Source organism: Leptospira ainazelensis, from assembly GCF_016918785.1.
GTDB classification, from domain to species: domain Bacteria; phylum Spirochaetota; class Leptospiria; order Leptospirales; family Leptospiraceae; genus Leptospira; species Leptospira ainazelensis.
In genome coordinates, this window is record NZ_JAFFPT010000025.1 from 170001 (window position 1) to 227671 (window position 57671).

58 protein-coding genes, 1 tRNA gene and 1 pseudogene (2 of these 60 cut by a window edge) are annotated in these 57671 nt (G+C 42.1%); 32 read left to right on the forward strand and 28 right to left on the reverse strand.

Features of this window, described 5'->3' with window-relative positions:
- A protein-coding gene (locus JWG44_RS06980) for an N-acetylneuraminate synthase family protein (protein ID WP_205274235.1) crosses the window boundary here: on the forward strand, nt 1–701 show its 3' portion. 442 nt of this gene lie to the left of the window's left edge; the window shows 701 of its 1143 coding nt (coding positions 443–1143); the start codon falls outside the window, past its left edge; the stop codon is at nt 699–701.
- A gap of 934 nt (nt 702–1635) precedes the next feature.
- On the opposite strand, the gene JWG44_RS06985 is transcribed toward JWG44_RS06980, so the two are convergent.
- Nucleotides 1636–1986 (reverse strand): Hpt domain-containing protein, encoded by a 351-nt coding sequence (locus tag JWG44_RS06985; protein WP_205274236.1) that lies wholly within the window; start codon nt 1984–1986, stop codon nt 1636–1638.
- 148 nt (nt 1987–2134) lie between these two features.
- On the opposite strand from JWG44_RS06985, the gene lpxA reads away from it, so the two are divergent.
- Together lpxA and galE are read left to right on the forward strand one after the other, a co-directional pair.
- Nucleotides 2135–2914, forward strand: a complete 780-nt coding sequence (gene lpxA, locus JWG44_RS06990; RefSeq protein ID WP_205274237.1) for an acyl-ACP--UDP-N-acetylglucosamine O-acyltransferase — start codon at nt 2135–2137, stop codon at nt 2912–2914.
- Nucleotides 2911–3882, forward strand: a complete 972-nt coding sequence (galE, locus tag JWG44_RS06995) for a UDP-glucose 4-epimerase GalE (RefSeq protein WP_205274238.1) — start codon at nt 2911–2913, stop codon at nt 3880–3882. Before lpxA ends, galE begins: the two co-directional genes overlap by 4 nt.
- On the opposite strand, the gene JWG44_RS07000 is transcribed toward galE, so the two are convergent.
- Nucleotides 3879–4634, reverse strand: coding sequence for a M15 family metallopeptidase (locus tag JWG44_RS07000; protein ID WP_205274239.1), 756 nt, complete (start codon nt 4632–4634; stop codon nt 3879–3881). The two genes, galE and JWG44_RS07000, sit on opposite strands and share 4 nt — an antisense overlap.
- Before the next feature lie 14 nt (nt 4635–4648).
- Between JWG44_RS07000 and JWG44_RS22440 the strand changes: the two genes are divergently transcribed.
- A complete protein-coding gene (locus tag JWG44_RS22440; RefSeq protein ID WP_269752197.1) occupies nt 4649–4780 on the forward strand; it encodes a hypothetical protein in 132 nt (43 codons plus the stop codon).
- 37 nt (nt 4781–4817) lie between these two features.
- Here JWG44_RS22440 and JWG44_RS22445 read toward each other — a convergent pair whose 3' ends face one another.
- Complete coding sequence (locus JWG44_RS22445) at nt 4818–4949, reverse strand: hypothetical protein (RefSeq protein WP_269752198.1); 132 nt, start codon at nt 4947–4949, stop codon at nt 4818–4820.
- 71 nt (nt 4950–5020) lie between these two features.
- Here JWG44_RS22445 and JWG44_RS07005 point away from each other — a divergent pair, with 71 nt between their 5' ends.
- Nucleotides 5021–5368 (forward strand): TIGR04452 family lipoprotein, encoded by a 348-nt coding sequence (locus JWG44_RS07005; protein WP_205274240.1) that lies wholly within the window; start codon nt 5021–5023, stop codon nt 5366–5368.
- A gap of 46 nt (nt 5369–5414) precedes the next feature.
- Here JWG44_RS07005 and recG read toward each other — a convergent pair whose 3' ends face one another.
- From recG to JWG44_RS07030, 5 genes are all read right to left on the reverse strand, one after another.
- Nucleotides 5415–7595 carry an ATP-dependent DNA helicase RecG gene (recG, locus tag JWG44_RS07010; protein WP_205274241.1) on the reverse strand — a complete coding sequence of 727 codons (2181 nt, stop codon included), beginning with the start codon at nt 7593–7595 and terminating at the stop codon, nt 5415–5417.
- Nucleotides 7576–7998, reverse strand: a complete 423-nt coding sequence (locus tag JWG44_RS07015) for a hypothetical protein (RefSeq protein ID WP_205274242.1) — start codon at nt 7996–7998, stop codon at nt 7576–7578. Before JWG44_RS07015 ends, recG begins: the two co-directional genes overlap by 20 nt.
- Entirely contained in the window at nt 7995–8672 is a 678-nt protein-coding gene (locus tag JWG44_RS07020) for a hypothetical protein (protein WP_205274243.1), read from the reverse strand. Before JWG44_RS07020 ends, JWG44_RS07015 begins: the two co-directional genes overlap by 4 nt.
- Nucleotide 8673: 1 nt before the next feature.
- Nucleotides 8674–9675 carry a metallophosphoesterase family protein gene (locus JWG44_RS07025; protein ID WP_205274244.1) on the reverse strand — a complete coding sequence of 334 codons (1002 nt, stop codon included), beginning with the start codon at nt 9673–9675 and terminating at the stop codon, nt 8674–8676.
- A 114-nt stretch (nt 9676–9789) separates the two neighbouring features.
- Nucleotides 9790–10479 (reverse strand): hypothetical protein, encoded by a 690-nt coding sequence (locus tag JWG44_RS07030; protein ID WP_205274245.1) that lies wholly within the window; start codon nt 10477–10479, stop codon nt 9790–9792.
- Between the two features lie 129 nt (nt 10480–10608).
- On the opposite strand from JWG44_RS07030, the gene JWG44_RS07035 reads away from it, so the two are divergent.
- From JWG44_RS07035 to JWG44_RS07055, 5 genes are all read left to right on the forward strand, one after another.
- The gene (locus JWG44_RS07035; RefSeq protein WP_205274246.1) at nt 10609–11616 is read left to right on the forward strand and encodes an NAD(P)H-dependent glycerol-3-phosphate dehydrogenase; all 1008 of its coding nucleotides are present in this window, start codon (nt 10609–10611) and stop codon (nt 11614–11616) included.
- Between the two features lie 6 nt (nt 11617–11622).
- Nucleotides 11623–14208 (forward strand): tetratricopeptide repeat protein, encoded by a 2586-nt coding sequence (locus JWG44_RS07040; protein WP_205274247.1) that lies wholly within the window; start codon nt 11623–11625, stop codon nt 14206–14208.
- A gap of 245 nt (nt 14209–14453) precedes the next feature.
- Nucleotides 14454–15785 (forward strand): hemolysin family protein, encoded by a 1332-nt coding sequence (locus JWG44_RS07045; protein WP_205274248.1) that lies wholly within the window; start codon nt 14454–14456, stop codon nt 15783–15785.
- Nucleotides 15786–15797: 12 nt separating this feature from the next.
- The gene (locus tag JWG44_RS07050) at nt 15798–16343 is read left to right on the forward strand and encodes a phosphopantothenoylcysteine decarboxylase (RefSeq protein ID WP_205274249.1); all 546 of its coding nucleotides are present in this window, start codon (nt 15798–15800) and stop codon (nt 16341–16343) included.
- Nucleotides 16344–16363: 20 nt separating this feature from the next.
- Nucleotides 16364–17050, forward strand: a complete 687-nt coding sequence (locus tag JWG44_RS07055; protein ID WP_205274250.1) for a phosphopantothenoylcysteine decarboxylase — start codon at nt 16364–16366, stop codon at nt 17048–17050.
- 46 nt (nt 17051–17096) lie between these two features.
- Here JWG44_RS07055 and JWG44_RS22450 read toward each other — a convergent pair whose 3' ends face one another.
- Nucleotides 17097–17222 (reverse strand): hypothetical protein, encoded by a 126-nt coding sequence (locus tag JWG44_RS22450; protein ID WP_010572808.1) that lies wholly within the window; start codon nt 17220–17222, stop codon nt 17097–17099.
- Between the two features lie 98 nt (nt 17223–17320).
- Between JWG44_RS22450 and murB the strand changes: the two genes are divergently transcribed.
- Entirely contained in the window at nt 17321–18277 is a 957-nt protein-coding gene (gene murB / locus JWG44_RS07060; protein ID WP_205274251.1) for a UDP-N-acetylmuramate dehydrogenase, read from the forward strand.
- Nucleotides 18278–18320: 43 nt separating this feature from the next.
- On the opposite strand, the gene JWG44_RS07065 is transcribed toward murB, so the two are convergent.
- The 4 genes from JWG44_RS07065 to JWG44_RS07080 form a co-directional block, all read right to left on the reverse strand.
- Complete coding sequence (locus JWG44_RS07065) at nt 18321–19304, reverse strand: sensor domain-containing diguanylate cyclase (protein ID WP_205274252.1); 984 nt, start codon at nt 19302–19304, stop codon at nt 18321–18323.
- Nucleotides 19305–19427: 123 nt separating this feature from the next.
- Nucleotides 19428–19922, reverse strand: coding sequence for a DUF1564 family protein (locus JWG44_RS22630; protein ID WP_205274253.1), 495 nt, complete (start codon nt 19920–19922; stop codon nt 19428–19430).
- 154 nt (nt 19923–20076) lie between these two features.
- A complete protein-coding gene (locus JWG44_RS07075) occupies nt 20077–20670 on the reverse strand; it encodes a TetR/AcrR family transcriptional regulator (protein WP_205274254.1) in 594 nt (197 codons plus the stop codon).
- A 90-nt stretch (nt 20671–20760) separates the two neighbouring features.
- Complete coding sequence (locus tag JWG44_RS07080; RefSeq protein WP_205274255.1) at nt 20761–21438, reverse strand: hypothetical protein; 678 nt, start codon at nt 21436–21438, stop codon at nt 20761–20763.
- Nucleotides 21439–21568: 130 nt separating this feature from the next.
- Here JWG44_RS07080 and JWG44_RS07085 point away from each other — a divergent pair, with 130 nt between their 5' ends.
- On the forward strand, nt 21569–22246 hold the full coding sequence (locus JWG44_RS07085) for an OmpA/MotB family protein (protein ID WP_205274256.1): 678 nt from the start codon (nt 21569–21571) through the stop codon (nt 22244–22246).
- 20 nt (nt 22247–22266) lie between these two features.
- Here the strand turns inward: JWG44_RS07085 and JWG44_RS07090 are convergent, their stop codons facing one another.
- Nucleotides 22267–22623, reverse strand: a complete 357-nt coding sequence (locus JWG44_RS07090; RefSeq protein ID WP_205274257.1) for a DoxX family protein — start codon at nt 22621–22623, stop codon at nt 22267–22269.
- Between the two features lie 396 nt (nt 22624–23019).
- On the opposite strand from JWG44_RS07090, the gene JWG44_RS07095 reads away from it, so the two are divergent.
- Complete coding sequence (locus tag JWG44_RS07095; protein WP_205274258.1) at nt 23020–23457, forward strand: CBS domain-containing protein; 438 nt, start codon at nt 23020–23022, stop codon at nt 23455–23457.
- Here JWG44_RS07095 and JWG44_RS07100 read toward each other — a convergent pair.
- The 10 genes from JWG44_RS07100 to JWG44_RS07145 form a co-directional block, all read right to left on the reverse strand.
- On the reverse strand, nt 23446–24702 hold the full coding sequence (locus JWG44_RS07100) for a glycosyltransferase family 4 protein (protein ID WP_205274259.1): 1257 nt from the start codon (nt 24700–24702) through the stop codon (nt 23446–23448). The genes JWG44_RS07095 and JWG44_RS07100 overlap by 12 nt on opposite strands.
- A 132-nt stretch (nt 24703–24834) precedes the next feature.
- Nucleotides 24835–25227: a YfeK family protein gene (locus tag JWG44_RS07105; protein ID WP_205274372.1), complete on the reverse strand. Its 393-nt coding sequence runs from the start codon at nt 25225–25227 to the stop codon at nt 24835–24837.
- 124 nt (nt 25228–25351) lie between these two features.
- Entirely contained in the window at nt 25352–26488 is a 1137-nt protein-coding gene (locus tag JWG44_RS07110; RefSeq protein WP_232371525.1) for a hypothetical protein, read from the reverse strand.
- A 108-nt stretch (nt 26489–26596) separates the two neighbouring features.
- Nucleotides 26597–27187, reverse strand: coding sequence for a 2-hydroxychromene-2-carboxylate isomerase (locus JWG44_RS07115; protein ID WP_205274260.1), 591 nt, complete (start codon nt 27185–27187; stop codon nt 26597–26599).
- Nucleotides 27188–27217: 30 nt separating this feature from the next.
- On the reverse strand, nt 27218–28162 hold the full coding sequence (locus JWG44_RS07120) for an alpha/beta hydrolase family esterase (protein ID WP_205274261.1): 945 nt from the start codon (nt 28160–28162) through the stop codon (nt 27218–27220).
- Nucleotides 28159–28677: a hypothetical protein gene (locus JWG44_RS07125; RefSeq protein ID WP_205274262.1), complete on the reverse strand. Its 519-nt coding sequence runs from the start codon at nt 28675–28677 to the stop codon at nt 28159–28161. The genes JWG44_RS07120 and JWG44_RS07125 overlap by 4 nt, the downstream gene beginning before the upstream one ends.
- 2 nt (nt 28678–28679) lie before the next feature.
- Nucleotides 28680–29285 (reverse strand): hypothetical protein, encoded by a 606-nt coding sequence (locus JWG44_RS07130; protein ID WP_205274263.1) that lies wholly within the window; start codon nt 29283–29285, stop codon nt 28680–28682.
- Nucleotides 29286–29416: 131 nt separating this feature from the next.
- Entirely contained in the window at nt 29417–31876 is a 2460-nt protein-coding gene (locus JWG44_RS07135) for a hypothetical protein (RefSeq protein WP_205274264.1), read from the reverse strand.
- The gene (locus tag JWG44_RS07140; RefSeq protein ID WP_205274265.1) at nt 31869–33290 is read right to left on the reverse strand and encodes an MDR/zinc-dependent alcohol dehydrogenase-like family protein; all 1422 of its coding nucleotides are present in this window, start codon (nt 33288–33290) and stop codon (nt 31869–31871) included. Before JWG44_RS07140 ends, JWG44_RS07135 begins: the two co-directional genes overlap by 8 nt.
- Nucleotides 33291–33367: 77 nt before the next feature.
- Nucleotides 33368–34144, reverse strand: coding sequence for a class II glutamine amidotransferase (locus tag JWG44_RS07145; RefSeq protein WP_205274266.1), 777 nt, complete (start codon nt 34142–34144; stop codon nt 33368–33370).
- Nucleotides 34145–34270: 126 nt separating this feature from the next.
- On the opposite strand from JWG44_RS07145, the gene JWG44_RS07150 reads away from it, so the two are divergent.
- The 13 genes and pseudogenes from JWG44_RS07150 to JWG44_RS07210 all read left to right on the forward strand — a co-directional run bounded on the left by JWG44_RS07150 (nt 34271) and on the right by JWG44_RS07210 (nt 48734).
- Entirely contained in the window at nt 34271–35377 is a 1107-nt protein-coding gene (locus tag JWG44_RS07150) for a glycosyltransferase (protein ID WP_205274374.1), read from the forward strand.
- Nucleotides 35374–38124 carry a DNA polymerase I gene (gene polA / locus JWG44_RS07155; RefSeq protein ID WP_205274267.1) on the forward strand — a complete coding sequence of 917 codons (2751 nt, stop codon included), beginning with the start codon at nt 35374–35376 and terminating at the stop codon, nt 38122–38124. Before JWG44_RS07150 ends, polA begins: the two co-directional genes overlap by 4 nt.
- A 172-nt stretch (nt 38125–38296) precedes the next feature.
- Nucleotides 38297–38845 (forward strand): DUF1554 domain-containing protein, encoded by a 549-nt coding sequence (locus JWG44_RS07160; RefSeq protein WP_205274268.1) that lies wholly within the window; start codon nt 38297–38299, stop codon nt 38843–38845.
- A 44-nt stretch (nt 38846–38889) separates the two neighbouring features.
- Nucleotides 38890–39177: a Bor/Iss family lipoprotein gene (locus tag JWG44_RS07165; RefSeq protein WP_205274269.1), complete on the forward strand. Its 288-nt coding sequence runs from the start codon at nt 38890–38892 to the stop codon at nt 39175–39177.
- 4 nt (nt 39178–39181) lie between these two features.
- Nucleotides 39182–40084, forward strand: a complete 903-nt coding sequence (locus JWG44_RS07170) for an OmpA family protein (protein WP_205274270.1) — start codon at nt 39182–39184, stop codon at nt 40082–40084.
- Between the two features lie 218 nt (nt 40085–40302).
- A complete protein-coding gene (locus JWG44_RS07175; protein WP_205274271.1) occupies nt 40303–40860 on the forward strand; it encodes a DUF1554 domain-containing protein in 558 nt (185 codons plus the stop codon).
- A 98-nt stretch (nt 40861–40958) separates the two neighbouring features.
- Complete coding sequence (locus JWG44_RS07180) at nt 40959–41903, forward strand: aldo/keto reductase (RefSeq protein ID WP_205274272.1); 945 nt, start codon at nt 40959–40961, stop codon at nt 41901–41903.
- A gap of 447 nt (nt 41904–42350) precedes the next feature.
- Entirely contained in the window at nt 42351–43517 is a 1167-nt protein-coding gene (locus tag JWG44_RS07185; RefSeq protein ID WP_205274273.1) for a LamG-like jellyroll fold domain-containing protein, read from the forward strand.
- A gap of 21 nt (nt 43518–43538) precedes the next feature.
- A pseudogene (locus tag JWG44_RS07190) lies at nt 43539–44395 on the forward strand (alpha/beta fold hydrolase).
- Between the two features lie 137 nt (nt 44396–44532).
- A complete protein-coding gene (locus tag JWG44_RS07195; protein ID WP_205274274.1) occupies nt 44533–45330 on the forward strand; it encodes a histone deacetylase in 798 nt (265 codons plus the stop codon).
- 500 nt (nt 45331–45830) lie between these two features.
- Nucleotides 45831–46175 carry a PilZ domain-containing protein gene (locus JWG44_RS07200; protein WP_205274275.1) on the forward strand — a complete coding sequence of 115 codons (345 nt, stop codon included), beginning with the start codon at nt 45831–45833 and terminating at the stop codon, nt 46173–46175.
- Between the two features lie 593 nt (nt 46176–46768).
- A complete protein-coding gene (locus JWG44_RS07205; RefSeq protein ID WP_205274276.1) occupies nt 46769–47548 on the forward strand; it encodes a GNAT family N-acetyltransferase in 780 nt (259 codons plus the stop codon).
- A 94-nt stretch (nt 47549–47642) separates the two neighbouring features.
- Nucleotides 47643–48734 (forward strand): hypothetical protein, encoded by a 1092-nt coding sequence (locus JWG44_RS07210; protein WP_205274277.1) that lies wholly within the window; start codon nt 47643–47645, stop codon nt 48732–48734.
- 807 nt (nt 48735–49541) lie between these two features.
- Here the strand turns inward: JWG44_RS07210 and JWG44_RS07215 are convergent.
- The 4 genes from JWG44_RS07215 to JWG44_RS22245 are packed head-to-tail and all read right to left on the reverse strand — an operon-like array spanning nt 49542 to nt 52503.
- Entirely contained in the window at nt 49542–50237 is a 696-nt protein-coding gene (locus tag JWG44_RS07215) for a glycosyltransferase family 2 protein (RefSeq protein WP_205274278.1), read from the reverse strand.
- Nucleotides 50238–50239: 2 nt separating this feature from the next.
- Nucleotides 50240–51031: a hypothetical protein gene (locus tag JWG44_RS07220; RefSeq protein ID WP_205274279.1), complete on the reverse strand. Its 792-nt coding sequence runs from the start codon at nt 51029–51031 to the stop codon at nt 50240–50242.
- 12 nt (nt 51032–51043) lie between these two features.
- Nucleotides 51044–52123, reverse strand: coding sequence for an LIC_10450 family protein (locus JWG44_RS07225; RefSeq protein ID WP_205274280.1), 1080 nt, complete (start codon nt 52121–52123; stop codon nt 51044–51046).
- Nucleotides 52120–52503 (reverse strand): hypothetical protein, encoded by a 384-nt coding sequence (locus tag JWG44_RS22245; protein ID WP_408611901.1) that lies wholly within the window; start codon nt 52501–52503, stop codon nt 52120–52122. The genes JWG44_RS07225 and JWG44_RS22245 overlap by 4 nt, the downstream gene beginning before the upstream one ends.
- 146 nt (nt 52504–52649) lie before the next feature.
- Between JWG44_RS22245 and rpsT the strand changes: the two genes are divergently transcribed.
- From rpsT to JWG44_RS07255, 6 genes are all read left to right on the forward strand, one after another.
- The gene (gene rpsT / locus JWG44_RS07230; protein ID WP_205274281.1) at nt 52650–52922 is read left to right on the forward strand and encodes a 30S ribosomal protein S20; all 273 of its coding nucleotides are present in this window, start codon (nt 52650–52652) and stop codon (nt 52920–52922) included.
- A 16-nt stretch (nt 52923–52938) separates the two neighbouring features.
- Nucleotides 52939–53011: transfer RNA gene (locus tag JWG44_RS07235), tRNA-Val, on the forward strand.
- A gap of 33 nt (nt 53012–53044) precedes the next feature.
- Nucleotides 53045–54427, forward strand: a complete 1383-nt coding sequence (gene glmM, locus JWG44_RS07240) for a phosphoglucosamine mutase (RefSeq protein WP_205274282.1) — start codon at nt 53045–53047, stop codon at nt 54425–54427.
- Nucleotide 54428: 1 nt separating this feature from the next.
- Nucleotides 54429–56261 (forward strand): glutamine--fructose-6-phosphate transaminase (isomerizing), encoded by a 1833-nt coding sequence (glmS, locus tag JWG44_RS07245; RefSeq protein WP_205274283.1) that lies wholly within the window; start codon nt 54429–54431, stop codon nt 56259–56261.
- Nucleotides 56262–56265: 4 nt separating this feature from the next.
- Nucleotides 56266–57312 (forward strand): GlmU family protein, encoded by a 1047-nt coding sequence (locus tag JWG44_RS07250; protein ID WP_205274284.1) that lies wholly within the window; start codon nt 56266–56268, stop codon nt 57310–57312.
- Between the two features lie 18 nt (nt 57313–57330).
- Nucleotides 57331–57671, forward strand: partial view of a carboxyl transferase domain-containing protein gene (locus JWG44_RS07255; RefSeq protein ID WP_205274285.1) — the 5' end (the start) only. It continues 1270 nt past the right edge of the window; the window shows 341 of its 1611 coding nt (coding positions 1–341); its start codon is at nt 57331–57333; its stop codon lies off the right edge, out of view.

Consider the following 57671-nt stretch of genomic DNA (forward strand, 5'->3'; position numbering starts at 1 on the left):
TTCGAGGCGGAGCTTTCAAACCTCGGACTCGTCCTACCGATTGGAGAGGACTTGGTTGGGAAGGAATCGCGATGATGGATAAGGTGAAGGCCGAGACCGGTCTTCCTTACGTAACCGAAGTGATGGATCATACGATGGCCGAAGAAGTTGCAAAACACGCGGACATGATTCAGATCGGAACGAGAAACGCGCAGGACTTCGAACTTCTGGAAGCTGTGGGAAGAACGGGAAAACCGGTCATTCTCAAACGCGGATTCGGAAACGAAGCGGTAGAATGGTTTTCAGCCGCTGAATACATTGCTAATCAAGGAAATTTGAATATAGTTCTTTGTGAAAGAGGAGTAAAAACTCTTTTTATCAAGGAAGGATATTGCAGAAATACTCCGGACTTAAACGTGATCACTCATGTGAAAAATCAGACGATTCTTCCCGTGATCTACGATCCTTCCCACGTTGCGGGAGACGATAAGATCGTGATCGCCAATCTTCTGGCATCGCTTCCGTTTAATCCGGACGGTTCCATCACGGAAACCCTTCACGTGGAAGAATTCAGAAAGGAACAGATGTGCGACGCGGCTCAGGCTTTGTTGATGAGCGTCTATGAGAAAGCGGTTCAGTCTATTTTGAAATACGAAGAAGTGATTCGTCCGATTACGGATGACGTGGATTCTTACTTTATGAAAAGAAAGTCGGGTAAGTAAAAAAAAAGTAACGAACAAACTATACCTAAAGGCGTGGAAAAGTTTCTAAAGTAAAAACCGTTTGAAGTCGAAGGCTTTTGACGATCTTTACAACAACGACAAGGCGATCTTGGAATCTTCCGGATCGCCTTTTTGATTAAAACCTTCACGTCGCGATTTCCAACTAAACTTATCACGTATTATTTTTCGGGCGTGTCTCTTCGCTTTCGCTCGAGCCGCGTGTCTACAGGCTCGCGGATTGCCGCTCGTCCTCTTCGAGGACGCTTCGCGCCTTCCGACCCGCTCACGCGTTTTAGTTCCTTTTTACGACGAAGTTTTGTGGGAACTCCTTTTTTTGACTTATCTGTAAAACAAGTACCGGAACACCGGCAATTTTGGGTCGAGGACTGGATCTATAAAAACAATGAATGTAGGAATTCTAACAATTTGATCCGGAAAACGCATTCTGTATTTTTAAAGTAGAATGTTCGAGAAAGTTTTCGGAATTCCGACCCAAAATTAAACTTTTTCATTCGAAATCGATTTCAATTCAAAAATGTATGGCTTTTAACGTTTCGTCCCATTCGTTTGATTTTGAATCAATTATTGTCGGATGAGTTTTATTTAAAGAGGATTTGATTCTTTGGAAAATATCCCCTAAACACCATTTAGAAGCGAACAGCCCTTGGCGGATGAAAGAGCGATCTCAATTGGTACGACAAATTAGAAGGTTTAGAATTTTTGTTATACACGGTCTAAAAATAAGATAAATTGTTCTTTAGAAAATTATAATGAATATAGGAGTTCCCACGCTTTTAATGATTGGGACAAGTTCTAACTGAATTTTTGTGAGCTTTATTTCAACGAAAGAATCGTAAAAAATTATTTCCGATAATACCTAAGAAGATGTTTGTCGATTATCTTCTCGAAACGAAATTTTGAACTATTCAAAGTATTACTGAATTTCAAACTTCTTCTTCAATTCCTCTCTTGTGGATTCCCAAGTCGCCGGAGTTTTGAGACTTAACTCATAAGAAGCGCCGGAATCTCCGGATTTTAATTTTTGTTCCGCATCCGTTACAAGAGCTCTCAGATCTTCCAACCCAAAGTTAGCGGAAACACCTTTGGTTTGATGTAGTTCGGCCTGGAGATCGGATTCTTTTTTTTCTTCCGTAAACCGAACGATGTTCTTAATACGAACTTCCATATTGGAGAGTAAGGATTCCACCATTTCTTTCAACCAAGCGGCTTCTTCCTCGTCGTCTCCCTGTTTCAGAGAATCCAGTCTGTTCCAGTCCACAAGCATGGTTGCAACCTCTCTCCAACTATTCGATTTTTTTAAGATTCGGCAAGCTACTTTTCAATGAAACTTCCGTCAGTTCAAGGCATCTTTTAAAAGCTTGAACAAAAAAGCCGAGTCGATTTTTGTATTTTAGAACCGAAGTGAGGTCTAAATGAAAATTCATCCGACTGCGATTATCGACTCGAGAGCGGAATTACACGAATCCGTAGAGGTCGGTCCTTATTCCATCATAGAAGGACATGTTTCCATTCAAGAAGGAACCGTGATAGAAAATCACGTAAAAATTTGCGCGGGGAGTGAAATCGGAAAATTCAACCGATTTCATCAAGGCGCGGTCATTGGAGTTATGCCGCAAGATCTGGGTTTTAATCAACAACTCCTTACAAAAACGATCATCGGCGATCACAACATCTTTAGAGAATACGCAAATATCCATAAGGGAACCAAGGAAGATTCTCCAACCGTTATCGGAAATAAAAATTATTTTATGGGGAATTCTCACGTAGGTCACGACTGCATTTTAGGAAATAGTAACATTCTTACCCATGGTTGTGTGTTAGCCGGTCACGTGACTCTCGGAAATTTTTCTTTTATTTCCGGTTTAGCCGCCGTCCATCAGTTTTGTTTTGTCGGAGATTACGCCATGGTCGCGGGTCTTGCAAAGGTAGTTCAGGATGTTCCGCCTTATTCTACGGTCGATGGAAATCCGAGTACTGTTGTCGGATTAAATAGTGTGGGAATGAAACGTGCCGGATTCTCACCCGAAGTTAGAAACGCTATCAAACACGCATACAAGGTAATTTATCATTCTAAACTGACGACTAAAAAGGCTTTGGAAGAATTGGAAGCGTCCGGAGATTTGATCGAACCGGTTAAGTATATTATAAAATTCTTTAAAGATAGCGACCGGGGAGTTACGGATCACAGGTGAGAATCTTAGTTACAGGAGGCGCCGGGTATATAGGAAGTCACGTCGTTGCGCTTCTTCTTGAAAAGAAACATGATCTTTTGATCGTAGACAATTTGGAAAAGGGAAACAAAGCAAATTTGTTTCCCGGCGTCGAACTGATTGAGGGAAATATTCAAGACGAAACGGTTTTGGAAAAGGCTTTTTCAAAACCGGTCGATGCGGTTTTTCATTTCGCGGCTTGGAAGGCGGCCGGTGAGTCCATGACCGATCCTTCGAAATACGCTTTGAATAATATCAACGGCACCATAAAACTTCTCACGTTTATGGAAAAAGCAGGAACGAAAAAAATTATCTTTTCTTCCTCGGCCGCCGTTTACGGAGCTCCGAAATACCTTCCCATTGATGAAAAACATCCCCTTCATCCGGAAAATTACTACGGTTATACGAAATTAGCCATCGAGGAGAATCTGAAGTGGTTTGATTCTTTGAAAGGATTTCGTTTTGCCGCGTTGCGTTATTTTAATGCGGCTGGTTATGATCCGAAAGGAAGAGTGAGGGGACTGGAAAGAACTCCTGCAAATCTTCTTCCCATCATCATGGAAGCCGCTTCGGGAATGAGAAAAGATTTCGAAGTTTTCGGAACCGATTATGAAACACCGGATGGAAGTTGTATTCGAGATTATATTCATGTGAGTGATCTTGCAAAGGCTCACGTTTTGAGTTTGGAATATTTGGATTCCGAAAAAAAATCCCTTACAGTCAATTTAGGATCGGAAAACGGATATTCGGTTCTGGAAATGATTCGTCTGGCGGAAGAAGTGGTCGGAAAACCGATCGCTCATAGGATCTCGGGAAGAAGAGCGGGGGATCCGGCGGAGTTGCTGGCTTCTTCCGGTGTCGCCAAAGAGCTGTTAAAGTGGTCTCCCGAATACAGCGAGGCGAAAATTCTCCTCAAAACAATGTGGGACGTTTATCAAAACCCGGCTTAACGGATCGATCTGCACTCCGGATTAACCGAGGTCACAAATTCCAATGGGAGGGTCTCCAAAAATTCTCCTCCCGAAAATTTTCCCTTAAACTGAATTTTTCCTTCTTTGAAAAGACGCACCCAGTCGTCTTGTAATTTGTTTGCGATCGGCGCGTAAGACCAATGCCATTTCTCTTCGTTGTAACCTTTGTTCGCTCTGGAATTCTTCGGTGAATATGGCTGACAAAAACCAAAACGTTTTGCATTCTTTTGCATCCAGATATAAAACTTTTCTCCCTTACCTCCTTTTTCAAAATAAGAATTTTCTAATGCGTTGAGATCCACGTCGGTTCCCCAATGATGTCTTGACGTTCCGGGTGCGCTGGAGAATTCTAAGATGAGAAAAATAATTTCTTGAGGAGTTTTTCCTTGGATCGAAACTCTCATTTTTCTTTTACCCGTATACTTTTCTTCCCAGATTCCTTTTTGATCTTTGAAAGAACGGAATGCGGAAACGATAAACGGTTTTTGTTTTTCTTCCGGATTCTCTCTTTGATACGATTGAAAGAGTTCTAAAAGTTTTTCTAAAACTTCTTTTCTTAGATAATGAACTCGAGATTCTCCGGGATTGGAATAGGAGGTCAGAGTCGATTCCTGTTTAAAGTCCCCGAGGACATAGGATTCGTTAGAAACGCCGCCGGGTAGGTTTCCAGTTTGAGAAAAAAGAGGATTTTGTATAACTAAGATCGCAACGATGGAAATTAGAATTTTCATGGCTGGTTGTCAGAATGGAAAATTCGGACTTCTCTGCAATGGGTTTTTTTGAAGGATCGGATGGCGAAAAGGCCTTTGAAAAATGGATTTTCTGCGGAGTTCCGTCCAAAATCGAAGCTGCTCATTCTCAGTCGTTTGGAATCTAAATTAAACCTTGGAACTTTTTGTAGGAGCTCCTATGGGTTACGCTCTTTTGGAGTTTGTCAGAGTCTTTTTACGATCGGATGGACTCAAAAAATCGAAGTCTTTCCACGGAGTTCCGTCCAAAATCGATCTCTGCCGAACAACCCTCCTTCCCATTTGCGGAGAGTTCATTCCGGAAAACGCTATCCTTATAAATTAGGACATGGTTTTTAGGAAAAAAAATTTCAGGGAGATTCTTTCCAATGAAAAAGTGGTTCATCACGTCCTTGATTCCTTTTCTGTTTCTTACGAATTGTTACCTTTTCGATACGATCGGACTTACCATTCCGGACACGGTTTCCGGAAGTGAAGCGAAGAATCAAATTCTTACGAGCGCCTTGATTGGCGCGGTTGCGGTTCCGGATTCTACGGCAGTCATAGCGATTATCGCTCCGCAGTTGGCAAAAGTCGACGAGGATCGTTACTACAAAAAAGTGGACGTAGATAATTGTGCAAGTTCGGCGCTTTTGATAAACGTTCTTACCATCAACGTCGGTGGATTTAACTGTAACTTAGAGCCAAGAGAGTATGTTCTCTGGTATGTTTACTAAAGAGATTTTTTTCATGAAAGACGGTCTAAGATCGTCTTTCATGAGATCAATTCGAAAATAACAATCTTCCTTCGCTAAACCTTCCTCGAATTTCTTCCTTCTCCAAGTCTCCCGGATTTCCGAACAATGCAGCATCTTCTCTTGTGAGTTCTATAAGTTTAGAATCCTCTCTTAGATCGGCGATTCTGAAATCAGGAAGACCACTCTGACGAACTCCCAATAATTCTCCGGGGCCTCGCAGTTGGAGATCGATTTCGGATAACGCGAATCCGTCCGAAAGATTTACCATAGCATCCAATCTCACCCTTGCGTCGTCGGTAACTTTAGAATCCGTCATCAAAATACAAAAACTTTCCTGATCTCCGCGCCCGACGCGGCCTCTGAGCTGATGAAGTTGTGAAATCCCGAATCGATCCGCGTGTTCGATCATCATTACGGTAGAATTCGGAACGTCGATTCCAACTTCGATGACCGTCGTCGATACGAGAATTTGGATTCTGTTTTTGGAGAATTCTTTCATCACTCGATCTTTTTCTTCGGTGTCCATTTTGCCGTGAACGAGTCCTACTTGAAAGTCAGGAAAAATTTCGTGTTTGAGTTGTTCGTAGGCTTCGATACAGGATTTGAGATCGACCTTTTCCGATTCTTCGACCAATGGATAAACGATATAACACTGTCTTCCGGAAGAAACGTATTTGCGGATGGATTTGTAAACTCCGTCTCTTCTGTCTTCTTGAAACCATTTTGTCTGGATCGGCATTCTTCCTTTCGGTTTCGATTTGATCGTAAGTAAATCCAAATCGCCGTAGAGGGTGAGACAAAGTGTTCGAGGAATCGGAGTCGCGGTCATCGCAAGAATATCCGGATTTTTTCCTTTCGAACGGAGCGCTTCCCTTTGATCGACCCCGAACTTGTGTTGTTCGTCAATGATGACAAGACCGAGATCTAAGAATTCAACGTCTTCGGAAAAAACGCTGTGGGTGCCGATGACGAATAACGTGTCCCCTTTTTTAATCCGATAGAGTTTTTCATAACGATTTTTCTTGGGTTCCTTTCCCACAAGAAGTTCGATTCCCAAAAAAGGCATGTTCCCTAAAAAGGCTAGAATCGTTTGGTAGTGTTGTCTCGCGAGAATTTCCGTGGGAGCCACCATACAAACTTGGATTTGATTGTCCAAATAACGAAGCGCTGTCAAAAGAGCGACTAACGTTTTACCGGAGCCGACGTCGCCTTGTAATAAGACCGCCGCCGGCTGTTCTTTTGCGGTTAATTCTTGGATTTTCCGAATCGCGGTTTCCTGATCTTCCGTGAGCTGGAACGGAAGATTTTTGCGAACCGAAAGAGCGGTTTTAGAATCGGGCAAAGGCCAAAGAATCCGTTTGATCTTTTCTCTTTCTTTCTTTTTGTGTTCTATAAGAAGATTGAAATAAAATAATTCCTCGTATTTGAGTCTGTATCTCGCTTTTTCCAACGCGTCTTCATCCGTCGGAAAATGAATTTCGCGATAGGATTCTTCTCTGGCAATTAGTTCCCTTTTCTGAACGATTTGTTTGGGGAGAATTTCCGGAATTCTATCTTTCAATTTTTCCAATGCTAGATAAAGAATTTTTCGAAATCCTCTCGAATCCAATCCTTCCGATTTCAGCGCTTCGCCCGAAGGATACAAAGGAATGATTCTTCCCGCGTGAATCATCTCCGGAAGTTCTGCGATTTCTTCCTCCGTTTCTTTAGGAGCCTCTTTTTTTTGGGAAGATGTAGAGCTTACGGTATAAGTAGGTTTGATCGCGCTCGTAAGAATTTCATAATCCGGATGAATGAGTTGAAAACCTCGAAAGAATTCCAGTTTTCCAGTCGCCACAACCGTCGTACCCGGTTGAAAAATTCTTTGAAAAAAATTCACACCTCGAAAAAAAACCAAAGAGATCCTTTCGTTGTTCCTGGTCTTCGCGCCGACTACGAGTCTTGATTTTTTTCCATGCGCTAGATACGCGTCCACTACTTCCAAAATTAAAGTCACCGTTTCGCCCGTTTTTAAGAGAACGTTGTCTGTTAGATTTCGATCCAGATATCTTCTTGGAAAAAAGTTGAGGAGATCTTGTAAAGTATGAATGCCGATGGACGCGAGGGCTCCCGCCTTCGAAGGTCCGATTCCTTTGATCACGGTGATCGGAGAAAGAAGCGCCGAGGTTCCGTTTGTATTTTCCGTTTTAGAGACCGAGTTCTTCATCCTTTACTTGTGCCGGAGTCCATTCCGGATCTTGATTTTGAGAATCCGTCCTTTGTTTTTCTTCGGGTGATTCTTCGCCTAAACCCAGATAACAGTATCTGCAACCGTAGATTCTCGCATGTCTTTTGATTCCGGGAGACGGAGGTTCAGAAATGATTGCGTATAAATATTCCGTTTTTTGCAAGTATTTTCCGCAGACGGGACAAATTCTCGGCTTCGGCAGATTCGAATCCCAATTCTTGCCGTAAACTTTTTTCGGATCTCCGTATTCTTTCGAAACTCCGTTTTCTTGATCGCGTTTTTTCTCGGCTTTGTCGATTCGTTTCGTGTCCACCGAGTAGAGAAGGTGGAAAAAAATCGCGGCCACTCCCAAGCAGAGCATAACGGTAAAAAAGCCGATCATTGTTTTAGATAGTCCTTAATTTTCGCGGCCATTCCCGGAGGAAGGCCGATTCCCTTATCCTGAAGTCGATGCGAATATTTATGAAATGAATACGTGTGTTGGGAAGTTTGGACGATTCCGTTAAAACAGTTTTCGATCGACTCCGCAAGGGCTTCGCTCAAAGGAATGTTTTCTCCGATTTCTTTTTCATACTTTCTCAGAAGTTTTCGATTTACTCCTCTGCAGATCGAACGATAAAAACAAAATCGTATTACCAATTCCGAATCCGATTGTCCCGCTCGAATGTCGGCTTCCAATTGATTGAGATTGATACAATCGACGATTTCCAGTTTATAAGCGTCGGTGCTGTGTTCGTATGTGACAAGATTCATAAACAAGTGTTTGAAAAGAGCGATCTTATAACAATCTTCCATTCCGCACTCGCCCATTTTCGTATTTTCACATCGAGTGTACATCACAATATCGGTATCCGATTCTGCCGTAGCCTGACCGAAGTTGAGAGAACCTAAGATGTCGAAGGCAACGATGTCGCCTCCATAGTTGATCAATTTGGAGAATTTTTTGAAGTCTTCGATTCTTTCTCTGGAGATATTAGTTTCGTGGGAACGGAAATAACGTTTGAGCCCGGTAAATTTTTGAATGGTGGGATTGTTTTTAAAAGCTGGAATTGTCATTTTAGATTCTCACAAAATCTTCCGCCGACACCTCCGAATCCTGACTTACAAACTTAACCTCTGGAGAATTCCCGCTGCAATCAACTTCCATTAACAGGCGAATTTTGTGGTCCACCAGTCTATTCAATTTAACGGTTTCTACAAGCCCATTTTCTAAAAATATTTCCGAATAAAATCCGCCGGGTTGAAAGCCGAATACGGAATCCACTGCTCCAAAATTAGAAGGATTTAAGAATACGGTCTTTCCCTTTTTTACGATACCTTGGTCTTCGTGAACGTGACCGGAAACAACAAGAGAGGGAGAATAGTCGTCCAAATATCTTCGTATTCCCTGAGAACCTACGTTTCCGTAATTCGGAATCTTATCCAAAAAGCCGTAAGGCGGGTTGTGAATCACAACGATGTCCGGTTGTTCTTCTTTGAAAAAATCTTCGGGTTCGCTATAATTTTTTCCGTTGCGGGTGTACTCGTGAAATTTGACCGCTAACTTTTCAGGAATTCCCGAAGTAAGAATCGGAGCTCCTCCGTAACCGGCGAATTTATAACCGTCTTGTTCGAAGGTTTTTCTATGAATGTCCCTTTCATACAGAGCGCTGTATTGAAGATCGATATCGTAATTACCGGGAAGAACTCTCACCGGAGCAGTCGCATATTTTTGAATGATGATTTCTATGAGCTCGTATTTTTCCTTCATCGTTTTTGCAGCTTGATGAAAGAGAGTTCTGTATTCTTTGGATTTTTCTACGATGTCTACCGGATATTTTTCGGGAAAACGAATCGCTCTTGTCGCATAATCGTATGCGTTGATTTCTTCTTTTTGATCTTTAGAGATACGATACATCTCTTCTTGAATCGTACAGAATTCTATAATTCGATCCGTACTAAAAAAGGCTTTGTAGATGATGTCTCCGGAAAAGAGATATAGATCGGCGGTTGTCTGCTGAAGAATTTCCTTCAAGCCGCGAAGACCGTCGTGGATATCTGTCAGGTAAATGATTTTCATTTCTATCGATCCAGAGATTGTACCGTCTCTTTTTCGCTACAGTCTCTTAACAAAAAGAGAACCCGGTACACTCAGTTTAGGAACTGGTTGTGAAATGTCCAACCTTTCTAATGATTAGTCTCTCCACAAGAGGAGAAGGGAATCCTCATTTTCGGAAATCGGCTCGATTCTTATATATTCGGGACCAAAAAAATCCAAAAGCGGTTTGAGAATCGTTCCTGACTTTACAAAGAGAAAGACGTTTCCCTTTTCTGGAATCACCTTTTGGATCGTAATTTTTCCGGCGAGATCCGGAATCTCCGAAAGAAACGTGTCCATGTTGACCGTGATCACGTTACGAACGCCTGTTAGTCTAAGAATTTCCGGAATCTCTTCGACGATCGTTTCTAAAATGAGTCTTCTATGAAACTGAAAGATTTTTGAAAAGATACGAATCGGATCGACCTTTCGAGGAGTATGGCTGAAAAGACGAAAGGATTGAATTTGAAGACGGACTTGATTCTGAACCACACGAACCGGTGTGAGAGTAACGTTGTAGTCGACTGAATCCGTTTTTAAAAATTTCGACCAGAACAATCCTTGGATCGAAAAATGTCCGGTTAAAATGAGAACCCCGTTTCCCGAATCGAATTCGAGGGATTCCAGCGGATCTTGGGATTCTTCAATTTTCTTTTTTAAAATTTTATTCAAAGAATGGAGTTTGAGAGTAATTTTATAATTGCTCTTTTGACTTTCTTTTTCCAAAGAAAATCCGGTAAAAAGATCGAGAGGGTTGAAGCCTATGAGTTTCCTCAAATTGAGCATGGGAGATCAAAAATAGTTTGCGGGTAAAGAAGAGTAAACTAAATTATTGATTCCAAGTCGGGAATGATTCTTTAGAACCGATCGGGGAAAGAATTTTTTTCGACTTGATATCGTTATTGAGGAGCTTTCATGAAAATCGGAGTTATCGGATCGGGAAGTTTTGGTACTGCCTTAGGAAGTTTACTGGCTGATAAAGGTTACGACGTTACGCTCTGGTGCAGAAACGATTCTCAGGTTGAAAGTATCAACCGTGATCATATCAATAACAAACACCTTCCAACGTTTGTTCTTCCGGAAAAATTAGTAGCGAGCAAGGATCTTAAAATGGTCGTTCAAGGAAAAGATATGATCGTTTCTTCTCCTCCTTCACACGCGCTTACCGAAATTTTGAGAGAGATAAAAGAATATCTTCCGGAAAAAGTTCCTATTGTTTCCGCGAGTAAGGGAATTGAAAACGGAACCTTACGTCTTGTCTCGGAAATTTTCGAATCGGAACTTCCGGGAAAATATCACGCTTATCTTTCTTATCTTTCAGGGCCTTCTTTCGCAAAAGAAATCATACAAAAGGTTCCCACGATCGTTAGTATCGCTTCCAAGAACGAAGCCACTGCGCGTAAGGTTCAGGAAATCTTTAGCTTCTTATATTTTAGAACGTATTGGACTCCGGATGTCGTCGGCGTTGAAGTCGGGGGCTCTTTGAAAAACGTAATTGCATTGGCTGCGGGGGTGAGCGACGGTCTCGGTTTTGGGCAAAATACTCGGGCCGCTTTAATCACGCGCGGATTGAATGAAATCACAAAGATCGGTTTAAAACTCGGCGCGGATCCGATGACGTTTCTCGGACCTTCGGGGATGGGAGATTTGATTCTTACGTGCTGCGGGGAACAATCCAGAAATCGAACCGTTGGATTTCGTTTAGGCAAAGGTGAAACACTCGAACAAATTCTTTCCAGTATGAACGAAGTCGCAGAAGGAGTGAAGACTACGCAGAGCGCGTATGAACTTTCTCAAAAATTAGGAATAGAAATGGCGATCACTAACGAAGTCTATAAAATGCTTTACGAAGGTAAGAATCCGAAAGAAGTTGTGAAAGACCTTATGAAGCGCGATTTAAAAAGAGAAGGCGTTTCAGTCTGATTTAAATTGAAGCTTCTTTCTTCTAAATTCTGTATTTTTTTTGTTTTGAGTTTTGCCGGTTTCCATTCGATAGCGGCTCAAACAAAACAAGAATTCGGATGGGCAAAAGGTTCGGACGGTTTTTCTTTTAATCTCAACGGACGAACGGTTTTCCAATCGAATACGGAAATCACATCCTTCCCTGACAGTCTAAGTCTATTAGAAAAATCTGATTTTCTTTTTTACGCCGGAGAATATTATATTCTCAACAAAGACGTTAGACGATACGAGTCGCTTTTAAAACTTACGAACAACGCGGAACCGGAGTTGGTTCTCGGCGGAATTTTATTAAGAATCCTAAAAGAACTGAATTTTAATTCGAAAGAATCCTCTCGGAGTCTTCTTTCGCAGTTCGCTAAGAACGAAAAAACTCCTTATCTCAAGGAACTTGCGGAAGGGTTTGATTCCTCCGTTTTTGAAAGGAAATCGCCGGAAAATCTAAAGTGTTCGCGTAAGAATGTATTCTATTCTCTTTGCAAAACCTTGCGTTTAAAAAAATATCTCGCGGATTTTAAGGCGGATGCAAAGTCTCACGAAAGGGAATATCTAAATTTAAACAGAACTCTGGCTCCGTTTTTGGAAGATCCCGAGCTGAAATACATTCCTTTCTTAAACAATTTTATCTTCAATATTGCGGATCAACTCGCTGAGTTGGGACTTTCCAAAGAAGCGGTCCATTTTCAGAAAATTCTTATCATCTCGGAAAATTTAAGCGGAAGAATTATCGGTTATTCCTATGAAAAACTTGCTTACTACTATTTGATCGGAGGGGATCTTGTTTCCGCCGAAAAGGTTCTGGATTATATTCTTAAATATCATCCAGATTTAAGAACTCCATATAAAAATCATCTCTACTTAAAGTTAGGCACCATTGCGTATCTAAATCAGGACTATAAGAAGTCTTTGGATTATTATCTCAATTTGGATTTTTTAGAATGGTCTTCCACGATTCTCAATCCGTTTTTGGGAGAACCGATTTCCATCAACAGCGCGAGAGATTTGATTTCCATGGCGATTTGGAGGACCAAAAGTTCGTTCAAAGCGGTCGACGCTCTCAAGTCCGTTTCCACTCCGAAAAATCTAACCGAAGACGATTTGTTTACTCGTTTGAGAATCATTCAGATTCTCATGAACGACGAACCCGAGGTCGCGGGAAAGATGGCGACCGAGATTACGTTTCTTGCACAGAGCAAAGGATGGAAGAGAGTGGAATATTCCTCCACTCTTTTGAACGGTTTTATCCATTATAAAAAGAACGATCTTCGAAAAGCGATCATAGAATTTACAAAAGCATACGGGATTTTGAAATCGGCGGATCCCGTTTATACTGAAGAATGGATTCGGTTGACCGGGCTTTTTTATTCTCATAAAGAATCGAGATCCTTGAAAACGGTGAAGGGCGCTTTGGATCAAGCGATCGCGATTACCATTCAAAGAAGACCGGACGATATGCTTTTGCAGTTGAAAAATTATCTTCCTGCGGTTTACGGAGTGAGAGAGTTTACGGACGCGGCCATCAATTACTATATCACACACGGTCACACGGTCGAACTTCTCGGATTCTTATCCAGACTGGAGCAGAAGGAAGTGATGGGGAACAATTCGTATCCGAACACGTTAGTTTCCATCATCGATACGAGTAGAAGAATTTCTTCTTTTAGGGGATTTTATCCCGGACCCAAGGAACACTTAACTTCGAGTCGATCCGAAATTCGCAAGACAGAAGTGACTCGTTTATTGGAAGAATTCGATCCGTTTCGAAATCAAGAAATCCGAAGATCTCATATTCCAGTTTTGAGCGTTTTTGTAAGGGATAAAAGAACTTATATTTTTTGGAAACCAGCAGATTCTCAGGAATTGGAGCTCAAGGAAATTCCTTCCGAGTCGGCTTCTTCGTTCACCGTACAGACGATGTTGAAATCTTTGGTGGAATCCTCTTCCAAGAACGAGAGTATGCAAATCTATCTCAACGTCGCGGGAATGGAATCGTTCGATTATCTCAAAAAAGAATTTCCGGACATCGACTTTCGGTTGTTTACAAAATTCAGCAAAAAGGAGGACAATCCGAAGATCGAAAGAGTATACGTCGGTGATTGTAAAAGCGGAGATTCTCCCGTTAAACCGAACTTCGAAAAAATCGGTTCGGCTTACTTTGAAGGGAATAAACTTTTAACCGGAAGCCATTCTATGATCGTTTGGAATTTGAAAGTGGATAACAATTCTCCTGGAAGTTTGAACGAATACGCTTGGAATTGTGGAGAAGATCAGATTCGTTTTTCGAGATTACATCGACGTTACGATTTCAGGAATACACCTCAGAGATTGCTCTTTACGAGAGATTCTTTGAGTGGAAACGGTTGGAAGGGAAGATCCGAAGACTTTTTGGATTGGGTTTCCTTTTGGATCAATTCCGGTGTGAACCGAATGTATTATATTAAATCCATCGATTTGAATTCAGAATCGGACATAAACCTTTTGGAAAAACTTTCGCAAGAAACGAACGAACCGGAAGCCTCATTCCGCGGAATTCGAATCCGAAAACATATCGAATAGTTCGAGAGAACTTATTTTATCGCTTTTTATAAACGTTGATTATAAAAAAATCTATTGTTTTTTTTCTTTTAAACGATCGACATTTTTCGCCGATCTAAGGACTCTATCCAGTAAACTCACATGGACCCCGAAGGTAGTCAGTTCTACATTCCAACAATTTCAACTTTCCGTTCTTTTTCTCTCAAAACACGGTTCATTCTAAAATCAAACAACCTTAGACTTGCTCTAATCTCAATTCTCCAAACATGGAACTAATCGGCTTTTTTATCATCATTCTATTAATATTTGCAAACGGGTTTTTCGTTTCCGCCGAGTTTGCTTTGGTTTCGATTCGCCCATCTCGTTTGGAAGAATTGATCAAGGAAAACCGTCCTCTCGCGCTTATCACAAAAAGAGCCGCTCAAAAACTAAACGATATGTTGTCCGTCTGTCAGGTCGGAATTACGGTCGCCAGTCTTCTGTTAGGTTGGGTTGGAGAGGGTTATGTTTCGAGATGGCTGACGATTCTCTTGGATATGTTCGGTTATTCCACGAGCGAGGCGACGATTCACGGTTTGGCGATCACGGTTTCGTTTACGATCATCACCTTTCTTCATATTCTTTTGGGGGAACTTCTTCCGAAAACGATTGCGATTCAGAACACGGAAAAGATTGCCCTTTTTATCAGCATCCCTTTGTTCTTTTTTTACTACGCATTTTATCCGATTACGTTTTTTCTAAACGCTCTGACTTCTCTTCTTCTTAGATGGATGGGAATTCAGGAGAATAAAAGTAGAATGATGCATTCTCCCGAAGAATTGATGATCATCATTGAAGAACAGAACAAACAAGGAAAGATCGATCAGGAAGAATTTCAAATCATTCAGAATACGTTTCAGTTTTCCGAACATCAGGCAAAGGATGTAATGACTCATCGTCTGAGTATAATCGGAATTCCTCACGAAACGACGATGGATTCTTTGATCTCGATCATCGCGGAACATCATTTTTCAAGATATCCTATCTATGAAGGAAACACCGATAAAATCATAGGAATCATCCACGTTCAGACCTATCTCACTTGGCTTTCCAATTCCAAAAAAGGAAGAAAGGAAAAAGTCACGGCGATCATGCAACCTCCTATCTTTGTTCCGGAAGGACTTTCGATCGAAAAGGTGATGCAGAAACTTCGTGAAAATAAACAACACATGGCGATCGTCATCGACGAATACGGCGGTGTTTCGGGTTTGTTGACTTTGGAAGATATCATAGAAGAAATTTTCGGACAAATCAGAGACGAGACCGACGATCATGAGACGGATCCGTTTCCCGCGCAACATTCCGATAATTTTGTAATCGACGGAGAAGCTGAACTGGACGAGCTCAAAGAGATTCTTGTCGGTGTTCAAGACGAAGAAATCAGCGATATCCGAACCATCGCGGGTTTTATTCTGGGACGTCTGGAGGATATGCCTCAGGAGGGTTCCACGATTTCTCTTCAGTCCGGAATTCTTACCGTCGAAAAGATGGAAGGGAATAAGATTCTTTCGGTACGTTTTACAAGAGGAAGTTTGAGTAACAAGGCTCAGTCTAAATAGAACCGGAAAAATATGGCTAATCCTGGAAAAGATATTTTAATCGCCGTTTCAGGAAGTATCGCGGCTTACAAAACTTGTGAGCTCGTGAGAAACCTCACTAAAGAAGGTTTTCCCGTAACCGTGATTATGACTTCTCATGCGACTGAGTTTATCGGTCCGATTACCTTTGAGGCCTTGACGGGTAAAAAAGTGAGAGTTGATGAATATGAAGAAGGGATGGCCCATATTGACGCGAAAAATTCGGCTTCCGTTATGGCTGTCGTTCCTGCTACCGCGAACATCATCGGTAAAATGGCGAACGGAATCGCGGACGATCTTGTAACCTCAACATATCTGGCTGCGAATTGTCCGGTGATTGTTGCTCCTGCGATGAATCCTTTTATGTACGCTCATCCTTCCGTTCAGAGAAATTTAAAACGTCTTTCCGAGGACGGAGTGATTTTGGCCGATCCGACGAACGGCGTCGTAGTTTGCGGCGACGAAGGATATGGAAAGTTAGCCGAAATCTCGGTCATCCAAAAGATGATCATCGATGAGTATAAAAAAATTCTTAGATAAAAGAAGAGAAATCAAAGAAAGTGGGATTTTTGAAAGCCATCATCACCTCGGGCCCTACTAGGGAATGGATCGATCCGGTGCGTTTTATCTCAAATGCTTCTTCGGGAAAGATGGGCTTCCATATTGCGGAAGCCATCGGTAAATGGATTCCGGAAGTCACTTATATTCACGGGCAAGTAATGGACCAATATAGAAGTCCTAAAGGTTCGAGAAGGATTTCTGTTGAGACTACCTCCGAGATGAAGGACGCCGTTCTTTCCGAGATTCAGGCGGATACGATCCTGGTTATGGCTGCGGCTCCGGCGGACTTCCGACCAGCGGAGAGCAAGGAATCGAAGATCAAGAAAGAAGACGGAAGCGAAGTTATTCTTTTAGAATTGGTGAAAAATCCGGACATTCTCAAAGCAGTGAGTTCCGAAATTTTGAAGAAGGAAATTCCTCGTTGTTGTTTGGTTGGTTTTGCCGCCGAAACGGATTTTCTGGAAGAACATGCGCTCGGAAAATTGAAGAGGAAGAATCTCAATTATATCATAGGGAATTATGTCGGGAAAAACGAGAAAGGTTTTGGAGAAGTTGAGACGAGTGTTGTCATCTATTCTCCCGTAGGAAAGGTGGCGGAGATTGGCCCTCTCTCTAAAGAGTCGATCTCGGAAAGAATTGTTGAATTCTTAAAAACGGATGTTTCTAAGGCCGTTGTTAGGTCGTAGGTCTACTCGAGGTCGGAAGACCGGCAAAAAAGGGTTCGATTTCCTTTTAGACAAGACCCGCTAACTTTTCCTGATCCTGCGCAAGAAGGATAACCGATTCGCAATAAGTTTCCCAGTCGGTTCTTCCCGAAGCGAAATCTAAATAAATGGATTCAAGTAAGAGAAAAAACATAAGTCACCTCTATTGATTAAGATCGAATCGAACCTGGAAATTCCTTGAGTTCTTTTTCTTGCAGAAGAGAGTAGGAGGGATCTTTTGAGTATTAGAATATGTCACCAGCCATTTCCGAATCCCGTATCCGGGGTCTAAAAGAGTCTTTAGAGTCCTCTAAAATACCATTTAGGTCGGAAGTCCGGCTTTCCGTCTTATCTTCTTTTAAGATCGGAGGAATCTCTCCTCTCCTCGTAGAGCCTGAAAATACAGAACAGCTCTTAGAAGTGATTTCTATTTTTAAGAACTCTGAACTTCCTTGGAAAATTCTTGGCGGAGGTTCGAATCTCTTGATATCAGACCATCCTGACAACTTCGTCACTCTTCGACTCTCTGGAAAATTTAAGGAATTCGATTCCTTTGGGGAAGGGAAATTTCGAATCGGATCCGCAACAAATACTACGCCGACCTTTCGACAAATTTCTCAGAGTGGTTTCACGGGCGCGGAATTTTTGAGCACGATCCCTGGCTGGACGGGTGGGGCCGTGATTCAAAACGCAGGATGTTATGGAGGTGAACTTTTCGATCTAATTCAGACCGTGGAATTCTTAAGAAATGACGAAATTCAGATCAAAAAACCAAGTGAAATCGAACACGGTTATCGGTTCACAGAATTCTTAAATAGAAAGGATTCCATCATTTTGGGAATCGAAATTCTTCTAAAGGAAGGGAATTTAGAAGAAATCGAAAAATCTTTAAGAGATAAAAGGGAGAGAAGAAATTCTTCTCAACCGGAAAATAAAAAGAGCGCCGGCTCCGTCTTTAAGAATCCCAAGATTCTTAAAGAGGACGGAAGAGAACTTAAAGCCTGGGAACTGATTGAGCATGCGGGTTTGAGAGGAGTCGCTAAAGGGGGCGCACAGATCTCTCCTGAACATTGTAATTTTATTGTGAACGTCGGAACTGCAACCGCTTCTGACGTCAATTATCTGGTTGAACTTGTCTTAGATAAAGTCTTCCAGCAAAGTGGGATTATTTTAAAGAGGGAGATCGAGTATTTTGGCGATATTCCGTGAAAAATCTTCCGGACTTCCGACCACAAAAACCTTCTGTAAAACCTCAGTCCTTCGAAGCATACATAGAAATGTCGGCTTCGTGAATGAGATCCTCTAAATTTTGAAGCGAGCCGACGGACATTCCCCAAGTAAAATGAAAAGACGGATTGTTTTCTTTGCATTTTTTTGAAAGAATTGACATCGCCTCAGGAAATCTTCCCTGAGTCTGAAGAATTTTTTCTCGATTCTCGTGCTGGACAAGGACTAAGAATTCATCGCCTCCGATTCTAAAAATTTTATCCGTTCCACGAATTACATAACGGAGAATATTCGCAAAACGACAAAGGACCTGATCTCCTGTTTTGTGACCAAAGGTGTCATTGATGATCTTAAAATCATTGAGGTCGAGGAGAGCGACGAGAGCAAGCTGATCTTCCATTCTCCTTCCCGACCATTCTTCTTTGAGATGATTGAGTTTGTTTCTATTGAAAACACCGGTAAGTGCATCTCGGAAAGCCAGAGTTTTTGTTTCTTCATATTGATTTGAATGAACCAAAGATATTGCCGTAAAATCGGCGATCGTCTGAAGGATCACTAAATCTTCCTGGGTAAATGAAGTTCCGTCGAAACGATTTACGAGTTCAATGACTCCATGAACTTGGCCTCTGAAGATCATAGGAACCGCAATGATCGTTTTCGTTTCAAATCCGGTACGATCATCAACCTTCGAGGAGAATCTTGGATCGTTCTTTGCATTTTCCACAAAGACGGGGTTTTTGGTTTCTACAACGGAGCCAGCGATTCCTTCTCCGAATTTTAAACGAATATTTTTAATTCGGTCGAGTTCAAGACCTTCTGCGATAAGAAAGAACAATTCTTCCGAACTCTCATCATATCGCATAAGGCTCCAGTTCTCAGGACTGAAGAACAATCTTACTTCTTCCATTACGGCATCCAAGATTTCCTGTTGCTCCAGAGAAGAAGTAATGATTTTTCCAATGGAAGAATACAACTTTATGAGCTCAGGTTTTGGGTCTTTTAAAGGCATAATCAATTTTTCTCTTTTAGCGAAAGGATGAATTTATTATCTTTTGAATGCGAGTTTCTATTTTATGCAATAAAACCCGTTTTTATCAAGATATTTCCTTTTCTCTCGTGGATTTTTATTCTTTTACCAATCTACAATCAATTCGAATGTTATTTGATCCCTTTTAGGGGAGAATTTTTGAATTAGACTTTGAATTCTGCATTTAGCGTTCTCCGGTCTTTTTTGGGAATTTTCTCTTTCTTCGCTTCTTTCTAATTCTAAAAGAAGAACGAAGGTTTTACACATTGACGTTCCTAAATATCTTGCTATCGATCGGAGTTCCGCCCAATCTCCTTCCTTTGGACGAAAAGAGAGCCTCTTCAGGTCTTGTGCCTTTTCTTGATACGAAGTCCTTTCTGAAGAATGAGGTCTTTGTTCCTGAAGTATTTGAGTTTTATATTCTTTTAGAAGAACTTCTAAATATTTACTTAAACTCTTATTTTTTCCGATTCTCGTTAAAACGTAGGAATAGAGTTGAAATGGAACGTAAAGATCGGCTGTAAAATTGCCGAATCTCCTGGTTTCCTTTAACCTTCTTTCATGTGAGAATTTGTTTGTCTTTAGTTTTTTTCCGCCCATACCGAGAACGGTTCCAGAGAAGTTTTCGAGAGAGCGAAATTCGGGGATTTTTTTGTGAAATTTAGGCGGAGTTCCGACTCATTTCCTAAAAAGGAAGGGCTCCTTTGCTAGAGAAAAAAAGCTCGGTTCGTGAGCTTTCCTCCGGACCTCCGACCTAAATCCCCAGAATCAACTCAATCCGATCTTCCAGACCTCGAACTCGATCCAAATACAAAGCCTCTACCGAACAGGCCAAAACTAAGCTATGCAAAAGATCCACACAAAGAGAAAGTTTTTCTTCCTTTCTCTGAATCGATTCGTTTCTCTCAAAAGCGACTTCAAGTAATCTTCTATATTGACTTCCGTATCTTTCAGTATATTCATTTTGTAAATTAACCGGGGCCGAGTAGATTAAACTAAAGGGAAGCCTCGCTTTATCAGGATATTCTTTTGCGGTCAAGGCGATGGCCCTGAAAATGGAGATAACTTCCGCGTGAAGGCCTTGGTCTCTCACGATTCTTCTTCTAATCTCATTTAGAATCAGAAGATGAGTCGCGATGAGCGCCTTTCTAAAAAGATTTTCCTTGGAATGAAAATGATGATAGATACTGGGTTGTTCCAGGCCGCACTCTTTGCTGATTTCACGTAAGGAGGTCCCATGAAATCCCTTTTTAGAAAACGCAATCGCCGCGCCCTCCAAAATTCTTTCTCGAGAATTTTTATAGTCCCTATTTAACGGATAAAGGGGACTTCCGTCTTTTCTTAACACTTGCTTCGTATCTCCGGTTTTAGAGATCTTTCTTTATATATTGATCCTAAAACGTTTTTTCAAATATCTTAATATTCGCACACTCAAACGTCAAAATTCTTTTTTAAAAACCTCGAAATAATTTCTGGTATCGTTAGGCAAAATCGATGGAGAAGGTCCAAATCCCGGATTGTTTTGATTTGGATTGTATTGACCTTTGTTTTCTTTCTTATTTTCGTTTCCTTGATAACTAACGAGCGTACTAAACAAAAGTTCAAAATTTGCTACGTTTAAAGAGGAATCTTCTAAAGTGATCTCCACCAAGAAATGATTTCCGGAACTTGTGTAATCAAACTCGTAAAAAAAGACGGGATCTGCGTAGGCGGAAAAAATCGGAGCGATCTTTTTATCTTTCTTATCACTTCTATAAATTTGAATCAGAATAGAATGAGCCGCATCGTCGTGGGCCAAACCGATTCCTAATTTGTATTTTTGGGTTCCTTCCTCTTGGATGGAAGGAAGGTGAATTTTATAAATAACCGAGTTTCCTTTAAAAACCGCGCCGTTAAACTGATGTTTTTTTTCGACGTTGTATCCTGAATCTCGAAGACTTCTTCTGACTTCTTCCAGGAAAATTCTCAACTCTCTTTTTTCTTCATTCGTTTTACCGGATACGGGTGTTCCCGCAGGAGTTTTATCTTGAGAATGGAGAAAGTAAGGTGAGTAAAAAACGGCTAAAACCGATAGAATGGGGAGAATTTTAAGTATTTTTGAAATAGATCCGTTCATTTTGTTCTCTACTTATGTAGTTTAGTCGAGGATGTACATGATGAAAAGATTTTTTTATTCATTCATATCCCTCTTTTGTTTTTTTCGATCCGACCGACATTGATAGAAGATACTATTGGGATGTAATTCTATGCAATTTAAGACTCTCTTTGCTCTCGTTTTTTTTATTTCTTTCGGGAACTGTGTTTCGAACGCAAAATACGATACTCTTTTAAAGGCTTATGAGGATTCTAAACTCGAAAATCAGAGAATTGTAAGTGAGAAAGAAGGCCTTTTTAATTCTTTAGTAGAATTAAAAAAAATCCAAGAAGAATCCGATAAACGGATTCGGGAATACAAAGGACTCATGGCTACCTTTCAATCCATGATCGATTCCGGTAAACTCAAGATTAAGATCATAGACGGAAGAATGGTGGTGGTTCTTTCATCCGATATTTTATTCCCCGTGGGTTCGGCGTTTTTATCTCCTTCGGGAACCTCTGCGATTCGTGAAGTGACGACGCTCCTTGCTTCCTTGGATGGAAAACGTTTTCAAATAGAAGGTCACACCGATGATACTCCGACCGGAATCAAAGGATATACGAATTGGGAATTGGCTTCTTCCAGGGCGCTCAACGTTCTCCACACAATGGTAAAAGCCGGAATGCCCGAAATAAGAATTAGCGCCGCATCCATGGGTGCGTCCAGGCCCGCGCTTCCGAATACTTCTCCCGAAAATAGATCCGCAAATCGAAGGATTGAAATCGTAATCGTTCCTGATCTTTCCAATCTTCCTGGAATGGAAGAACTGAAGAAGTATTCGAATTAGTATATTCTAAAATTTTAAATTTACACGAACGTATAAGCCCAATAAATCAGAACGAGCTGTAATGGAAGTCTTAGAAGAAGCGTCCATCTCGGAGGATCAGATTTTCTTCTCGATTGATAGTGATATAGATTGGCGGGAAATACGGCGATCAAAAGAAGAATGACACCCCATGCTCCGATTGATCTTGTTTCCGGAAACAAAAGCAGCAAACCGAGTCCGATTTCAATGAGACCGCTGATCCAAACTGCAAATTTCGGATAGGGGATGTAAGGAGGCATGATTCTCAGATAAAATTTAGGCAATACAAAGTGAAGTATTCCCGCGACGATATAGAGAAAAGCCATTGAATAAAGGCTGAAAACGATTGATTCAGGCATAATCCTTTCCTTTTAAAGTGTAAAAAGATTATAGCGGAATCTATTGAAATCAGATTTTAAAAAAAATCAAATCGTCTTTTTTTCTCGACCTCGATATCTATTTTTTGGCTTTCTAATTCTCATCTGAAAACCGCCGACTCTAAGAGAGCTGATTTGTTTTTGACGAAATTCTTCCTTACGATAGAAGTCTTTCCTTTGGAGGAACCGATTTGAATTTAAATTCATAGGCAAAATTCTCCTTTCCTGCCCTGGAATTACTCGGTCATCATAGAAAAATTCGATAAAGTACAAGAAAAAAATGACCTTTTGGATTTTTTTTTCGATTTTATTACTCAGGTTAGTCGCTCCGTCCGAAATCTTCTTTCCTCAAATTTTCGTCCAATCAGTTTATAAATCATGGATTTGAACAAACCTCTAAAGCAGGTGATGACAACGAGAATTATTACCGTAAACTTGGATGATCCGGTTTCTAGGATCGGGAAAATTTTCGACAATTTGGAATTTCATCACCTCCTCGTCATCGACGATCAAAAAAAACTGATCGGTGTGATTTCGGATCGGGACTATTTAAAAACCATCAGTCCTTTTATAGGAACGAGAATGGAACGGGTCCAAGACAATCTTACTCAAAAAAAGACCGCTTCTCAGTTGATGAGTTCTTTTTTAATCACGGCTTCGATCGATCAGACCGTCAAATACGCAATCGAGCTCATGATACGTTATAAAATTTCATGCCTTCCTGTGATGGACGATCGAGGGGAAATAGCGGGAATCGTAACATCCAAAGATATTCTAAAAGAAGCTTTGACGCTTCCTCAAGGATCAACCTCTTGATTCCGCGATTCTCAGAGAAGACAAAGCGGTTTGAGCCGTCTCCTTGCTACGAATTATAGAAATTGAATATTCAGAATAGATATTTTCCAGGGAGGCCGCCACTTTTTCCCAAGTGCAATTGAGGGCCTTTTTTCGGGCTTTAGAGGCCATTTTTTTTCTCAGGCCTTTTTGGTTGGATAAGAAACAAGACATATCGATGAATTCTTGTTTTTTTCCGAGTCCCGGTAAGAATGCGGAAGAACCGTGTTCTAAATAAGAACCGGCTGCGGCATATTGATAAGCGACTAAGGCGATTCCACTCGCCATCGCCTCCAAAACCACGTTGCCGAATGTTTCAGTCATACTCGGAAAAAGGAAAAGATCTCCCGAAGCAAAATGTTTGGCTAATTCTTCCCCTTTTTTTAAACCCGCAAAGATCAAATCCGAATTCTTTTTTTCCAAGGATTCTTTGAGAGGTCCTTCTCCGACTAAAACCATCTTTGCATTTGGATTGGTTTCCTGGATCTTACGAAAGGTTTGAATACTCAGTTCGATATTTTTTTCTGCGGCAATCCGACCCACATACAAAACTGCAAGTTGGTCCTTGGAGACTCCCCATTCTTTTCTCAAATTAGAATCTCTTTTGGAAGGATGAAATAAATCCGTGTCGATTCCTCTGGAGACGATTTGAACGTTATCATAACGTTGCTCTAAAAGTTTTTCGCCGACGTCCTTGGAAGGTGTGAGGGTTATCTTCGTTTTATTGTGCAAATTTCGAAGATATCTTTCGACGAGTTTTCCGGCGAAACCTACCCTATAGTATTGAGTGTAGGAATGAAAGTTGGTTCTAAAATCGCTTACTACCGGAATTCCTAAATCGTTTGCGGCTCTAACGGCGGACCAACCGAGAGGACCTTCGGTTACCACATGAACGATGTCCGGCCTTTCTTTTTTAAAATGTCGCTTTAATATCCTTTTGGCGGGAAATCCAAAACGCATATCGGAATACAAAGGAATTCTACAGCCTGCCATAAGAACTTCTCGATATCCTTCTCTGAAGTTATTTTGATCCCTAAGGCCTTGTCTAGGGCGAAATAAAAGAATGTCATTCCCTCTGTCTACAAGGTCGTTTACCATTTTATGGAGGGTTTTTGCGACGCCGTTTATCTCCGGATAATAAGTTTCCGTTACAAAGGCGATTCGAAAGTTTCTTTTGGGAGCGATCAGAGAATGGGAAACTTCGATCGGTTTAGGATTGGATCTCATACCCAGTATGGTACCGGGATGAGGTTGGGATTCCATTAAGGAATGATTAAATTTCGGTTACAGAATGAATTCTTAGAATGATTCGGATTGTTTCCTTTACGCGGAGTTTATCGATGAATTGAAATCGTCTCCTTATTTTTTCTTTGTCTTGGGTGTTTTCACGGATTCGTTTTTCTTTTTGGAAATTTCTTCCCATTTTTCTTTGAGCCAAACTGCGGATGCCAAAGTTTTTCCGTCCGCAAATTTTACTAAATACGGTTTTCCGGTAATGCTGGATTTAGAGCCGATGTGTTCGATAAAACCGGGTACTGTCTGAATTCTACCATCCGTTGCTTTCAACTTTCGTTCCATGTGTTCTCTCGCTTCTTTGGGATCGTGTTCGGCGCCGTTTCGAATAAATTTACATTCGCAGGATTCCAGAGAATTCATCAAAAGATTTAAATCCTTTTGAAAGTCCGAAAATTCTTCGGCCCCGATTGAAAACGATAAGAGGGAAACAAATAACCAAGTTAATTTTTTTTTCATCATTCTAATTCCTAAATGTATTTTTTAGAAAAGTATTATAATTCTTTCAATCCAAAAAGAAAACTTACGATTTAGATTATTCTTTTTTGGATAGGGTTCATTTTTTAATCCGAATTCTTACACTTTAAAATTCTATCGGGGTAAAAAGTGCGAGGTGAAAGGTTCTAAATTCATAAGTGTAACCGTTGTCTTTGAACAATGGGCCTCCGAAAGCAAGTCTAAATTTGAAATAACCGATCTTCGGAGTTTCAAAATAGAACATAAAAGAAAAGACCTGTTGTTTGCTGAAACTTATCTGAGATCTGGCAAGGTTGCCTAACGTAAGCGCTTCTAAAGGAGAATAAGTTCCGGGATTGGAAAAATATGCGTACAATGCCAACGGATCCGGACGAAGTAAACCTTTAGAAGCATAGTAGTATCCGAGCATTTCTAAATTCTTACCCGAAGAAAGATTTCCCAAGAGATAACTTACGAGCGGGTCGCCGCTCGCTGGGCTGATGTTCCCCGTTAAAAATTGAAGAGCCGAAAGATTATTTAAGAATGTGGTTCGATTGGTCGTATCCAAAAAAAAATAACCTAAACTCAATGCAGGATCTTGAAAATCCACCGAGCCGGTTATTTTTACGTTTGCCGGTCCGACCCCAAATCCAAAACGAAACGAATCCGTTCCTTCCTTTCCGACGTAAAGAATCGGAATTGCCATAGAATAAATTCCTTCCACGCGTGTGTTGAGATCTTGTTTCGTCCGATCACTGGAAGAACTGGAAGGAGATCCGCCGCCGGAAGAAGAATCGGACGAAGTCCCCGAAGGAGTATCGATCGGTTTCGGCATAAATTGATTGTCCAAGAAAAAACTGGAATTATGCAGAAGAAGATGAACTCCAATATATTCAGAAAGCTGAAAGTCTCTTGATTTTACATCCAACATCCAGGTCGCTTTTCCGGGGCCTTCTTGCGTCATCGTCGCCTCGTTTCCTTTTCCACGAATGTCAACGGTTACACTTTCTAACGTTACTCCCGGATTGATTGAAAACCATTTCGGGCCTTTTTTATCGGAACTCGGTTGTGCGTTCGTCTTATCGTCGTTCGGCGTTATGACGGGGATTTCATTTGGAGGAATCGTAGTCTCGTTAGGGGTCTGGACTAAGAACTTCGGTCCAAGATAAAGTTCCGGCGGGAAAAAAAGTTTTTTCGAATCTCCAAAGAGAGCGTTTACGCAAAATATAGATATGGCAAGATAGGAAGCGAGGATATTCTTCATAGTTTTAATATTCTAATGTGTTTCCGTGAATTCAAAAAGAAATGGAATCCAAAATGAATACGATTTGAAAAAATCATCTCCATCTCTTCAAGTCTAAAACGAATCCTTTCACCTTCCCAGTTCTTCCAGAGCGTCTTCGAGTCGATCGTCTCCCCAGAAAAGTTCTCCATTAGTGATAAAACTAGGCGCTCCGAAAATTCCGAGTTCGACGGCGCGGTCCGTCTGTTTTCGAAGGGATTGTTTTACTTCTTCATCGGATGCGTTTTTTAGAATTTTATCCGGATCCGCTCCGACTTTTTTTAAGATCGGAACCAGGACTTCCGTCCGGGAGATATCTTGGTCTTTTGCAAAATTGGCTTGAAAGGTTTCTCGGATAAAAGAAGAAATCCAAGGTTGTTTTTCGTTTGCAATCGTGATTCTGGAAGCCAAAAGTCCGTTTCTCGGAAAAACACTCGGAACCAAAAAGTCGATCCCGTATTTGCGGGCTCTTCTTTTCATATCCTTCCACATATATTTTCCTTTTGCCGGAAAAAGATTAAACGGAGAATCGTTCCAACCTTGTTCTTTAAAAATCGGACCGAGTAAAAACGGTTTCCAAACGATTTCGATCTTGGAGTTTTGAATCAACTTTTCGATTCTCATGACTGAGAGGTAAGAATAGGTGCTTGCGAACTCAAAAAAGAATTCAATTTTCTGCATATACTGAATCTCCTCGTGCGGTTAGTTTCCCTATTCAGGTTCTAACTTTGATTTAAAAAAAGCCCAAATTTCTTCGGCCGGATCCAGCTCGTAGGTCGGATTTCCCATTTTGATAAAAGGAACCTTTCGGTTTACACCCGGCCAGTTATGACCTCCGTCCACGATCTTATAGAGTCTGACCGAAGTATTTCCCTTACATTGATTGTAAGAATAGATTTCGACGCTTGTTCCGTCGTCCATGTCGTCCTTTTTTTTGATTTCGGGCTGAATGACGCAGGAGTTCCATTGGAGCCACCGATTCACTGAATCTTCCACGCTCAGAATTTCTCCTCCGTCTCTCACATAACCGCCGTAATACGGAACCGTGAAATCCTTGGTCCCGTTGATAAACGCCACGGATATATTGGACGAAGGTTCGAAGTTTCTGAGGACAAATTCAGAAATCTGAGAGGAAACGCTTACACCCGCACGAAATAGTTTTGTTCTTTCGATCAATATTCTCTGGGTCATAAAACCCCCGTTGGAATGTCCAAAGATAAACACCTTGTCCTTTGCGATCGGATGAGACTCGGAAATATGATCGATGAGTTTTTCTAAAAAATGAACGTCGTTGATCTTTTGTTTGTCGGCGGGAGTTGCTCCTCTTCCATCGGCCCAACTTCTGTCGATCCCGTCCGGATAAACGACTATAAAACCTTCTCGATCGGAGATTCGGTTGAGTTTGGAATCTTCCATAATATTTTTTCCGCTTCCGAGTCTTCCGTGAAGTCCGAATACCAAGGGAAGTTTTTCAGTTGCGGAATTTTTTTTCTCAGGTAAATGAATCCAGTAAGTTCTTTCCATTCCGTCCACGGTGATTTTTTCCAATCGAGAGCCGTCCTTTGTTTCCGTCCGAAGATTTCGCAAAAGTCTGCAGTCGGTTAGGATGGGTAGAATGAAGAATAAGAATATTATGAATTTCCAATGCGTTTTCATTTTTGTTTTTCAAATTCCTCCAAAGAATGGATCAGAGATTTTTCAAACGAAGAGGAGGGCCAATAAAATGGGGAGAATGGAATTAAAATCCAACCCCTCCATTGATCCAAGAGCAGTTCGTGCACGGATTCTTTCGAGGGTTTTCCGGATTCCGAAACCCGATACATAAGAATATGTTCGCTTCGAATATGATAAGGGAAAATACCGAGGGTCAAAAGGCTCGTGATAAGGTTGAGAAAATGAAGTCCTCGGTATTCGTATTCCGCTTCCTTTTCTTGAAGAATGATTTCTAAAAGAACTTCCGATTTTTCATTCTCTTGATAACCTTTTTCCTGAAGATTTTTTTTGATATGATTCATTTCCGCGGCGTAATAGGTAAATCCGGTGAATTCAAGACGCAAAGGTTTTCCTTTCGGAATGGAAATGGAATCTCGAATGATTTCCGGCGGATTTACGATTCCAATACAGGAAGAAAGAAAAACGATACCGAGTAAGATAAGAATTTTCTGTTTCATTTTTAATAAACCGATCTCGAATCGAGAAGAAATTTTTTCGCATAACCAGCGTAGACGAATTCCATATCCTCCCTGTCGTCGAAAGGCATCAGCAAAAGAGGAATCCAGCCGATCGCGAGGACGTTTTCAATGGAATAAGAATATTCGGCAATTTTCTGATTTCGTTTCCAGACTTTGAACAAAACCCGGTCCGAAGATTTCTGAAGGATCGGAAAGATCAGAAACGTTCTATAAGCCGCGATTCGATTGAGGAGATAGAGCGAAAATTTTCCCGGTTCCTTTTCGAGCATCCAAGAGAGAGGTTGAGAATGTTCTCCGAAAAACAAAGAAAAACGAGGCGCCTTTTCCAAGATGATTTGAATCTTAATTTCGGAGTCCGTCTTTGTATGGACTGAAAGTTTTTTAAATCTTCCGGAAAGATAAAACGTCCTCAGAATTTCGGACGCAAATTTCTTGCTGGAATCCTCTTTCCATCCGATCAATTCATAGGTAACTTCCTTGTCCACGTCGGTTTCCAACTTCGACACAACGGGCGGATCGCCGATAATAAATGTGGAGCAGGTTTGAAAGAAAAGAAAACTCAAAGAAAGAATTATTTTTCTCAACATTGAGAATAAAATGAAAAGTTTTCTTTTAAGATCAAGTCCTAAATCCGAAACGACTGCAAAGGAAGATATCGTTGATTCTCGATCCGATTCGAGTTTTTTTTCGATATCAAGATCCGTATTTTAGAAAATTCTTAAATTAAATTTCCCCAAGAGTCGATTTGGTGATCCACCGCATACAATCCCGGGTCTAATAATTTCCCTTTTTTACTTTGATCCGCCATCCCTAACGCCGCCGATGCGAGTTGTCCGATGATCGCGTCCATTCCTTCGGTAGGAACTCCGTAGAAGAGAAAGTTGATCGGACTCAAGTCGCTTAACAAAAAGAAGGTCTTTTCGATTTCCTGACCGTCTTTGTCTATGCAGAACGTTACTTTTCCACCTTGATCGATTCCGGATTGAGGATCGAGAATCCGATCGAATTCCAATCTTACCGGATAACCACCGATCTTTTTTTCATCGGAGAAGGAAAGGTCGTTGATCCACTGGATCAAGTCCGTATATTCCGCGGTTTTTGTGGAACCGGAAGAGATGAGAACTTTCGATTTGGTTCCGTTGAGGATGAGGTCTTCGAAATGTTCTTTTTTGAGAATGGAATTTCCGATCACTCCCAGAATCAAATCTCTGGAATAAAATTCTTCCTTAGGAATTTCGTCTATCGTTCTGTAGTTTCGATTTCCCGGTTTTTCCACCTTGAGATCGACTTCGATCACTTCTTGATTGGATTCGTGAAGTCTGGATTCCAGATATTTGCAGAGGAAGGTTCCGATATTTCCTTTTGCTCCAAGAATCAGAATTTTTCTGGAGGAAAGAATCAAACCTTGTCCGTTTAAGATCGTTTCGATCGCATTCAAAATGGAATACGCGACTTCTTTGGATTCTTCTTTGACTTTTTGATTGGAGACCGCGATGGAGAACGCGGGTAAAAAGAGCTTTTTATTTTTGTCCTGAACACTTTTGAGACGATCGTATCCGTTTCTCGTATGCTCTACGGTTCCGACTAACGTTTCAGTTAAGAGTTCCGCGACCGTGATTTTGGGAGCCTCTAAAGAAACCGAATATTCCCCGCAAAGAAACGAAACTTCCTTTCCGTTTAATGCGAAGTCATTGAAGAAGGGTGCGACGTAACCCCCGTCCTCCACCAAGATCACTTTTTCTTTTTTTTTGTAAGAATCCAAAAGCAGAATGAGAAACAAATGACCCGAAAGAAGTTTCATCGCATCGAAAAACCCGAGTTTTTCTTCTTCCAAACGATCAAAAAGAATTTTGAGTTTGGAGGAATCGCTGTAAAGAGGTGAAATCGAATAGTAGATCTTATTCTTTTCTCCGACCTTGAGCTGTAATCCCGACATATAAAAATGATCCGTGGGAACGTCCAGAAGAACGTCCAGATACGCAGAAGGAACAACTCCGCCGTATTTTACAAATGAGACCGTGAGATTTTGGGCCCCGAGTCTTCGAAACGCCTCGATCAAGGCGACGATCTCGGAAGTGATGTGGTGAATTAGAAAAACGTTGAGTCCGCTCAAATCGAAACTATGATTTTCGCAGTTTGCGATTCTTTCCAAAATCGGCATTCGTTTTAGATAGTGGTTGAGATCCAGGGTCGTTCTTTTTGCGTTGAAGCTGAAGTTGAGCACTCGATCCAATCGGGAAAGGTCGATGTAAACGTTTGTATCTTCGGAAAGCCGAACCTTTACGGTATATCCTTCTTTGAGGTGTTTTGTAATTTCATGATCTTCTAATATTAAGAAAATCTTTTTAAACAAAGGAAGCGTTTTATTCGGGTCCGTTTTTACGATCGATTCGGCAAAAACCTTGTCCCAAAAAAGGCTGATCTGATCCAGTTTGCCGAGAGGGGTTTTTTCGATTTGTTCGAACACTCTTGAGAAGGAACGGTTTTCTTCCGTATAAGACTTTTCGCCCCTTTGTGCGGCTGATAGAATTCCGTTGTTGATCGCTTCCGCGATCTTTGTGCTTCCGGCGATAAAAATTCTAGAACCGATATCGTCTACGATCACGTGCGGGACGGCCGTTAAATCGATGTTGGCCCGATCGTAATTCTCCACCGTGAGCCGAAAGAAAAATTCTCCCGGTTCTTTTTGATTGGGAACTCTTTCCAGGATAAATTGGTAGTCGATGTTTTCGTTCGGGCTTGCGTGATGAAACGGAAAGACAAGCGCGAAAATTCCGGAAGATTTCGGATCTTCCCCGTAAAACTCGGGATGAATTTTTTTAGCCCAAACCTGTCTCTGAAACGTTCCGAAGACGGTTCTTAAGTGATCTTGAAATTCTTCCTTAAAAAGAAGGATATCCTTCAACACTCCGGCGCGTGCGTAGATCTGAATATAACCGATGTTCATCTTCAGGAGTTCGCTGTTGATGTTCGGATTGATCTTGTAAAAGATCGTAACGTCTCCGATTCCGTTCTGCACCTGTTCGAAAACTTCTTCTCCAAGGGTTCGGGAAAGAATGGAAAGGCCGGTAAAAATTCTAAGATTGCGAAGATCCAAATCCCAGATCCCGTCCTTTCCTTCTTTGAGGACGGAACCGAGAGAAGTTTCCGATTCTCTGAGTTTGGAAGAATTAGGCATGTGTGATGACTACTTTGATCGCTTCGGGAGTATGAGCGGTCGTAAAAGCCTCGGAAAGTTTTTCCGGAGAATAAGAATGTGTGATCATATTCTTTTCCAACGCTTCGGTCACTTTTTTATTTTCCTGAAGGAGTTTTATCGCGAGGTGGAAATCGCCGCAACGAGAAGTGTGGATCGATTTTCCTAAATTCAAAAATTCTAATAGAGGATTTCCTTTGGATTCTCCTTTGAAAAGGATCGCGCTTCGAGGTCGTATTAAGGAATTCTCATGTTTTGAGTTGGGTCGAATGAGAAGATCGATTTCTTCCGCGGTTCCCGCGATTCCAAGATCAAATCTCGGAACGTGTCCTTCGAATTCCTTAGAAAGAAGAATTTTTTCCGCTTCTTCCAAACTTCCGTAATAGACTTTGAAATGAGAAGGAAGAGATATCTTCCCCACGCTCGGAGCTACATAGACGGTTTGATTGGTACGATTTTCCTTTTCCCAGTGAAAGTTTAGATTCTCCTCGCTGAATTGCAAAAGGGAAAGTTCGTCTACTACGAGTTCGGTGAGTTTTTTTACGCCGAAGACTTCTTGTCCGTTCGTGGTTTTTAGATGGAGTTCCCGTTTGGAAAGTCGAATCGCACTTTCAAATCCGGAAGTCGTGCTCGTCGTATCATAGACGATTGCAAAACGTTCTTTCAGAGATTCTAAACTTTCCTTTCTGAGATCGATCGTTTCGTCCGCGCCTAGATTGAGGGAAAGTTTTAAAAGATGATCGTGTCTTGCAAGAGCGGTGATTTTAAAATCGATTCCGGAAGAAGTTCGATAAGCGGCTAACGCGGCGATGACGAGACTTCCCAATCTTCTCGGTCCTAAAACGGCTACGTTATCTCCCTTCTTTGGTGGAGAAGCGATAACCGCCTGCAAAGATGCCGCGAAGGGTTCGATGAGAACCGCGGTCTTATCCGGAATATCGGTGAACGGTATCGCCGCATTCTGCGGAGCTAAGATATAAGGACCGAATCCTCCGGGAAGTCTGTCGATTCCGAGGACCTTTCTTTCCGGGCTGTGTGTAGGAATTCCTTCTTCGCAGAATTCATCGACGGGATCGTCGCCCCTGGCTTCGAAGGTGTCGTTGATCTCGACTACGTATTTTTGTTTGATTCCGCTTTGTGGTTCTAAGTCTTCTGCGATGACCTCGTGTCCGATGACTTGAGGCAAGGGAAAAGGAAGAAAACGTCGGGAGAGATCGGTGGAACAAACTCCGCAGAGTTTGGATTTTAGAAGTTTGTATCCCGGTCCAAGATGAAGATATTCTTTTCCGTTTCTGGAAATGTCCCAGCCCGTTTCGAGACTTCCTTCAAACTGATACTTTGCGGTTTCGAAAGAATCATCCGAACGATAGTCCATAGCATCAAATTGGATTTTCATACCTTACCCTTGTTTAGACAAAGAATTTAAGAATTACGGTCAGTGTAGAATGGCGCGGGATTCCGACAAATCCATTCTCAAGAGTTGGAGAATAGAACCCGGCCCTTTCTCCAAACCTGAAATTCTCCGGGAGAGAAATGATTCCATTCTTCGTTGGAAGTAAGAGGTTGAGTCGCGATGACCGTGACTATGTCGCCCGGTCTTGTGACTTTTCGAAAGTCCACGCTGAGGTCCGCGTCCAGAAGTCGGGCCTTTCCAAAGGGAGACTTTCTTGTGATCCAGGAAAGTTTGGTCGAGCAGAAGGCGTAGAGGTTTTTGGAATCGCTGAAGAGGAGGTTGGAGACCCCTTTTGTTCGGAGTTCCGTCACAAGTTTTAGGATGGCACGGAAAAGTTCGGCTTCGTTCCGAGGGCGATCTCGGAACTTCTTCTTGAGCTTCCCCAGGAGCCAGCAAAACGCGTATTCGGAGTCCGTACTTCCGACCGGCTTAAAATCACCGAGGGATTCTTCTTTGATTCCTTTGAATTGCCCGTTATGGGCGAAGGTCCAGTAGGAACCCCAAAATTCTCGGACAAAGGGATGGGTGTTTTTCAATTCCACCTTTCCGCGGTTTGCCTTTCGGATATGGCTGATGACGGTTTCGCTCTTGATCGGAAGTGTTCGGACGAACTCGGCGATTTTGGATTCTACCCCCGGCGCGGGGTCGTGGAAGACGCGAAGTCCTTTTTTTTCATAGAAGGCGATTCCCCAACCGTCCTTGTGAGGACCGGTCTTTCCGCCTCTCTGAACAAGTCCGGTAAGACTGAAGCTGATGTCCGTCGGAACATTGGCGCTCATACCGAGGAGTTCACACATATGTTTTCCTTTTTTATGGACAAGTTTAATATATTAGAATAATTTTCATTAAAACGAAATAATACTGTCCAGCGATTTTTTCAAGGATTCCTTGCAGAAATGAGCACGCAACTGGAAACTGAGCGGGTGATTTTGCATATAGATACAGAAACCGGCTGGAGAGGAGGGGAAAGACAACTTCTCCTCTTGGCGGAAGGCCTCAAGAAAAGAAAGATTCCTCAACTCATCCTGGGCAAACCGGGATCGGCTCTGGAAAGCCGTTGTTCCGACCACGGACTTCCCTTTGAAGCGCTTGCAATGAAGGGAGAATGGGATCTTGCGTCCGTGAAGGCGATCCGCGCGATCGTCCAGGAAAAAAAAATTCGACTGATTCATACGCACACCGCGAAGGCACATACGCTCGCGCTCTTTGCAAAATCAAAACTTCCGACAATCAAACTCGTAGTTTCCAGACGCGTAGATTTTAGTATCCGAAAAAATCTATTCTCTATCTGGAAATATAAATCCAAACGGAATGATCTCTTTCTCACAGTTTCCAATAAGATTCGTGAAATTCTTTTGAGAGACGGAGTCGATCCCGCAAAGACGGTCACCGTTCACAGTGGAATTGATTTTTCCTTTGCAAAAAAATTACCGGATCCTGCGCGTTATAAAAAAGAATTCTCGATCAAAAAAGATACGATCGTGATCGGAAACGTAGCCGCGCTCGTAGATCACAAAGATCAGAAAACTCTTCTCCATGCGATAGCAAAGATCGATCCTTCTAAGAATTTCAAACTTCTCATTTTGGGAGAAGGGGAACTCAGGAAAGAATTGGAGGACCTCGCAAGTTCATTAGGAATTTCTGATAGAGTAATTTTTACCGGTTATAGACAGGACGTTCCGGATATTCTTTCCCTTTTCGACATTTTTACTCTGACTTCCAAAGAAGAAGGACTCGGAACTTCGATCCTTGACGCGATGGCGGTCGGACTTCCCGTAGTTGCGACCAAAGGCGGAGGAATCGGAGAAATGCTGACTCACGAAAAAGGAGCCTTTCTTGCAGACGTCGGAGATTTCGAGGCTTTGGCAAAGTATTACGAAATTCTTATGGATGATTTAAAACTTAGAAAGACGTTCGGAACGTTTAACAAAGAATCCGTAAAAAGATTCTCCATCAAAAACACGATCCGTAAAACGGAACTCGCATACTATTCCTTCTTAGGGGAAGAACTTTTCGGAGCCGCAGAATGAAACGTCTTCTTATCATCGACGGACACGCCTTTGTATTTCGCGCCTATTACGCGTTTGGCGCTTCAAACCTGACCAATTCCAAAACGGGGCAACCGAGCGGGGCCACATTCGGTTTTTTTAAAATGCTTTTCAAACTTCTCCAGGACTACGCGCCGACTCACGTGGCGATGACCTTCGATCCGGGCGGCCCTCTGGAACGAGGCAAAACCTTCGAGGAATACAAGGCAAACCGCAAGCCGATGCCCGAAGACCTTCGTCCTCAAATCAAAGAAGTGATGGAAACCCTTTCCAATATCGGCTTTCGAGTCCTCAAAATAGACGGACACGAAGCGGACGATATCATCGGAACTCTCTGCGAAAACTACAAGGCCACCGCAAAAGAAATTCTGATTTTTTCGGGCGATAAGGATCTTTATCAACTATTAGAAAAGAAGAATATAAAGATGCTTCGCGGAAAAAAAGGAGTCACCGAATTTGTAGAGATCGACGCGGCTTGGGTAAAGGAAGAATTGGGGATCGACGTAAAACAAATTCCCGATTATATGGGAATTGTCGGAGACACTTCGGATAACATTCCCGGAGTCAAGGGGATCGGAGACAAAGGCGCTTCCAAACTTCTTCAAGATTACAAAACCCTGGACGGGATTTATAAGAATCTCGACAAGATCAAAAATCCTTCGATGAAGACAAAACTCTCCGAACAAAAGGAAAACGCGTATCTTTCCAAGGCTCTTGCGACGATCAAACGGGATCTCGATTTGGAGATCACCGAAAAAGACATCGAAACTCCGGATTACAAATCCGATCAGGCGATTCTCTATTTTAAATCGCAAGGTTACAACGCACTTTCCAAAGACCTCGCAAAATCGGCGGGAAAAGAAGTTCCTAAAGACGCGGACGTTGCGGAGAAAAAAGAGGACGCGCCGATTCCTGCGGGAGAAAAAGGAAATTATAAATTCATCACGACCGTGGACGAGCTTTCCAAAGTTTGCAGAGGACTTTTAAAATCTCGGATTCTCGCCGTCGATACGGAAACTACTTCACCCAATCCGGCAATGGCCGATCTTCTGGGAATTTCATTTTCCAATCAGGAAAAAACCGGATTCTACGTTTCCGTTAAGAATTCGGCTTCCTTGTTTCAGGAAAAATCTTTGACCTTGGAAGAAGTCAAAGAACATCTCGGCCCGGTTCTTGCAAGCGAAGTTCCGAAAGTCGGACAGAACATAAAGTATGATTTAATCGTATTAGAAAATCATGGTTTTGTGTTAAACAACATTCAGTTTGATACGATGTTGGCTTCGTATGTCCTTCAACCGGAAGGAAGACGTCATAATATGGACGCTCTTGCAAAAGACCTTTTGAACTACGACACGATCACTTACGACGATCTCGTCGGAACCGGAAAAAAAAAGAAAGAGCTTACGGACATCGATCCGGAACAAGTCGCGGAATATGCGGCGGAAGACGCGGATATTACGTTTCGTTTGTATCAAGTTCTTCGAAAGTCGATCAAGGATTCCGGTGTGGAGCCGATTCTCCGCGACATAGAACTTCCCCTGGTTCCGGTTTTGGCGGAAATGGAAAAACACGGAATCGCTTTGGACGTTCCTTATTTCGAAGAACTCGCGAGGGACTTCGATCGCGAGATTCGCCACTTGGAAAGTGAAATCCACAAACAAGCTGGAGCTCCGTTTAACATCGCTTCTACGAAAGAGCTTCAGAAAATTCTTTTTGACGAACTCAAACTGCGAACCGTAAAAAAAACTCAGACCGGTTATTCCACGGATCACGAGGTTTTGGAAGAATTGGTCGGCGAACATCCGATCATCGAAAAACTTTTGGAATACAGAAAATATACGAAACTCAAATCCACGTACGTGGACGCTCTTCCAAAGATGGTCAATCCGAAGACCGGAAGAATTCATACGAGTTACAATCAGACGATCGCGGCCACGGGAAGATTGTCTTCCACCGATCCAAACTTGCAAAACATTCCGATCCGGGATCGGGAAGGGCGTTTGTTAAGAAAGGGATTTGTCGCAGGTTCGAACGATTATGAAATTCTCAGCTTGGACTATTCTCAGATCGAACTTAGAATTATGGCTCACGTCTCTAAGGATCCTGCGATGTTAGAAGCCTACAATCACGGATTAGACATTCATAAAAGGACGGCGTCCGCGCTCTACGGAGTTCCGGAAAAAGAAGTCACGCCCGAAATGAGAGATAAGGCCAAGGTCGTAAACTTCTCCGTGATCTACGGAGTCACTCCTTACGGTCTGAGTCGTAATCTTAGAATTTCCCGAGACGAAGCGAAGTCGTTCATCGAACGTTATATGACACAGTATCCCGGCGTAAAAAGTTATATGGATGAGATGGTGGCATTTGCGGAGACTAACGGTTATGTTCAGACTTTGACCGGAAGACGTCGTCCGGTTGCGGACATTCACAGCACTCACAAATCGGCGAAAGAAGCCGCCAAAAGAATCGCGATCAACAGCCCGATTCAGGGAACCAGCGCGGATATGATCAAGATCGCGATGATCGCGATTCATAAAGAGATACAAAGCCGGAAATTAAAATCGAAACTGCTTTTACAAGTTCACGACGAATTGGTATTCGAGGTTCACAAAAAGGAAAAGGATGAATTCAAGGCTTCCATGAAAAAACACATGGAGACCGCGATGCCGCTTGACGTTCCGATCCTCGTAGAAGGTAAGTTCGGGGTCAACTGGGACGAAGCACATTGAACTATTCTAAGATTATTCCTATTTAAAAATTCCAATTTATTAGTCGTTCATTCCCTTATTCAGAATCGACCTTGATATAGGAACGAGCGGCTTACAGCTGGATACTATGAATAGTCCCCGCTATTTCTTCCGGCAGAGAAATTCAGAATTTCTAAATCGATCCGCATTTTCGATGTTAGTTGCTCTGTTTCCTCTGGCTTCTTGTACGATTTGGCCGATTCTTACAGTAGCCGTTTCGTCCAAATCCGGGAATTCCGATCCTTTCCCGATTCTTGCACTATTTCTTCTACTTCCAAACGGCGGCGGAGGATCCGAATCCGCCAATAACACAACTCCAATCGTTTCGACATCGACTTGCGAAACGGCGGGTTGCGCTCTCCTATTATCTTCGGTCACAAGAGGAAATTTAGGAGGTATCAGCGGCGCGGATACATTCTGTGCGAATGACGCCTTTTTGCAAGGAGCTCCCGGAGATCCGGCAGGTTATAAGGCTCTGATTATGACTGAAAATGGAACCCGAAATTTGGCTAACTCTTGGGTGCTTTATCCCAACACGGTTTATCGAAGTCTGAATAACGGAAACTTGCAAATTGCGACGACCGATGCTACAAACTTAGTTTCCGGATGGATCGGCATCAGCAATGCGCCGAATCAGGAAATCGACGCCGGCGGCTCCTTTTCCTGTGATACCTTTTTGCTTCTATATTGTGTACAAAGATGATGAAAAATATAAAAATCAAAACTTTTATACATTATATATTTATAATGTTTTTATCCGTTTCTTTTTATTTTTGTCAACACGCGAGAGTCGAACTTTCTCCGATCGTGAATCAGAAAAAGAAAACGGAGTCAAAAAAAGAACGAATTCTTCTAAAACAAAATTATTACTTAATGGGGTTACTTCCTCGTAAGATAGAATACGAGGAAGCAAACGTTTGTCCGGAAAGAGGAATCAAAGAGATTCATCAATATTCTTCTTTTGCTAATGTGGTTTTCGAACAAATAACGTTAGGAATCTATTCCCCTCGTTCATTAGAAATTTTTTGTCATTGAGACGATGTTAAGAATAAACCAAAAAAACGGAAACGATCTTTTCTTATGGGGAATCTGCATCGGATTCTTTTCCTTAATCTTGAATTGTCATCAGACCATCGTAATTCCTCTCAAATCCCCGCGTTTGGGAGAATCGATCAAGGGAGTAAAGTCCACTTCCAGAAGTTACATTCTCGGATATTTTGAAGGAAGTCATTCAAAGGCAGAGTGTTCGGAAGGAATCGAAAATTTTAGGATTTTCAGAAGTATTTCCGACTTTGTGATTCATATTCTTTTGGGCGGTATCTATGATACCAGAAGTGTGGAAGTGGAATGTTTTCGTCCAAGATTGGATTTCACATCGATTCAAAAATCGGGTTCTATGATTTTAAAAGGAGTTCATTTTAATTCGAACTCGGATCAGATTCTAAACGAGTCTCATATCATATTGGACGAGTTGTCAAAATATTTAAAAGAAAATTCAAATCTTAGAATATTGATCTTAGGTCATACGGATCTCAACGGAAATCAAAAAAGAAACGACGACCTTTCCCTGGAAAGAGCGTCCGCAACAAAGATGTTTTTGATCTCGAAAGGAATCGATTCTTCCAGAATGGAAATCAAAGGTCTCGGATCCAAGAAGCCGATGATCCGAGGTCTCGATGAACGGGCCTCCTCTCTCAATCGAAGAATTGAAATTCAAGTTTTAAAAGGAAAAGACGACGATGCCCTTTCCAAAAAGAAAATCGAATCCGAGGAGGATTCGACGGAAAACTATACAACGAGAATTATCTTTAGAAACGGAAGTATTCTGAACGGAAACATACTCAATCAAACCGCTCATACGATTCAGATGGAAAGAAAGGGAGAGATTCAGGAAATCGCAAAGGATAAGATTAGAAAAATTGAATATATTCGCAAAAAATAGACGAATCATACTTGTTTTTGTTTTGGTGATTTTATATGTTTAATCAGATTAAATTTATGATTTGGAAACGGGAGTTCTACTTCGCGTTTTTGTTTTGTCCCTCGGTTCTATTTTCTTGTACGGCTTGGCCGGTAATCACAACGTTGGTTACGTCGGAATCGAAAAGTTCCGATCAGAGTAATTCTCTACTTTTACTTCTTTCGGGGGTTGATGCAACTGTGAATCAAAATACTATTTCCAACGCAACAAATCCGGGAGTAGCGCCTTGCTCGACGACGAGTTCCGGATGTGCTTTGTTTTTATCCGGCACTACTACGGGAAACTTGGGCGGGGTTGGAGGAGCGGATGCGCGATGCGCTAACGATGCCATCGCGAGGAATGCTCCGGGAGTATCATCGGGTTCTACCTATAAGGCATTGATAATGGCCGAAAACGGAACGAGAAACTTGACGACGAATTGGATACTCTATCCGAATACTTCGTATTATTCCTTTGAAAATTCCAATCTGAGAATCGGCATCACAAATGCAAACTCCGAGCTCCCGGGCACATTCGAAAATAGCATAAATCTAATTCAGGTCATAGTTTATACCGGGATTTCCAAAGGCCCTCCTTGGGTGCCTTTTACGGGAAATACGTGTTCGTCTTGGACGATTGGGACTGGAGCGCCTAATTATGCTTTGGTGGCGGATACGTCGGCTGCAACGAGTTATATCGATAGCGGTGGGGCTTATGCATGCGATTATATATTGAATCTTTACTGTGTACAGAGATAATTATGTGTCGTAGCCTCTTTCACGCATAAAAAGGATGACGGCGTTATCGAGTTTGTCGATCTTTTCTTTATCCAAATAAAAGAAGATAGAACTTGGCGATGAAATCAATTTCACGGCTTCAATTCTTAAAACGTTTCGGTGCGGCGTTTGTCGCCGTCGCCGGATTTAAAAAAGAGTTTTTCGAATTATTTGCGAAAGAAGGTCCCCAAATGTTGCACAGAATCGTCCCCAAAACCGGAGAAACGATTCCTGCGATCGGATTAGGAACTTGGCAGACGATGGACATTTCTAGTGATTCTTCCGAACTCAAAAACTTACGAGAAGTTTGGAAAGAATTTCTGAACCACGGTGGAACCGTCGTGGATTCTTCTCCTATGTATGGAAGATCGGAAGAAACAGTTGGAGTGTTAACCTCTGAATTGCAGGAAGAATATAGAAGGAAAATATTTTATGCAACCAAGGTCTGGACCAGAGGGGAGAGCGCCGGAAAAATTCAGATCAATTCCTCGTTTCAAAAATTGAAAACCGATACGATCGATCTATTCCAAATTCATAATTTACTCGATACGCAGACTCATCTCAAAACGTTAAGTTCCTTTAAGGAAAGGGGAAAGATTCGTTACATCGGTTTGACTCATTACGTGTCTTCCGCGTTTTCCGAAATGGAAAGAATTGCGAAATCGGAACCTATAGATTTTTTGCAAGTTCCTTATTCGATCGTAACACGGGAAGCGGAAGAAAGAATTCTTCCCTTTGCCGAATCGAACGGTATTGCGGTTTTGATCAATCGTCCTTTCGAGGAAGGGGAACTTTTCCGAAGAGTTCGTGGAAAAGATCTTCCGGATTATTTCAAAGAATGGGATTGTGAAACTTTCGGACACGCTTTTTTAAAATTTATCCTTTCCCACACTGCGGTCACCTGCGCGATACCCGCGACTTCCAAACTCTCGCATTTGAAAGATAATATGAAAGCCGGTTATGGAAAAATTCCCGAGGGAAAGGATCGAGATGAATTTAGAAAAAGACTTTTGCAGGTTTTTTGACGGCCTCCTTATCCGCTTATCTTCTCTATATTCTTTTAAAAAAAAGGTTAAATCCCCTCCAGAACGCAAGCGCCCTTTTTAAGAATATGGCGGAAGGTGATTTGACCTTTGCAAAAAGGGTTTGGAAATTTCAGCGGAAAATTTACGAAGAATTACGGACCGATTCAATCTTTGATCTCCTTTCGAACTTGGAAGGGAACTAAAACCTTGTCCCATCCCCGTCGAGAAATCCGGGAATCGAATCTTGGTTTACTTACTAAGAGAAGATTCTCATGGAAAAGAATCTAAAAAAAGGAATATAACCTCATATAATGATTGTCTTTTTGATTCTTTTTTAATAGAATTCGTTTAACAATTCAAGTCGTTTTATTTTCGGTATTAGATTCAATTCTAATATCTGAAAAAATTCGACTGCGTGGAATGATCTTTGGATCTTATGCGAAACTTATGAAATGGAAAATAACTTTGTTGATTCGATTCAATGTATTTTTCTTAGTTTCCATATTGACGCTTGTATCCTGTCAATACGGTTTGGAGTCGGCTTCCACGCCTGAGTTTTCTTTGATAGGGTTGGCTCGTTCGAGCGGTTCTTCCGGCCCGATCGGTTTGTCCATCAATCAGACGAATGTTTCGGACGGATTCACATATAACTTTCAATCGGTTTTAAGCGGATTCAAATCTCCGAACGCAACAATCACAATTACAAATTCTTCGGGAAGTATGTTTGAAGTTCCTTCCGCGAACTTTATAACAATTTCCGGAACAAATTCCTCGGACTTTATTCTTACCAGCTCGCCTAACGGAACTATTGCGAATGGATCTTCGATCACAACCGAAATTTATTTTAACAGTTCTTCCTTAGGCACAAAAACGGCGATTCTTACGTTGCAACCCGGCGGGAGTTTATCCCCCATCAGTATAAACTTACAAGGGACCGGAGTAAACAATCCACCCGGTATGTCTTTGTTTTCTCAATTCGAAAATCTAACCTTTAACGATTCTTCCGGTAACGGGAATCGCGGGTTTGTTTCCGGCAATTTCGGTTCTCCATTTGTAACCGGAGTGCGCGGCAATGCGATCCGACTCGGATACGGAGCCTTTCCCACTTTTGAGTACATTTCGATTCCGGATTCCCTACCGCAAAACTTTCACTTTTCGGGAGCTCAGGCGATTTCCATCAGCGCATGGGTGCAACCGGATACGGCGAACTTAGGAACGATTTTCGATAAATCTCAAAACAACGACGCAAACCCAAACGTGATTTTTGATTTCTCCGCAAGTAACTCCGGGCTTCGTGTGGGGTCTTGGAGAGAAACCGCAGTTTCGGAAGCGGTCATCTGGCTCGGTTCCATTTCGGGGGGATGGCATCACGTAGCGTGTGTTTACAATCCCGGCGCAAATCCAAATGTGATCATGTATCTCGACTCTGTCTCGGTTCAAACAGGCAATATCGTATCCACTCCGACTGCGGCGGCAAATTCAGCGGACGCAAACATAGGAAGATTTAGAAGAGACGCGAGTCAACTTTACGTAGGTTCGATGGACGAGTTGAGAATTTATTACCAAACTGCGCTTTCGGCTTCACAAATTCAGACGATCTATAACAGTCGTTAACGGAATCAAATAGGAGTTCTCATGACTCTGGAAGAATGGAAACAATCCGGTTCTTTTTATTCGTATCAAGACTGGAAAATTTTTTTTAAAGAGGAAGGGAAGGGAAGGGAGAACGTCTTCTTCTGATCCACGGTTTTCCTACGGCCTCCCTTGACTGGGAAAAAATATGGAAACCGCTTACGAAAAAATACAAATTGATCTCCTCCGATTTGTTAGGCTTCGGATTTTCTTCGAAACCTTCGATCGACTACAGCATTTTTTTACAGGCCGATATCATCGAATCATTGTTAGCCGAAAGAGGAATTTTTGAAGTCAGTATTCTTGCACATGATTTGGGGGATACGGTAGCTCAAGAATTGTTGGCGAGATTTATCGAAAGGAAAAAATCCCAAAAAAAAGGACTCAAGATCAAACGAATGATCTTACTCAATGGAGGAATTTTCCCCGAATCCCATCGGCCACGTTTGATTCAAAAACTTTTACACAGCCCGATCGGATGGATTCTTTCCAGACTTATGAACCGAAAATCATTTCAAAAAAGTTTTTCCGCCGTCTTTGGAGCAAAGAGCAAGCCGTCTCAGGATGAGTTGGATCGGTTTTGGGATTTGGTTTCTTCCGATGGAGGAACTAAAATTGCTCACCTTTTGATTCGATATATTCAGGAAAGAAAAATCTATCGAGAGAGATGGGTAGGCGCGATTCTCAACTCGCCGATTCCGATTCGAATGATTAACGGAATGGCCGATCCGGTGAGCGGAGCGCATTTGGTGGAGCGTTACAAGGAATTATCGCCGAAAGCCGATATCGTTGAATTGAAGGAAATTGGACACTATCCGCAGGTGGAAGCTGCGAGCGCGGTATTGAAGGCGGTTTTATAATTAAACCGACATTCTTCGGAAGGCCGAGAATCATTCTTTTTGCCTAAAGGGATTCTCCTTGAAAAAAAGAGGTTCTAAAAGATCCTGATAGAATCAGGAAAAAAGGGATCGATTCCGAACGATCTTCTATTCTTTTCATGGCTAAATCGAGTTATAATAACCCCAGATTTTTTGATTTTGTTTACGATGAATTCTTATCCGCCGCTATAGACGATTCCACTTCTTCTTTTCAAGAAGGAATTCTTTTCCATTCCTTAACCAGCGAAAATATATTAGAATTATTGGATATAACCGGAATACTTCCCGAAATTCATAAAAAAGGATACGATAAGGTCCAACTTGAAATTTCGGGAATGGGCCAGGACTTTCAAAGACTCGTTTTGATTTCGGAGAAAGAAATTCTTCTCCACCTCCGATTGAGTATTCAAGAATATAGATTAGAGATCAACGATTACTTTTTTAAGGAAAAATACTTAATCATAAATTGGTTACAGACACGTCATCCGAAATCGCCGACAACGGATAAACATCGGTTGTATCCCGGACAAGACGTTCCAGGATTGGGAGTTTTTCACCAAATATCCGACTTTATAGGCTTTTTGATTCTTTCGCTTCGATTGAATGGAGCGGTGATTCGTCCGGAATATTTTCATGACGCAGTTCTATTTTCGAAAAAATTTCACTTTCTCACTCCGGATGCTCAGGCGCTTTTTCTTGCTTTGAGAAGGGACTTTAAAAACGAATCGATTCGGGGTATTTCCACGTATCTTCATTCCGGTAAGATCCAGGACCATAAAACGATCGTACAATGGAAAGCCGTTGAGATGATTTTATTTCTGGAGAAAACTTTAAACCCGTTTGTCTTTAACAAAAAGTTTGATAAAAAGGTCGGTAAAATTTTGGATTCGATCAAACTCAGTATTGTGGAATCCTGATTTTTTAGAGACAGAGGGGCGTTCGAATTTGCACGTTTCCCCGGTTGCAAAAATTAAAATTTTAATTCCCGAAAAACCTATTCTCCTTTGGAAACGATTTTTACTCGACGCTAAAAGAAAGTCGAAACCATCCTTTGCTATTTCTGAAACCGATTCCTACTTTGAATCACTTGATCCATTCCTCTAAATAAGCCCCTTCTGAATGGATCGTCGGATGGAAGTCCGGGAAAGGTCGGAACAACGGTAGTTCTATTCTTCGAGTCGACGATTGATCGGTTTTATAAAATCTGGTTAGTCCTTTGGGACTATTTTTGATTTTTTATTGATACAATGTTATGAATTGCTGAGAAAACAGCGGCGCTATGACTTTTGGATTCTTTCCTTTCCTCTTTTTGCAAAAGATTTCGTTTTATAAAAAGCTTCAAAAAAAACTTGTAATTCAAATCTGTTGAATCCAAAATCTGACTTCGTCGAATTCATAAATGGAAGCGAGAGTCAGTATGGATCACAGAAAATTTCCGAGAGTTTTTCCGGCGGCAAACGAAGTCATTGAAGTTCAATTGATGGGGCATAACTTTCTGGAAATTCTCAATGCAAAGGATATCAGCATCGGCGGCGTAGCTGTGGAAGTGCCTCACCTATTCGAAGGTTGTGATTTGCATTCTCCCATTCAAATGATTCTTACCCTTCCCGGGAGAAATCCCCTCAAACTCTCGGGAAAGGTCAAACGCAAAGTTGAGGCTCCCAAGGCCTCTCTTTTTGGCGTTGAATTCGGCTCTTTGGATGCAAAGGCGAAATATTTGATAGAAGCTTACATTCAGTCTCGCGTCCAGCTCGCTTCTTGATTTTCCAAGAATGTTTTTCATTTCGATGTCGATTTAAGAATAGAAAACCGTTTTCGATTCTTCTCCTAATTTTTTAGCGTGAGAATTTTGTTTTTTTCCATTTAACGAGCACATTGTAAAATATGAATATTATAATTCCTTAATAAATCTCATTTCAACCTTGGAGAATGAACGTTCGAAATTAGAAAAACCTCTTTGGATTTTTTCTTCGGAATCTCCAATTCCTCTTCTTTTTGATCTTTGTTGAATTCGATCACACCTCCATTCTATGATGAAATCGATATTGATTCGGAAATTTTGTTTGAAATCGTCTTAAAACATTAAAGAGATGATTTTCCGGAAATTCTAATTTTCTTACATTGCCTCCCAAAGCTCCGTTTTACTTTATCAGAAAGATCGAGATGCAAGGTTCTGCCCGGTTTTTGGTGAGAATCTTAAGTTTTCCTAAGAATTCGTTAAAAATGCTCGAAAATCTAATTCTCATTTTATTCTCCTTTTTATCACTTTTGAGTCATCGGAATTTATTTCCTATGTAATCTGAACGTAACGAGAACGAATATGATAGGGACAATCTAAAACCGAAGGATACTTCTATGGGAACAGGTTTCGTAGATAACAAGATCAAAACAGAACGAAAATTGGAAGTTCGCATTGCCGAAAACCAATTGGAGATTGAGAGAACCTTAGCGCTTCGTTACGAAGTTTTTAACCTCGAATTAGGGGAGGGGCTTCCTCAATCTGCGGCCACGCGCAAGGACAGAGACGAATACGATCTCTTCTGCGATCACCTGATCGTTGTGGATAAAAATCGCGACGATAAGATCGTTGGGACCTATCGAATTCTTCGAAGAGGCGTAGCTAAGAAGAATATAGGTTTTTATTCCGATAACGAATTTGATATCACCAAAATTTATGAGTTGGATGCGGAAACGGCGGAGATCGGAAGAAGCTGTGTTCACCCCGACTATAGAGACGGTTCCGTTATTTCTATGCTCTGGGCGGGTTTAGGAATGTATATGAAGAAACACGATGTCCGTTATCTTTTTGGCTGCGGATCGATTCATCAAACCGACGCTCAATCTGCTAACGAAGCTTTCGCGTATTTAAAAGAAAAAAACGCGCTTGCAGGAAAGGAATTCGACGTAAAACCTCTTCCGGGTTTTGAAATTCCCGGTTTCGATCCGGACTACGTTGTGGAAGACATGAAGTCGGTTCAAAAAACGATTCCTGCGTTGATCAAAGGATACGTTCGAGTGGGCTCCCTTATCTGCGGGATTCCATCTTGGGACAAGGTTTTTAAAACCATCGATTTTTTTATTCTCTTCGACGTTCGCGACATCGAATCCAAATACGGAAAACGTTTTCTCGATTAAAATTCCCTTCTCAGACTGCACCGGAACCCCCTTGACGGGAGTTCCGGCGTTTTATTAGTATCTTTTTAGGCGTTAGCCTGAAGATATCCTTCCGATGAAACAAAATGAAATAGATTTTCAGCATCCAAGTACGCGGGATCAAATTCGATTCTATTCCTTGGTGGGAATTGCCGGAATCTTAATGGTCACTGCTTATAAGCTCGGATCTCCGTCTTACTATTTAGGTTGGTTCGCTTTTTTTATCAGCGCATTTTCCGTCGCCGGGAACGATGCGGTACAAACGGTCGGTACTTTTATAGAAAGTAAAAGAACCGTTCATTGGATTCCTAAACTCGCGGTTTTAGGCGGGACCATCGCGATTATTTTCTTGGGGGCTTGGGTCTTTAACGGATCTCAGGTGCATTTCGGAAGACTGGAAAGTTTTCCAGAAGTCAGAGAATTCAACCTGATTCAGCTCCTTGCTCCGCTTATCTTAGTCATCATCACTCGGCTGAAATCTCCTATCTCGACTACGTTTTTGATCTTGGGACTTTTCGGCGGAAGCAATATCGAAAAGATGCTGACAAAGTCCTTTTTCGGTTATGGGATCGCATTCGGAGTTGCGATTCTTGTTTGGGGAATCCTCGTAAAATTGGACCCGAGAGAATACAAGGAAGATCATGTTCCCGATCCGAGAAGTGAAAAACGTTGGGCTTTGTTTCAATGGGTTTCTACGATTTATCTTTGGATCGCTTGGCTTCGTCAAGACGCGGCCAATATCGTAATCTATCTTCCGAGACAACTTTCTATTTTAGAATTCGCTCTCGCTATCTCGATGCTCATCGTCGCTCTTGGAATCATTCTTTACACGAACGGCGGAACCATACAGGAAATTGTCACTGAGAAATCGGATATTCAATGGTCTAAAGCCGCGACGATTGTCGATCTTGTTTACGGAACAATTTTGATCGTCTTTCACGAATGGAGCAAAATGCCGATGTCCACGACTTGGGTTTTTTTAGGAATGCTCGCGGGTCGTGAGATCATTCTTAACTTTATGACGTTTCGGGATTTACCGTATCTGGAAACTTTTCGCAAGGTGGGGAAAGACGTCTTGCTCGCATCGATGGGTATTGCGGTGAGCGTTTTTATTTTTATATTGGCATCCCAGATTTATCCCGAAACAGCTTCGGGTTTTTTGAAATAGCATTTCAGAATACGTCCTTGCGAAGTTGAATTAATATTTTATAAAATTATAATATACTTCTGACATTTAAATTGAGATTTGACGTATCCTTCTAACTTTTTCCGGATCGAACTCTAAGTTTGTTTTTAACTTTTTTCAAAGAGTGAATTCTTTTTTAAGAATAAAATAGGATTTTTTATTTGAGCACCGAAGTAATCGCATGAAGGAAAATTCTAAGAACCTGTTCCCAAATCTCAAAATTCACCGTATAAAAAAACACTCTGTAGGCTCGTAATCAAAACGATGGAGTTCCTACATTTTGTGAAACTCGGCGTCTCGCTTTTTCGGCGCTCCGAAAGGTTTTTGGACGAATTCTAAATTGAGTTTTCGATTGGACTGAAAGATCGGGATGAATTCTTTTTCCGACAAACGGTATCATTGAGAGAGCTTTTTCGTATTCGGATCCTTTATTTCGTGGAAGCGATGTGGGAGGAAAAACTTTTGTGTGATGGCTTTTCGATTCTAAAATTCGGTGACCGATACCGATGAGGGGCTTGGACTCAAAATCAGGTCGGAACTCCGGGAAAAAACTTTCTCAAGGACTGCTTTTCGATTCTAAAAGGTTCTAAACACAAAGGATAGAAAACCGGAGATTGACGTTAAAAGCTGGAAAAGGTCGGAACTCCGGGCAAAACTAATTCCACGGTGTCCCCTTTGTTTGGAAAACGAATCTAAATTCTTCAAAATGCAAGGGAGGACTTGTTTTTAAACTCAAAGTTTAGGTCGGAACTCCGGAGAAAACCCCGACCCCGGAAAAGGCCCGCTTCTTCAGCGAAAAAGATTGTAACGAAGAATGCAGTAAATCGCGCGAAAACCGTCTTTCCAACCGATCTTCTTCCCTTCCGCGTAGGTTCTTCCGTAGTAAGAAATTCCCACTTCAAAAATCCGAACGTCGGGAATCTTTGCGACCTTCGCGGTAATCTCGGGTTCAAAACCGAAACGATTTTCCTTGATGTCGATCGATTGAATGATTTCTCTTCGGAAGGCTTTGTAACAGGTTTCCATATCTGTAAGATTGATATTCGTAAACATATTGGAAAGGGTGGTGAGAACCATGTTTCCCAGACGATGCCAGTAATACACGACTCTGTGAGGTCTTCCGCCTAAGAATCTACTTCCAAACACGACGTCTGCCTTACCTTTGTAAATCGGATCGATCACTTCCGGAATTTCAAACGGATCGTATTCCAGGTCCGCGTCTTGAACGATCACGATATTGCCGGTCGCAGCTTTGAAACCGGTGCGAAGTGCGGCGCCCTTTCCTTGATTGACTTCGTGAAAAATAATCTGATCGGCTAACTTTTTAAAAGGAGCGGTTTGTAAAAGATCTCTGGTTCCGTCTTTGGAACAATCGTCGACGAGAATGATTTCCTTATTTTTGATCGGAACCTTTTTGACGGTTTCCAAAATATTGCGAATTGTATTTTTTTCATTATAACAAGGAATGACGATGGAAACTTTCATATTTACCCCAGACCGGTGATCTCGGCCATCCGGAAATCCCGGATAATCGTTTCAGCTCTTACAATTATTTTTTCCAGAGCGATCCCGAAAACCAAATTCTGATAGGATTCTGCGGCTTTCGGAAATTCTTTCTCATCGATTTTGATCGAGAGTGTTTCGGAAACTCGATTTTTCTCCATACAATCTTTTACGGACGTGAGAATCCCTTTGAGAGCGAGACAAACTTCTTTTAGAATATTTTGCCCGTCTTTTTCCATGGCGCTCTGATTCCCGTTTGCGTCCAGAAGGGCCTTTACGTGTTCGTTGATACGATTGGAAGGCAAACCTCTTCGGCTGATTCCCATTCTTTCAATGATCGTGATCGCGTCTTTGAAAACGGAAAACTCGGGAGTTCCCTTAAAAACATAAATCAAAGCCGGAAGTTCGGATTCGGCAAAGGAAAGAATGGCTCCGTAAAAATATCGGATTTCCGGTTTAGCGAGAGGATGAAAATCGATTCTCTGATATTTTTTGAGCCTCGCTTCCTGCTCTTCCAAGATCTTGTTGATCGTGTCCCCTTTGGCGGCTTGTTTTTTGTCTTCCAGTTCCTTGTGTTTTGCCTTTAAGGTTTCTAAGAATTGAATCTCTTCCTTTAAGAATTGGGTCAAATTCCCTTTTTGCTGGAGAATCATCATCAATCTGGATTCGAAAGCTTTCAGGTCGAAAGCTTTCGGATTCTTTTTGGAATTTTCGGAATATTCGGTTCTGAGTTTTTCGAGAACGGCTTTGATTTCGGCGCTTTGTAACGGTTCCATAGGAGATTTCTCCTATTCAGTATCGACCCATCTCTCCAAGGAAATAAGCAAAGAAGAAATATCTTCGGAACAATACAGAAGCGCGGTTCTCGAATCTCGGAACATCTGCTGCTGGTTGTAGGCGAGTTGTTTGATATGATTGTCGTTTTTTGTGTTCAGAACATTCAGAGTGTTGAGGACCATTTTTTTCAGTTTTTGAATCAGGCCCAACATCATCTCCTGCATTTCCCAGAGAGTCACCAATTTGAGTTTTTCGCTGTCCAAGGTTTTGGATTGGAGAAGCTGTTTTCTCGAAGATTCATACTTCGCGGTGTAGTAATTCACGGATCTCGGATACGTTGTCAGTTCCTTGTGGTAGTTTAGAATTTTGTCCAGTTTCTGAAAGAATTCTATATCGAATTCGCGGTTTAGATTTCCGATGATGTTTTTGTTCTCGGAAGGATCGCCCGTAATCTCGAAAATTTTAGAATTCTGAAGGTTGTTCAAAACGGAATGGATTCTTTCTTTGATCTTTGTCAGATCCGAAATTCTTTTTTCAACGATGTTTGTTTCTCCGGGAGAAGAGGAACCGAATTCGATCTTAAAGGAAGAATCTTTGGATTCTTTGTAAGAAGAAGCGGATGGGGAAGAATGTTCCATGATATTCAGATCCATTCTTCCCAGATCGAGAGTTGTGTTATCCTTTGCCTTTGTCTGATCCCAGGCCGGTTCTTGGAAGATGCTCTGTTGAACGGCGCCTTCGTTGATCATCTGCGATTCGTTAGGTTTCGGAATTTTAACCGAAGACTGTTGTTGAGTCTTTGCGATGATTTCTTGAAGCGTAATTTTTCCCATACCGGGAGTTAACGGTTTTGAACCTTGTTTTTTTTGAACCGGAGCGGAAGAAGGTTTGTGAATCTGAGTCGCGCCTTTTGTGGGAGATTCGAGCGTAATTCTAACAAACTCGGCTCTTCTCGTATTTCGATTGAATCTGAGCGCGAATCGATTTCCCTGTTTATCGATAAATTTCTGATTGAGTTGATCTAAGGAAAGCGCGTTTGGATCCACAGAAGAGATGGAATCGACGACGATGTATTCGGATCTTTTGATCATAAGGATCCGTCCTCGGAAATTATGAAATTTTTCTCATACAAAGATTTATCAGAAACGAATAAATTCGGAACCGGTTGTAAGTAAAATTCCAAATAGGTGTTTTGTAGAATTTCTTCCATTACTGAATAGATCGAACGGGATCTATTTAGACAATACTCAAAGATTTGTAAATAAGAAGTTTCTCGAATTATAAAAGAGGCGGAAACTTTCTTTTGTTCCATCGTCAAAAAACACCTCCCAGAATCCTCAAAATCCTGCAGGAAACGAATTCCAAGTTCTGCAAGTTCCGAAAGATCGATGTTCTCTTTTTGAAGACGGGAAAAAAAGCCAGGATCCAAAGAGATCGTTAGAAAAATATTTCCAAACTGATTTTGTCGCATTTTTATACCTCTCTCTAACCGGTTCCGGAGGGATTTCTTACGGATCGGAAAAGAGGTCGGGAGTACGGAATTTTGCAGGAATTCATTTGACAGAGGGGAAGGTACAGAAAACCTGGAATCACTCATTCGATAGGAAGTATTAAGCCTTGGCTAATATTAAGTCTTCAGAAAAGGACATTCGGAGAACAAAACGTAGAAATGCGGCGAATTCTCAGAATCGGTCCAGGCTCAGAACTCAGGCAAAAAAAGTTCTGAAAGCCATCAAAGATAAAGACCAGAACGCGGCTACCGCTCTATTTGTAGAGTATACCTCTCTTCTGGACAAAGCTGCAAAAACAAACCTGATTCACTTCAAAAACGCAGACAGAAAAAAAAGCAGAATGGCAAAACGCCTGAACGCAACTTCTGCTCCAGCATAAAAAACGGAATTATAGAGGGCGATTAGCTCAGCTGGTAGAGCGCCTGCCTTACAAGCAGGATGTCGGCAGTTCGATCCTGTCATCGCCCAAATAGTTTTCTTCCGGAAAACACCCCAACCTCTATGAATACTAAATCACCCGTATTCAATCATCCTGACCTGATGGTTTCTGTTTCGGGGATTCGCGGGATTATTCCGACCGGCCTTTCTCCCGAAGTCATTTTTGACGCCCTTCGTTCTTTCGGAACCTGGATCGAAGGATCTAAAATCGTAATTGGACGAGATTCCCGGCCCTCCGGTCCTTATATCGAAAATATCGCGCTTGGATTGATGCAGGCGATGGGAAAGGACGTTCTACAGCTGGGAATCGTTCCCACTCCGACGGTCAAAGCCGTGGTCAACCTTTCAAAAGCGGGAGGCGGAATTATGATCAGCGCTTCTCACAATCCGATTATCTGGAATGCTTTTAAATTTATCGGGCCCGGCGGTTTTTTTACCGGCGCGGCGGATTTGGAACAGATCTTAGATACGGTTCGCAATCATTCTTACAGACCGATCCAGTACAAACCTGCCTCTAAAATCGTTTCTGGGAAAGAATGGTGTGAAAAACATATCGAATCCGTTCTCAAACGCGTAAACGTAAACGCAATTCGTAAGAAAAAATACAAGGTTCTTGTGGACGCCGTCAATGGTGCGGGAAGTTTTCTCGTTCCTGAACTTCTGGAACGTCTCGGTTGTAAGCCGATTCTCCTGCACTGTAGCCCGGACGGAACCTTCCCAAGACCTCCGGAACCGACCCCGGAAGCCCTCAAACAAACTTCTCGAAAGATGAAATCTTCGGGAGCAGATATCGGTTTTGCTTTGGATCCGGACGCGGATCGTCTGGTCGTTCTCACGCCTAAAAAAGGCGCAATCTCGGAAGAATACACTCTTCCTTTGAGTTTTCTTTCTCTCACTCTGGGTAAGTTTCCAAAAAAAGCGAATATGGTCGTCAATCTCTCGACGAGTTTTATCAACGAATTTGTCGCCGGCTCTTACGGTGTTCCCGTAACTCGTTCCAAGGTCGGAGAAGCTAACGTGGTTTCCGATATGCTTCGCCACAAATCCGTGTTTGGTGGTGAAGGAAACGGCGGAGTGATCGATCCGGAAATCGCTTCTTTTGGAAGAGATTCTCTTTCGGGAATTGCACATATTCTCAACGTGATGGCCGCAACCGGAAAGAAGATTGATTCTCTTTTGGAAGAAATGCCTGGGATCCACATGCAGAAAACCAGCTTTAAGATTGCGGGAAAAAATCTTCAGGACATCTATTCCAAATTTAGGGGAGAATTTTCCTCTTATTCCGAAGAGACTTTGGACGGTTTGCGTCTTGCTTCGGAAGATTCTTGGATTCATATCCGGCCTTCGAACACGGAACCGATTATCCGAGTGATAGGCGAGGCTCGAACCAAAAAAGACCTCAATTCTCTGCTGGACCGTGCGGCAAGACTTATGGAGAATGCCTGATATGTGTGGAATTGTCGGTTATGCCGGTAGTAAGAATGCGGAATCAGTACTTGTCGTCGGTCTGATCTGCTTAGAATACAGAGGATACGACTCGGCCGGGATTGCGGTCTTAGATCAGGGAGACATCCTGGTCAGAAAAGCGAAAGGAAAGATTAAGGATCTCGAAGCGCATCTCAGAGAGTTTCCAGCGCCTGGAAACGTCGGAATCGGTCATACTCGTTGGGCTACTCACGGAGAACCGAATCAGATCAACGCTCACCCGCATACGGATACGAATTCTACGATCGCGGTTGTGCATAACGGAATCATTGAAAATTATCTCGAACTCAAAAACGAACTCAAAAAGAAAGGTCACGTCTTTCAAAGTTTAACTGATACGGAAGTCCTTCCTCATTTGATAGAAGAAGGCAAAAAAAGCGGTAAATCCAATCGCGACGCGTTTTTAGATCTTTTTAGCAAAATCCACGGGAAATGGGCGATTTCGACCGTTTTTGAAACGGAACCGGATCGTGTATATTTCGGACAGGACGGAGCTCCTCTTCTCATCGGTAAGGGCAAGGATGAATTCTTCTTGGCTTCCGACATTTCCCCGCTTACCAGAAACTGTGAAGAAGTTTACTACGTAAATTCCGGAGAATGGGGTTACTTCAATCAAAAAGAATTCAAACTTTTCGATTTTTCAGGAAAGGAACTCACTCCCGTTTTTAAAAAACAGGAACTCCGTTGGGAAGACCTCGATAAAGGCGGTTATCCTCATTATATGATCAAAGAGATTCACGAACAAGCGGGAATCTTTCGTAAGATCATACAAGAACGTATATTAGATAACGGTGAAATCGTTTTTCCGGAAATCAAACTCAACAAAGACGTTCTTTCCAGAGTCAATCGTATCATCATCCAAGCCGCGGGAACCAGTTATTACGCGGGAATGATCGGCAAACACTATCTTGAAAATTTCGCAAAGATCCAAACCGATACGGAAGCCTCTTCCGAATTTCGTTATAGAAATCCGGTTGTGGAAGGGGATACCCTTATCATGGGAATTTCCCAGTCGGGTGAAACGGCGGACACGTTAGCTTCCATTCACGAAGCGAAAGCGAAATTTATCAAAGTGATTTCTCTTGTGAACAACGTAAATTCTACGATCGCGAGAGAATCGGATTCTTATATTCGAACCGACGCAGGACCGGAGATCGGAGTCGCAAGTACGAAGGCTTTTACGGCTCAGGTTTTAAATCTTCTTTTATTCTCCATTTATATGGCCAATCTGAAATGGTTGATCAGCGACGAAGAAAAGAAAAAACTCATCGAAGAGATTCGTCTTCTTCCCGCGAAGATCGACCGGATTCTCGCGCAAGCTAACAAGATCGAAGAGATGTCTTCTCACTTTACAACCGCGAAGGATTTTATCTTTTTAGGAAGAACTTACAATCATCCGATTGCGATGGAAGGCGCTCTGAAGCTGAAGGAAATTTCCTACATCCACGCATCGGGTTACGCGGGCGGAGAATTCAAACACGGACCGATCGCGTTGATCACAAACGAAGTTCCCGTGGTTTGTATCGCGACAAAATCCGAAATTTATACGAAGATGGTTTCCAATATTCAGGAAATCAAAGCGAGAAAAGGAATCATCATTTCGATCGTGACTGAGGGAGACGTGGAAGCGAAGGCCCTTTCGGATTATTGTTTTGAGATTCCGGAATGTTCCGAAATCCTAAGTCCGATTCTTAACGTAATTCCTCTTCAATTGCTCGCATACTATTCCGCGATCGCAAGGGGTTGTCCTCCGGATCAACCGAGAAACTTAGCCAAGTCCGTAACCGTCGAGTAAGATCATGCCGAAGATCCAGAGAATTCTCATCGATGAAAGAGAAGTTCCCGCGGGTTTACGATCCCTTACTCGAATTCGTTCTTTTTCCGAGATTCGTAACGGAATTCTGAATACGATTCAGAGGACGAAAGAACTCTATTCGGACGCGAAGATCTACTACATTCATTCCAATCCTGCCTTTCAACAGGCGTTTTTGGAAAGAAATTCTAAACTGCTTCCTTATGACGGAAAAGACGTGGATTTGGTCTTATCGCCGGATTCTTGTCTTCCATGGAATCTGATCGACGGCACCGCAAAAAATATCGAGTCCGATCTCGGACTCAGTAAAGAGATTCAGAAATGGATTCGAAAGATAAAAGTTAAGGCCAATCATTTTCACGTAGTCGGCAAATCCAAACATCTGCACGTTCACCCGTCCGCCGTAATTTATCCGGGAGTCGTTTTTGATACGACTTCGGGACCGATCGTCGTCGATAAGGATGCAAAGATAACTTCTTTTTCATTTATAGAAGGTCCGGTTTATATCGGACCCACTTCTCAAATCGATAACGCGAGAATTACCGGAGCGACGAGCATCGGCGCCACTTGTAGAATCGGCGGCGAAGTAGGAACTTCTCTCATAGGCGATTTTACGAATAAACATCACGAAGGATTCTTAGGACATTCCATTGTAGGAAGTTGGGTAAACATCGGCGCTCTTGCGACAACTTCCGATTTGAAGAACAACTATGGGGTTGTCAAAATTCGGGAAGAGAACGACGAATGTATCACCGGTTCGATCAAGTTCGGATCCGTAATCGCTGATTATTCTAAGATCGCGATCGGCGTGATGTTGAATACGGGAACCGTCGTGGATTTCGGATCGAACGTCGTCGCGTCTCGTGTGAGCGGCTACGTTTCTCCGTTTACTTGGGCCGAATCGGGACAACCTTACATTCTCGATTTATTCTTGAGGGACGCTCGAAAGATTATGGCGAGAAGAAATCGGGAACTCACGTTATCCGAAACGGAACTCATCCGTATCCTATACGAATCAAAAGTAAAAAAATAAAAATCCGGAGGGTTCTCTATGGAAATTATAGAATCCAAAATACGTACGTCCTCATCGGAGTATAAAGAGAATTTTGAAGATCTAAAACAAAAGGTAGAATCGGTCCGCGGGCTCATTCGTAAAATCGAGTTAGGCGGCGGTGAAAAAGCGATTCAAAGACACAAGGGAAGAGGTAAGTTCACCGCGAGAGAACGGATCGCCGCGCTGATCGATCCGGGAACCACATTCTTAGAATTTTCGCCGCTCGCCGGAGAAGGTGTTTATCCGGACAGCGTTCCTTCCGCCGGAATTCTTACCGGCATCGGAAGAATCTGCGGAGTGGATTGTGTGATCGTCGCAAACGACGCGACCGTAAAAGG

Coding starts and splice junctions, on each gene's coding strand:
- JWG44_RS07165 (WP_205274269.1), top strand. CDS start 38,890: ATGTTTTTATCCGTTTCTTTTTATTTTTGTCAACACGCGAGAGTCGAA.
- recG (WP_205274241.1), bottom strand. CDS start 7,595: ATGAAGAACTCGGTCTCTAAAACGGAAAATACAAACGGAACCTCGGCG.
- JWG44_RS07100 (WP_205274259.1), bottom strand. CDS start 24,702: ATGAGATCCAATCCTAAACCGATCGAAGTTTCCCATTCTCTGATCGCT.
- JWG44_RS22245 (WP_408611901.1), bottom strand. CDS start 52,503: ATGCGACAAAATCAGTTTGGAAATATTTTTCTAACGATCTCTTTGGAT.
- polA (WP_205274267.1), top strand. CDS start 35,374: ATGAAACGTCTTCTTATCATCGACGGACACGCCTTTGTATTTCGCGCC.
- JWG44_RS07025 (WP_205274244.1), bottom strand. CDS start 9,675: ATGAAAATCATTTACCTGACAGATATCCACGACGGTCTTCGCGGCTTG.
- JWG44_RS07170 (WP_205274270.1), top strand. CDS start 39,182: ATGTTAAGAATAAACCAAAAAAACGGAAACGATCTTTTCTTATGGGGA.
- glmM (WP_205274282.1), top strand. CDS start 53,045: ATGAATACTAAATCACCCGTATTCAATCATCCTGACCTGATGGTTTCT.
- JWG44_RS07050 (WP_205274249.1), top strand. CDS start 15,798: ATGGCTAATCCTGGAAAAGATATTTTAATCGCCGTTTCAGGAAGTATC.
- JWG44_RS07135 (WP_205274264.1), bottom strand. CDS start 31,876: ATGCCTAATTCTTCCAAACTCAGAGAATCGGAAACTTCTCTCGGTTCC.
- JWG44_RS07115 (WP_205274260.1), bottom strand. CDS start 27,187: ATGCAGAAAATTGAATTCTTTTTTGAGTTCGCAAGCACCTATTCTTAC.
- JWG44_RS07210 (WP_205274277.1), top strand. CDS start 47,643: ATGAAACAAAATGAAATAGATTTTCAGCATCCAAGTACGCGGGATCAA.
- JWG44_RS07110 (WP_232371525.1), bottom strand. CDS start 26,488: ATGAAGAATATCCTCGCTTCCTATCTTGCCATATCTATATTTTGCGTA.
- JWG44_RS22630 (WP_205274253.1), bottom strand. CDS start 19,922: ATGGGCGGAAAAAAACTAAAGACAAACAAATTCTCACATGAAAGAAGG.
- JWG44_RS07125 (WP_205274262.1), bottom strand. CDS start 28,677: ATGAAACAGAAAATTCTTATCTTACTCGGTATCGTTTTTCTTTCTTCC.
- JWG44_RS22440 (WP_269752197.1), top strand. CDS start 4,649: ATGGAAAATTCGGACTTCTCTGCAATGGGTTTTTTTGAAGGATCGGAT.
- JWG44_RS07120 (WP_205274261.1), bottom strand. CDS start 28,162: ATGAAAACGCATTGGAAATTCATAATATTCTTATTCTTCATTCTACCC.
- JWG44_RS07200 (WP_205274275.1), top strand. CDS start 45,831: ATGGATCACAGAAAATTTCCGAGAGTTTTTCCGGCGGCAAACGAAGTC.
- JWG44_RS07105 (WP_205274372.1), bottom strand. CDS start 25,227: ATGAAAAAAAAATTAACTTGGTTATTTGTTTCCCTCTTATCGTTTTCA.
- JWG44_RS07140 (WP_205274265.1), bottom strand. CDS start 33,290: ATGAAAATCCAATTTGATGCTATGGACTATCGTTCGGATGATTCTTTC.
- JWG44_RS07180 (WP_205274272.1), top strand. CDS start 40,959: ATGAAATCAATTTCACGGCTTCAATTCTTAAAACGTTTCGGTGCGGCG.
- murB (WP_205274251.1), top strand. CDS start 17,321: ATGTCACCAGCCATTTCCGAATCCCGTATCCGGGGTCTAAAAGAGTCT.
- JWG44_RS07005 (WP_205274240.1), top strand. CDS start 5,021: ATGAAAAAGTGGTTCATCACGTCCTTGATTCCTTTTCTGTTTCTTACG.
- JWG44_RS07035 (WP_205274246.1), top strand. CDS start 10,609: ATGAAAATCGGAGTTATCGGATCGGGAAGTTTTGGTACTGCCTTAGGA.
- JWG44_RS07195 (WP_205274274.1), top strand. CDS start 44,533: ATGGCTAAATCGAGTTATAATAACCCCAGATTTTTTGATTTTGTTTAC.
- JWG44_RS07090 (WP_205274257.1), bottom strand. CDS start 22,623: ATGCCTGAATCAATCGTTTTCAGCCTTTATTCAATGGCTTTTCTCTAT.
- JWG44_RS07000 (WP_205274239.1), bottom strand. CDS start 4,634: ATGAAAATTCTAATTTCCATCGTTGCGATCTTAGTTATACAAAATCCT.
- JWG44_RS07095 (WP_205274258.1), top strand. CDS start 23,020: ATGGATTTGAACAAACCTCTAAAGCAGGTGATGACAACGAGAATTATT.
- JWG44_RS07045 (WP_205274248.1), top strand. CDS start 14,454: ATGGAACTAATCGGCTTTTTTATCATCATTCTATTAATATTTGCAAAC.
- JWG44_RS07065 (WP_205274252.1), bottom strand. CDS start 19,304: ATGCCTTTAAAAGACCCAAAACCTGAGCTCATAAAGTTGTATTCTTCC.
- JWG44_RS07085 (WP_205274256.1), top strand. CDS start 21,569: ATGCAATTTAAGACTCTCTTTGCTCTCGTTTTTTTTATTTCTTTCGGG.
- JWG44_RS06985 (WP_205274236.1), bottom strand. CDS start 1,986: ATGCTTGTGGACTGGAACAGACTGGATTCTCTGAAACAGGGAGACGAC.
- JWG44_RS07220 (WP_205274279.1), bottom strand. CDS start 51,031: ATGGAACCGTTACAAAGCGCCGAAATCAAAGCCGTTCTCGAAAAACTC.
- JWG44_RS07145 (WP_205274266.1), bottom strand. CDS start 34,144: ATGTGTGAACTCCTCGGTATGAGCGCCAATGTTCCGACGGACATCAGC.
- glmS (WP_205274283.1), top strand. CDS start 54,429: ATGTGTGGAATTGTCGGTTATGCCGGTAGTAAGAATGCGGAATCAGTA.
- JWG44_RS22445 (WP_269752198.1), bottom strand. CDS start 4,949: ATGAACTCTCCGCAAATGGGAAGGAGGGTTGTTCGGCAGAGATCGATT.
- JWG44_RS07250 (WP_205274284.1), top strand. CDS start 56,266: ATGCCGAAGATCCAGAGAATTCTCATCGATGAAAGAGAAGTTCCCGCG.
- JWG44_RS07015 (WP_205274242.1), bottom strand. CDS start 7,998: ATGATCGGCTTTTTTACCGTTATGCTCTGCTTGGGAGTGGCCGCGATT.
- JWG44_RS07185 (WP_205274273.1), top strand. CDS start 42,351: ATGAAATGGAAAATAACTTTGTTGATTCGATTCAATGTATTTTTCTTA.
- JWG44_RS07130 (WP_205274263.1), bottom strand. CDS start 29,285: ATGTTGAGAAAAATAATTCTTTCTTTGAGTTTTCTTTTCTTTCAAACC.
- JWG44_RS07020 (WP_205274243.1), bottom strand. CDS start 8,672: ATGACAATTCCAGCTTTTAAAAACAATCCCACCATTCAAAAATTTACC.
- JWG44_RS07080 (WP_205274255.1), bottom strand. CDS start 21,438: ATGAACGGATCTATTTCAAAAATACTTAAAATTCTCCCCATTCTATCG.
- JWG44_RS07215 (WP_205274278.1), bottom strand. CDS start 50,237: ATGAAAGTTTCCATCGTCATTCCTTGTTATAATGAAAAAAATACAATT.
- JWG44_RS22450 (WP_010572808.1), bottom strand. CDS start 17,222: ATGTTTTTTCTCTTACTTGAATCCATTTATTTAGATTTCGCTTCGGGA.
- JWG44_RS07030 (WP_205274245.1), bottom strand. CDS start 10,479: ATGCTCAATTTGAGGAAACTCATAGGCTTCAACCCTCTCGATCTTTTT.
- JWG44_RS07225 (WP_205274280.1), bottom strand. CDS start 52,123: ATGATCAAAAGATCCGAATACATCGTCGTCGATTCCATCTCTTCTGTG.
- JWG44_RS07205 (WP_205274276.1), top strand. CDS start 46,769: ATGGGAACAGGTTTCGTAGATAACAAGATCAAAACAGAACGAAAATTG.
- JWG44_RS07160 (WP_205274268.1), top strand. CDS start 38,297: ATGTTAGTTGCTCTGTTTCCTCTGGCTTCTTGTACGATTTGGCCGATT.
- lpxA (WP_205274237.1), top strand. CDS start 2,135: ATGAAAATTCATCCGACTGCGATTATCGACTCGAGAGCGGAATTACAC.